We start from the raw sequence: 56,013 nt of genomic DNA, 5'->3' as shown, positions 1-56,013 counted from the left end.
CCGATGCCGATCAATATGCCATCGGCTTCGGCGCGCATCAGATAGACTTCGCGCCGGGCGATATCGCCGGTGATGGAGACCTGTCCCTCGCCTCTCATGCCGATCTTGCTGTCGCTTGAAAGCGCAAGCTTCAGGATCACTTCCGGGCGTTTTTTCAGAGATCGAATCAAATAGCCGGCCATCTGCTCCGAGGCATCGTCCGCCAGCACTTTTTCCACCACCTCGACCCCAGCGGTACGCAAGATTGCATAGCCCTTGCCGGAAACACGCGGGTCCGGATCGCTGGCAGCGCCGACCACACGCGCCACGCCGGCACTGACCAGCGCATTGGCGCAAGGCGGCGTGCGGCCGTGATGGGCGCAGGGCTCCAGCGTTACATAGGCGGTGGCGCCGCGCGCCAGTTCGCCGGCCTCTGCCAAAGCCTCGGTCTCGGCATGCGGCCGGCCGCCGACGGCGGTGACGCCGCTGCCGACGATCATCGGCCCGTTGCCGTCATCACGCACGATCAGCGTGCCGACGGAAGGATTGGTCGAGGTCCGGCCGGCATTCTTGCGCGACAGCCTGAGGGCTGCCGCCATATAGCGGCGATCGAGGAGCTCTTGCTCAGCCGTGCTGCGTTCGGACCCTGCCATGCTTAGCTGGCGTCCTCTTCGCTCTTCAGTTCTTCGCCCCTGGGCTCGTCGGTTTTGAGCTCGTCGCCTTTGAGTTCGCCCAATACGTCGTGGAAATCCTTGGCCTCGCGGAAATTGCGGTAGACGGAGGCAAAGCGCACATAGGCGACATCATCGAGCGACTTAAGCGCCTCCATGACCAGCCGGCCGACTTCGCCAGAAGCCACTTCGGTCTCGCCCGAGCTTTCGAGCTGGCGCACGATGCCGGTCACCGCCCGGTCGATGCGCTCGGGATCGACATTGCGCTTGCGTACCGCGATCTCGACCGAGCGCAGCAGCTTGTCGCGGTCGAACGGCACCTTGCGTCCAGACTTCTTCACGACGACGAGATCGCGCAATTGGACGCGCTCGAACGTGGTAAAACGGCCGCCGCAATCCGGGCAGACGCGCCGCCTGCGGATCGCCGCGCCGTCTTCGGCGGGGCGTGAATCCTTCACCTGCGTATCTTCGGACTGACAATAGGGACAGCGCATGGAGGGCCTTCGGTTCGCGATTCTCGTGGAGCGAAAGGCTTAGAGGTTTTTGCCACGATGGCAAAGTATGGCCGATGACCGATCGCGCCTCAGAGATAGCGAGGCACGAGGAAAATTGCGAGAGTGGCAATCAGTTGAACGGCAATACGCCAATCAGGGAGCGACGTCGCCGGTCGGGAAGCCGCAGGACGTGCCGAGATAGCGATAGGCCTTGGTGAAGCCGTCCATCGATATGGTCGCGACCGGCTTGTCGGCGAAGCTGACATCAAGGGCGCTCGTACGGCGCATGGCACGCAGTATGGCAAGCGTGGTCTCGGGTTTGTTGTCCATCATCCACTGTCCGTCGGCGATAAGATGAAAACCAGCCTTGATCTTGTCGTTAACGTCGCGAAACACGGCCGGGACGTTGTCACCTTTGGGCAAGTCACTGTTTCTCACGGCGATGATGAGGCTCGGATAGCCTCCGGGTGGCAGTACGTCGCCATTCGAGATGGCCAGCGTAAGGGTGCCGCTGGTCCCGTTAGCGTCGAAAAAGACTGTCGAGGCGGCGCAGGTCTTGCGCACATCCTCACCGGTGTTGACCTCGTCCATCGTGGTGGACCACCTGCCGAAGGTCTCTGTCCTTGGCGCTGCCGGCGTCGGCTCGGTCTGCGCCAAAGCGAGGCCCGACAGCTGCAAAATGGCCGATGCCAGCAAGGCCCCAAAGCCGGCGAAACGGAAAGTTTGCATCATTGAGCTTCTTCGCAAGTGCCTTGCTGTCGCACCGGGATTGTCGCACACATGGAGGACACTCGGCGTGGTCAACCAAGGTACGGGTAAAGCGGAAAACGATCCGTCAATGCCGCCACCTTGGTCTTCACAACTGCCTCGACGGCCGCATTGCCATCGTCGGAATTGGCGACTTTCAGTCCATCCAGCACCTCGGCGATCAGCTTGCCAATCTCGCGGAACTCAGCCTGGCCGAAGCCGCGCGTGGTGCCAGCCGGCGTGCCAAGCCGAACGCCCGAGGTGACGAAAGGCTTTTCCGGGTCGAAGGGGATGCCGTTCTTGTTGCAGGTGATGTTGGCGCGGCCAAGGGCAGCCTCGGCGCGCTTCCCGGTGGCGTTCTTGGGGCGCAGGTCGACCAACATCAGATGGTTGTCAGTGCCGCCGGAGACGATGTCGAGACCGGTTTCCTGCAGGCTGGAGGCCAGTGCCTTGGCATTGGCAACGACGCTCTCCGCATAGACCTTGAAGCTCGGCTTCAGCGCCTCACCGAGGGCCACCGCCTTGGCGGCGATGACATGCATCAGCGGTCCGCCCTGCAGGCCGGGGAAGACGGCCGAATTCATCTTCTTGGCAATGTCCTCGTCATTGCACAGGATCATGCCGCCGCGCGGGCCGCGCAGCGACTTGTGCGTCGTGGTGGTGACCACATGGGCATGCGGCAGCGGCGACGGATGCATGCCACCGGCGACCAGTCCGGCGATATGAGCCATATCGACCATCAGATAGGCGCCGATCGAATCGGCGATCTCGCGAAAACGCTTCCAGTCCCAGACACGTGAATAGGCTGTGCCGCCGGCCAGGATCAATTTCGGCCTGGTCTCATGGGCAGTCTTCTCGATCGCGTCCATGTCGAGCAGATGATCGTCCCGGCGCACGCCATAGGAGACGACCTTGAACCATTTGCCGCTCATATTGACCGGCGAGCCATGCGTCAGGTGCCCGCCGGAATTGAGGTCGAGACCCATGAAGGTGTCGCCAGGCTGCAGCAGCGCCAGGAACACCGCCTGGTTCATCTGGCTGCCGGAATTCGGCTGGACGTTGGCGAAGTTGCAGCCGAACAGCTTTTTCGCACGTTCGATGGCCAGTTCCTCGGCGACATCGACAAACTGGCAGCCGCCATAGTAGCGCTTGCCCGGATAGCCCTCGGCATATTTGTTGGTCATGATCGACCCCTGTGCCTCGAGCACGGCACGCGAGACGATATTTTCCGAGGCAATCAGCTCGATCTCGTGGCGCTGGCGGCCGAGTTCGTTGCGGATGGCGCCGAAAATCTCGGGGTCGGCATCGGCAAGCGTGGTTTCGAAGAAGGATTCGAATTTGTTCGACACTGCCGCTGCTGTTGCCATGGGCTGAAATCCTCAAGGTTCCGGGTCTGTCGCGCCATTAACACAGTTGCTTTCGGCCCGCCACGTTTGCTGCGCGAAATTTGCTGGCCGGATTGCGCCAGAGAGACCGGCGGCCTCTATTTCCTTGCCCTGCTGAAGGGCCGGTGGGCTTCGGTGAGCGTGATCTCGGTGAACAGCGCCTGCGTCGTATGGTCGTTGATCTGGCCGGCGTGATGGCGCCGCGCACGCCGGCAACAGAGCCGGCGATCCGGACGCGCAGTCCGAACGGCTCGGCCTTGCGCTTGTGTAATCGCGCCGAGACGCGCGTCGCGATGTCGCCGATCCAGATCCACAGGAAGGGCAGCCGTCCGGCGATCGGCCCAGCGAAGCTTGTCGCGAAAGACCCGGCAACGAAAAAGGCCGCCCTTCCGGCGGCCTTTTGCAAATGAACTCAGCTGTTTAGAGCGCGGATGTGATCTGCAGCTCGTTGGCTCCGTCGAGGCCGTAAATGTCGTCACGGAACTGGACCACGCCCGGCCCTGTCGACCAGGCCGAGACGTAGAGAAAATAAACCGGCACCGGATTGGTAACCTGCACCGGCATGTTCTCCCCGGTCTTGATCGCCGCCTCGAAATGCTGGCGATCCCAGCCCGGTGTGTCGCGCAGAATCCAGGTGACGAGGTCGCGCACGTTCTGAACGCGCACGCAGCCAGAGGAATCGAAGCGCATCAGCTTGCCGAACAGGCTCTGCTGCGGCGTGTCGTGCATGTAGACGCCGTCCGGGCTGGGGAAATTGATCTTGACCGAGGCCATCGCGTTGCCGGAACCGGGATCCTGGCGGAAGCGATATTTTTCGGCATCGTCGGTCGACCAGTCGACCGTCATCGGGTCGACCTCGCTGCCGTCCGGCGCGAACAGGCGGATATGGCTATCCTTGAGATAGTTGGGGTCCTTCCGCATCAGCGGAATGATGTCCTTGCGCACGATCGAGACCGGCGCGTTCCAGTACGGATTGACGATGATTTCGTTGATCTTGGAATTGACGATCGGCGTCTGGCGATCGATCTTGCCGACGATTGCGGTGTGGCGCAGCACAACGCGGTCGTTCTCGACAGCCTCGATCTGCGCCGCCGGGATGTCGACCAGCACATAGCGGTTGCCAAGCGTGCCGGCCCGCTCACGCAGCCGTTGCAGATTGGTCTGCAGCTGACCAAGCCGAACCGGCGCCGACACGTTCATTGCCGCGAAAGTATATTTGCCGGTGGTTCCGTCGGCCGGCAAGCCGTGACGCAACTGGAAGCGCTTGAGCGCCGAGTCGACGTAAGAATCGAACGCTTCCGAGAGCCCGGCGCTCTGCGCCAGATCGCCCGATATCATCAAGCGCCTGCGCAGCGGCACCACATCGGGATCCTCGACGCCAAGCTGCAGCTTCTTGGTGTCTGGAACCTGCTCCCAGCCGCCTTGCGCGACGATATTCTGATACTGCATGATCGCCTGCTCGGTGAAGGACACCGTCTGCAGGCTGAAGATCGGCAGCGTCGAGGCAACCTTGCCGCCTTCGCTGGCACGCGCATCGAATTGGTCGTCCCAATTGCCACGCGCCGAGGATTTCAGGATATCCCCGATCACATCCTGTGCACTGGCGCGGCCGGCGACCATTGCGGCTGCGAGCGCGGAGGCTCCTGAAAGAAAGAAACGGCGGCTGGTTCTCATGGATGGTCCAGACATTCTTGCTACAATTCAACCCACCGGGCGGTCTCGCCCGCACTCTAGAGTTGGCTTCTTAACAATTAGCCAACCATGGCCCGCATCACTTCGGTGTAAAAACACATGGGTGTAAAAACCCATGGAAGAGACTTGAGCACAGGACAAATGCACGGCTTTGGCCCAGCATCACCCGCATCTTCGGTTCCATTCGAATATGGCGGCAACGTGGCTGTTGCTCGAATTTGGATCGGCCGGCCTGACGAAACGGCAAGACCGGTGCTTTTCGGCACCGGTCTTTGGTCTGCTCCGCGGCAGCGCTTCCGTGGTCCAGCTTCAGATCTTGCTGCGGCGGGTGCGATTACATCCGATAGGCGATGGTATCGTTCCAGAACCGATCCAGCCGCTGCAGGGCGCGGTTCATCTGCTTGAACTCTTCCGTGTTGATGCCGCCGACCTGCTCGATCGAGCCGACATGGCGTTCGTAAAGGCCGGCGACGACTTCCGCCACCTCATTGCCCTTCGGCGTCAGCGAGACCCGCACTGAACGACGGTCGATGCGCGAGCGCTGGTGGTTGATGAAGCCGAGATCGACCAACTTCTTCAGATTGTAGGAGACATTCGAGCCGAGATAATAGCCGCGCGAGCGCAGTTCGCCGGCGGTCAGCTCCGAGTTGCCGATGTTGAACAGGAGCAGCGCCTGGATGGCGTTAATGTCGGAGCGGGCGTTGCGGTCGAATTCGTCCTTGATCACATCAAGCAGACGGCGATGCAGCCGCTCGACCAGCTGCAGCGACTCCATGTACAGCGAACGGATCGCCTCGCGGCGGTCATCGGATACGTTGGCGGTCTTCGCCGCCGGACGCGAATTGATCATTGTCTTTGCCTCTCGTTTGTCGCCCGGTGATTTTTTGTTCTTCACCTTGATCGCGACACTATCGAATACTCATAAAATTCGACTTAAACGCCAAGGCTAACAAGAGCTTACCGGTAAGGGGTTTCGAAAGAGGCTTAACGGACGGTCACCCGAGCAAGGATAATTAACCTAAAGATTTAGCCAACGATCCTGGCCGGAATTGCTATCGCCGGGCTTGCCGCTTCTGGATCCAGATCACCACGCGGAACACTATGTAGAGCAGCGCCACCGCAAGGTGCGAGGCGACGATCAGCGGCCGGCGGCCGAACAAGTCGGGGAAGCCAGCATACATGACGCACTCGGTCACCGCGCAGATGAACCAGATCACCGGCCCCCAGGACGCCAGCATCCACAGGCCGGCAGCAGCGAATGGAAAAAACACCGCCAGCACCACCGCCGCCACCTGCCAGTGCACCGGCATCAGATCGAACCGCCACAACTGGCCGGGGTAAACGCCGATCAGCCGGATCCAGTACAAGATGCCGAACAGCAGACAATAGCCGGCGATAACGCGCTGGAACCAGGCGAAGATGACCTCGATCGTCGAGGGCTGCAGCACCACGCGTCTCGAGGCGGCCTCGCTCACAGCTTCAGTTCCCGTTCGCCGAGCGGTGCGAAATAGGCATCGACGTCGGCGGCGCTGACGTCATCGATGCCTGCCGGCCGCCATTGCGGCGTCGAGCCTTTATCGATGATGGCGGCGCGGATGCCTTCATAGAAGTCGTGCCCGGCAAGCATGCGGTTGAGGATACGGAACTCCATTTTCATGCACTCCTCCATCGACAACGTCTGCCCGGCGCTGATCTGGCGCCACGCGACATGCAGGCTGGTCGGTGAGCGTGTGCGGATGGTGGCCAGCGTCTTTGCCGCGAACTCGTCGGCGATGGCTGCCCGCTCCAGGCTGGCGACCATATCGGCCAGTGACGGCTGCGCGAAATGCCGGGCGATGGCGTCCAGCGTCGGCCTGTCTGTCTCGCGTTTGGCCGGGACGAAGCAGCCGCGCAGCACCGATTCCGGGTCGCCGCTTGCCGCCAGCCGGTCGAGAAAGCCGGCCTGGTCCTCCGCCTTGATCGTATGGGTGGCGAGGCCCGACCACAACGCATCGCCATAGCGGATGCGGTTGCCGGTCAGCGCCAGATACATGCCGAAGCTGCCGCCGAGATCCGGCAACAGATGGCTGGCGCCGACATCCGGGAAAAAGCCGATCCCGACCTCTGGCATGGCAAACTGCGCGTTCTCGGTCAGCACCCGCTGCGAGCCATGGAAGGAGATGCCGACGCCGCCGCCCATGACGATGCCGTCGATCAGGGCGACATAGGGTTTCTTGAAACGGGCGATGCGGGCGTTCAGCCGGTACTCGTCGGCGAAGAACTCGACCGGCGGTTTTCCAGCCCGGCCGGCTTCGTAGATGTGGAGGATGTCGCCGCCCGCCGAAAATGCCCTGCCCTCGGCCTTGACGACGACGACGTCGACACCATCGTCGCGTTCCCAACTGCGCAGCGCCTTGTCCAGCGCCTTGACCATGCGGTGGGTTACGGCATTGAGCGCCTGCGGCCGCGTCAGCGTGACGACGCCGGCCCTGCCCAACCTTTCGAAGCGAATCTCGTCGCCTCCGCCAAAATCCATCGCCAGAGAATCCCTCCCGCGCCCGCCGGGAGTGAAGTGCTAATGCGTGGCGCATAGCCACGTCAATGGCAGCGCCAATCCCGCCTGCTGGCCCGTGGCCGCAGCCGGTGCTAATGCTGGCGCTTTGAACCGGAAGGTTGGACCATGCCTTGGTTGCCACGCCTTGCTGTTGTGGTGGTCGGCCTGATCGCTGCGAACACTCCTCCCGTATCGGCCGAAACCGTGGATAGTCTCTACCAATCGCAGACCATCGTCACCGGCCAGGGCGAGGTCAATCGCCAGATCGGTTTCAAGACATGTTTGGATGCGGTGCTGGTCCGTGTCTCCGGTGATCAGCGGCTGGCGAAAAAACCTGAGACGGCGGCGCTGCGCGACAAGGCCGGCAGCTTCGTTGCCGAATTCCGCTACCACGACCGCCTTGAAGGCATTCCGGTCCATGACGAACAAGGCACTCACGACCGGCCGCATGATCTCACCTGCCTGTACAAGCCCGACGCCATCGATCCGGTGCTTGCCGCGCTTGGCAGCAAGCCATGGCTTGCCGAGCGGCCACGCCTGGCGATTTTTCTGGCGGCGGAGCAAGGCACAAGGCAGTTCGCGCTGACTGCCGACGACCAGCGCGGGGCGGCGATGCGCGAATCCTTCGTTAATGCCACCGGTCCGCTGGTCATGCGGATTGTGTTTCCCGAAGCGTCGCTGCTGTCGGCCTCGAAGCTTGACGACCGGGCCCTGCGCCATGCCGATATGGCGACGCTGGACCAGCTTGCCCGAAAGGCCGGTGCCGATCAGGCGCTCGCCGGCAGCCTGATCTGGAGCGACAAGGAGTTTGGCTGGATCGCCGATTGGCGGCTTGCCATGAACGGCAAGGCTTATAAATGGCAAGTGCGCGGTGTCAGCTTCGACGAGGCATTCCGCGTCGCCATGCGGGGTGCTGCGCAGATTCTGTCGGGCAATGGTCAACCAGAATAACGCCCGACAGGACCGCTGGCACAATCGTGTCGCATTGGTCAGCAGCGAAGGCTCGTGGTAAAAGCCGCCCGGTCCGGAGTTTTGGCGATGAACAAATTCACACCTGCAAAGCCTGCCGGCGCGCGCAGCGTCGACGAGATCACCGGCAGCCGGCGGCTGCGGCGCATGCGCAAGGCCGATTGGTCGCGCCGCCTTGTCCAGGAGAACCGGCTCTCGGTCGACGATCTGATCTGGCCGATCTTCGTCGTCGACGGCAGACAAGTGCGCGAACCGATCGCCGCCATGCCCGGCGTGTTCCGCCTGTCGCTCGACCTCGCCGTCAAGGAGGCTGAGCGCGCGGCCAAGCTTGGCATTCCTGCGATCGCCACTTTCCCCAATGTGGAGCTCGGCCTGCGCGATCAGACCGGTTCCCACATCCTCGATCCGGAAAACATCATCAATCGCGCCACCCGCGCCATTAAGCGGGCGGTGCCGGAGATCGGCATCATCACCGACGCGGCGCTGGACCCGTTCACCTCGCATGGCCATGACGGCATCTTGCGTGAGGGCATTATCGTCAATGATGAAACGGTGGAGCAGGTGACGGCGGCGGCCGTCATCCAGGCGGCGGCAGGGGCCGACATCATTGCCCCCTCGGACATGATGGACGGCCGGATCGGTGCCATCCGCGATGCGCTCGACGCCAATGGGTTTCAGGATGTAGCGATCATGTCCTATGCGACCAAGTTCGCATCCGCTTTTTACGGCCCCTATCGCGAGGCGGTCGGCACCGCCGGCCTGCTCAAGGGCGACAAGAAAACCTATTATATCGACCACGCCAATTCCGACGAAGCGGTGCGCGAGGCCGAGCAGGATCTAGCCGAAGGCGCCGACATGCTGATGGTCAAGCCCGGCCTGCCCTATCTCGACATCATCCGCCGGCTGAAGGACGAATTGCAGATGCCGACCTTCGCCTATCAGGTCTCGGGCGAATATTCGATGATCAAGGCCGCCGCCGCCAATGGCTGGATCGACGGCGACAAGGCGATGCTGGAATCGCTGCTCGCGTTCAAGCGCGCCGGCTGCGACGGGATTCTCACCTACTTTGCGCCCGAAGTAGCGGCGATGCTGAAGGGATAGGTGATCGCATCGTTTTGGGACTTTGGTGCATGGGATGGGGCCTGTGGTAAACCTTCGGGATTGGCCGAATCCTCCTTCCCCCTCGTCATCCTGGGGCGGAGCAGGAGCGAAGCTCCGTCGCGGAGACCCTAGGATCCATGCCGTGACCTGGCGGCAGTGCTCCGGCGGATCGAAAACGAACGCACCCATCCGGTTCTCCGAAAAAGTTCGGACCATTCCAGATTGGTCTTCTTGATCTCCATTCGCGTGGTTCGTCGTTCTGGGCCGCTGTATTCTTCGGCCGATGTCACGGCATGGATCCTAGGGTCTGCGCCGCGTCGCTTCGCTCCTTGCTTCGCCCCAGGATGTCGACGGGATGGTTGATTATGGCCAATCGCCAGCGTTGGGAGATTGGCGGTTGTGGCCCAGCCGTTCATCGCTAGCCGGCGATCCAAAAACACCGCTTGCAAAATGCAATCAGTTAAGCTAACCCGATAACTGCTTGCATGTCACAATTGGTTATCGAGGAGGCTCTCATGTCCAAACTTCGCGTCAGCGCTTTCACCCTGTCGATCGACGGCTTCGGCGCCGGTCCCGACCAAGACCTGAAGAACCCGCTGGGTGTTGGCGGGGAAGCCCTGCACGGATGGATGTTCGGCACCCGCACTTTCCGCAAGATGGTCCTCGGCAAGGATGGCGGGACCACGGACACTGACGAGGCGTTCGCCGCACGCAGCTTCGAAAACGTCGGCGCATGGATCCTCGGCCGCAACATGTTTGGGCCAATCCGCGGCGAATGGCCGGATGACAGCTGGAAAGGCTGGTGGGGTGACAACCCGCCCTACCATGTGCCGGTCTTCGTGCTCACGCATCATCCGCGTGATCCGATTGTCATGGAGGGCGGCACGACCTTCTATTTCGTGACCGATGGCATCCATTCAGCGCTGCAAAAGGCGAAAGCAGCAGCTGACGGCAAGGACATAAGGCTCGGCGGCGGCGTCGCAACGATCCGGCAATATCTCCAGGAAAAGCTCATCGACGAATTGCATCTGGCGATCTCACCGGTCCTGCTGGGCGCCGGCGAGAACCTTTTTGCCGGCATCGACATGCCCAAGCTCGGCTATCGCTGCAGCGAGCAGGTCGCGACGCCGAAAGCCACGCACGTCATCATCGAGCGTACCTAGCTTGTCGCAGGGCGCCACAGAGCAGCGCCCTCCTCGCCGCTTTAGTCAGTACTTCTCCGGCACATACAGTTCGCGCGGCAGTACCTGGTGCTCGTATTCGGGATTGAAGACGCGCTCCGGCAGTATGATCTCTTCGTGCGGCACCTCCTCATAAGGTATCTGCTTGAGGAGTTGGTCGATGCAGTTCAGCCGTGCCCGTTTCTTGTCGTTGCCCTCGACGATGAACCACGGGGCGCCACCCTTGCCCGCCGAGTCGCGGCCCTCGAAGACCACGACGAGCTTCTTCTTGTGATAGGCGACCCAGGATTGCAGCTTGATCAATTCGGATTGCAGCGTGATGAGATCGCGAAAATACTGCAGGCGGTCGATCGATGGCGGATGCGCATTCTTGTAGATCTTGGCGATCTCCATCGACAGCGCCGGCTCCGAGATTTCCAGCTCATAATCTTCGTCGAGCGTGTCGGCGAGTTCCGCTTCCAGCCAGTCCCTGGCCGGGGAATTCTGTTTTATCTCGGTCATTTGCGCTGCTCCGCTTACAGTCCTTGCCGGCCGCTGTCAGGCGCTCCGCCGCCCGGCCCGGCGGCCGGAAATCGAAGCGCTGAACCGATGTTAGTATAGGCCGGCAATGACGGTTTTTATTGCAGCCACTGCTGCGCTGGCTGTGCGTTCAATCGGAAAGATGTGATCGAGCTTGCCCTGCGGAACTGGCGACAAGCGGAACGAATTATCCTACAAATGCCCGGTTCATTAAGGGCTGTCGTTTGCAACGCCCTTTCCCGATAAATCGTGAGGATACGACATGGAATACCGCACTCTCGGCCGTTCCGGGCTGAAGGTTTCGACGCTGACCATGGGCACCATGACGTTCGGCGGCGGCGGCGCGTTTTCGGCGGTCGGCAAGACCGACCTCGACGAGGCGCGCCGGATGATCGACCTTTGCATCGATGCCGGCGTCAATGTCATCGACACCGCCAACGTCTATTCGAACGGCGTGTCGGAAGAGATCATCGGCGAGGCGCTCGGAGGCAAGCGCAAGGGCGACGTGCTGATCGCCTCCAAGGCGCGCATGCGGATCGGCAAAGGCCCCAACGATGAAGGCTTGTCGCGCTACCATCTGATCCGCGAATGCGAGAGGAGCCTGAAGCGCCTCAGGACCGATGTCATCGACATCTATTTCCTGCACGAGTGGGATGGCCTGACACCGCTTGAGGAAACCATCGCCGCGCTCGACACTCTGGTCACGCAGGGCAAGGTCCGTTATGTCGGCTGCTCCAATTATTCCGGCTGGCAAGTGATGAAGGGGCTGGGGATCAGTGACCGTCATCACCAGCCGCGCTTCGTCACCCAGCAGATCCATTACACGTTGGAAGCGCGCGAGGCCGAGTATGAATTGTTGCCGATCTCGGTCGACCAAGGGCTCGGCGTGCTGGTCTGGAGCCCGCTTGCCGGCGGGTTGCTGTCCGGCAAATACCACCGTGACCAGCCGACCGCCCGCCAGCTCAGCGGCTGGTCGGAACCGCCGATCCGCGACGAGGACCGGCTGTGGCGGATCGTCGACGCGCTGATCGACATCGGCAACAACCACGGTGTGTCGGCGGCGCAAGTGGCGCTTGCCTGGCTACTCGGCCGGCCCGCCGTCAGCTCGTTGGTGATCGGCGGACGAACCGAAGCGCATTTCAAAGACAATATCGCCGCTGCAAGCCTGGTGCTTGGCGATGAGGAGCGCACACGGCTCGACGCGGTCAGCAGGCCGCCCGTGCTCTACCCCTACTGGCACCAGCAGTTCACCGCAAAGGACCGGTTCGGTCCGGCCGATCTCGTCCTCGACCGCGATGGCGCCTGAAAGCCGGGCTCTCAGGACTGCGCCGAGATATGGAGCCGATCGTGCTTGCGGTGTTGTGTTTGCGGTCCAATGCTCCTAGGCAAAGGCCAAGCACAACGAAAGGAAACGATATGGCACGAGCACCGAACTACGGTCAGGAGCGCAAGGAACGCGACCGGCAGAAGGCTGCCAAGAAGGCGGAAAAGCAGGCTGCCAAGGTCGCAGCCAAGGAGCGATCGAAGCCCGAGGGCGAGAGCGAGTCCCAAACCAAAACCGAAACGACCAAGTGATGACGCCGGGCCTGTCAGGCGGTCCGGGCCTCGGTCAAATCCCGCTATGCCTCAGGCGGGCGCCTTGTCGCTGACGAAGACGTTCACTTCACGAGCGGCGGCAATGAAGGCCCGTCTTGCGTTCATGGCCGGCTTGTCGCCGGCCAGCGCATCATGACAGGCCTGCAGCGCTTCGCGGTGCTTGGGACTGCGCTTGCCGGGCCAATTGTTGAGGAGGTAGTCGGAAGCCTCGCGGGCCGTACGCAAGAGCTGATTGCTTCCCGCCGCACCCTTGACGGTCACGGGTGTGTCAAATCGGTTGTTTTCCATCGCCGCTCTTACGCCATCGGCATTTGCGAAGCGAGACCGAAAGTAGCATTCTTCGCTCATCTGCCCTTTTCGTGATCACTGGCAGCCGATCCTCACTCAAGCGACGACGGCAAATCCCCTGGCGCGCAGGCCGCGCCGGTCGTTGCGCAGCGAGGCCACCAGCCGGTCGCGGCTGCCACTGATGTGGGCTGAAAGCAGGCGGGCGGCGCTATCGGCATCGCCGGCCCGCACCGCCGACAGAATGGCATGGTGTTCGGCCCAGGCACGGCCAAGTGCTGCCTCGTCGCGAACCTCGAGCCAGCGGGCGCGCGACAGGCGTGTCATCGAGTCGCGAACCGCTCTGAACAGGAACTCGTTGCCGGACAATCGCGCCAACTCGATATGAAAATCCATGCCGACGCGATGCCATTCCTCGCGCGGCGTCTTGTCGTCGCAAGAATCGAGCATCGCCTCGATGATTTCGACGGCACTCCTATCCTGCAAGGCACAAGTCAGCCTGAGTGCCGCGACCTCGACCGCCTCGCGATAGACGGCGATCTGCTCGAGTTCGGCGAGGTTGATAGGCGAGACCGTCCAGCCGCGGCCGTCGCGGCAGATCAGGCCTTCGGTCTCGAGCCGCAGCAATGCCGCCCTGACCGGCGTGCGCGAGGCTCCGAAACGGCTTTCGACCCAGCGCTCCGTCAGCCGCTCGCCCGGACCGATCTCGAGCCCGAGGATCATCTCGCGAAGCTGCTTTTCGACGTTTTGCATCTGCGACATTGGCGTTCCGTTTGTCGGAGCCGTTTCATTGGCTCTCTGTTCACCGGCCATTTGTTGCCGATCACTTTGCAGCGGCCGCATTGACAGCGACCAGCCTTGCGTCCATGACGGATACCAATCTGGTATACCAAAATGGGATCCACAACAAGTTTTCATCCAAGCCGGCCGGACAGGACAGGACATGCCGCAAGACGCCACCCTCGCCACGCAGGGCACGCACAACGTCCACTGGCGTCGCAATCTCGCCGTGTGTTTTGCCGGCTCGTTCAGCACGCTTGTAGCGATGACGCTGCTGTTGCCCTTCCTGCCGCTTTACGTCGAGCAGTTGGGCGCAGAGGGTCACGCGGCGATCGCCCAGTGGTCGGGCATTGCCTACGGCGCAACCTTCCTTGCTGCCGCGCTGGTCGCACCGCTGTGGGGGCGGCTAGGCGACCGCTACGGCCGCAAACTGATGCTGGTGCGTGCCAGTTTCGGCATGGCGCTGTGCATGTCGGTGACCGGCATGGTGCAGACCGTCTGGCAAATGGTGCTCCTGCGCCTGCTGATCGGCTTTGCCGGCGGCTATTCTTCGGGCTCGACCATCCTGGTTGCCATGCAGACGCCGAAGGATCGCTCCGGCTGGGCGCTGGGCGTGCTGTCGGCCGGCATAACCGCCGGTGCTCTGGTCGGTCCGCTGCTCGGCGGCGCGCTGCCGCCGCTGATTGGAATCCGCGCCACCTTCCTGCTCGCAGGCGGCGTCATTTTCCTGGCGTTTCTGGCAACCACCTTGCTGATCAAGGAGGCCCCTCGCCCGGTTGCCGTCAAGGCGGCGTCACAAGAAAAAGCGAGAGGCGGCTGGTCGCAGATTCCCGACAAGCGCCCCGTCGTCGCCATGCTGGCGACCGGCATGCTGTTGAGTTTTGCCACCATGTCGATCGAGCCGATCATCACCGTCTATGTCCAACAGCTCATCGAAGATCAGAGCCAGGTCACGCTGATCTCCGGCATCGTCATGTCCGCGGCGGCGCTCGGCGCCATCGTGTCGGCGTCGCGGCTCGGCAAGCTCGCCGACCGTATCGGCCATTGGAACGTAATCGTTGCCGCACTCGCCGTCTCGGCGCTGCTCCTGATCCCGCAGGCCTTCGTTACGCAGGGCTGGCAACTCGTCGGCCTGCGTTTCTTGATGGGCCTGGCGCTTGGCGGTCTCGTGCCCTGCATCACCAGCGTCATCCGCCACAATGTGCCGGATGGCGTCGGCGGCAATGTGCTGGGCTTGTCGATCTCGGCGCAATATGTCGGGCAGGTCGCCGGACCGTTGCTCGGCGGCTTCGTCGGCGGCCATTTCGGTATGCGCTCGGTGTTTCTCGGCACATCGGTGCTGATGGCGGGCGGAGCGGCCTATAACTGGCTGGTCCAGTCGCGCCGCGAACGCGCCATGCTGGCGGAAGCCGGCAAATCCTGACACGGTTCGCCGCACTATCTCAGGCGGTCGCCAGGAATCGCGGAGGCGTGGAAATGAGCATGGCTGAACAGACGGCGGGCAGTCGCATTCTGATTTTTGCCGGCGGCCTATGCGGCGGAACCGGCGTGGCTCTTTCGGCGGCGGCGGCACATCTCGGCGGCGCTTTCGTCGGTACGGCCGCATCCTTCCTGCTCATGCATGCGCCGGTCTTCCTTACCGTCGGGCTGCTCGGTGGCAATAGAATCCTGCGAACCGGAAGCCTCATCCTTCTCGTCGGGCTTCTGCTTTTCTCGGGAGATCTTTTGGCCCGCGACTTCCTTGGCTCGCGGCTGTTCCCGATGTCGGCGCCGATCGGCGGCACGTTGCTCATCGGCGGCTGGCTCGTGATGGCCGCCTCGGCGCTGGTACGCCCGCGCCGCCATTGATGCGGCAACCAATGGCGGCCGCTGCTCTTTTCGCCAGCCGCGCTCGATCCACGGCTCCGTCTTGCCAGCTCAGTCTTGCGGACGTTCGGGCCGGACTTGGCCGTCGCGCTTGGGCGTCTTGACTATACGCCGTCGCTCCAGCCGTTCGGTGGCCGGCGAGATGCCCCAATAATTGCGATAGATGTCTTCGAACAGATGCTTGATCGGATGCATGGCTTAATCTCCTCTAGCTTTTTGAATCGATCCAATCCGCGGGGACAAAAATAGGCCGCCGATCAGCTCCGCTTGCGTCCTACGAGGAAACGCAGGTCGCGAATCCACGGACCGGTCCTGTCGCGCCCCTTACGGGCATCTGCGCCCGAGCGGATGCTCCAGTCGTTCCGGTAAATGTCCTCGAACAGATAATTGACGGGGTGCATGGCGCTCTCCTCTTGTATCGATCCAATCTGCGGATAAAAACCGCTCTTGGATCGATTCAAGAATACGCGTCACACCATAAATGTCAAGCAAAAATTTGAATCGATCCAAGGAAGATGTTAGGTAATCGGCGATACTGTTGGACAGGAGTCGTGGAGACAAACAATGGCATCACTCACCGAAGGCGGCAGGAGACCCATCCGGCTGGCGGACATCGCCAAAGCCGCGGGCGTATCGCACGGCACTGCGTCCAATGTCTTCAGCCGTCCCGAAATCGTGCGCGAGGAAGTCCGCGAGCGGGTCAAGGCGGCGGCCGACGCCCTGGGCTACGCCGGCCCGGATCCCAAGGGCCGCCTGCTGCGCGCCGGCAAGGTCAATGCGATCGGCGTCGCCACAACCGAGCCGCTGTCTTACTTCTTCGACGACCCGTTTGCCCGCGTGATGATGGCCGGCATCTCGGAAGCCTGCGACGCCACCGGCGCGGGGATAGCCCTCGTGTCGGCTGGCAACGAGGAAAAACTTGCCTGGAATATCCAGAGCGCCCTCGTGGACGGCTTCATCCTGTTCTGCATCGAGGGCGGTCCGCGTCTCGTTGAGCTGACGCGCGAACGAAAGCTCCCCTTCGTCGCGCTCGAGCTCGGCTCGCAGGACGATACGGTCTCCGCGATCAGTATCGACAATGTTGCCGGCGGCCGGCTCGCGGCGCGCCATCTGGCGGAACTTGGACATCGCCGCTTCGCCGTGTTGTCGCTGGCCTTCGCCGACGACAGCACCGGTCTTGTCTCGCCCGAGCAGGTCCGGACGGCGTCCTATACCGGAACCCGTGATCGCCTCCTCGGCTATTTCGAAGAGCTTTCTCGGTTTGGTGTCGACACCGACAAGGTGCTGGTCTACGAGACCGAAAACGATAAGGCGAGCACAAGGGCTGGCCTTGAAACCATCTTCGCCTCGGCGGAACCGCCGACCGCCATCCTGGCGATGTCGGACCGGATCGCAATGGTGGCATTGGAATGGCTCAACGCACGGGGCATCGCGGTTCCCCGCGATGTTTCCGTCGTCGGCTTCGACGGCGTGCCTGAAGCCGCAACTTGCGAGCCTCCGCTCACCACCATCGCCCAGCCGATCGCCGAGATAGGCCGCCGGGCAGCGCGAAGAATCCTCGACTTCGACGGCACGGTGCGGCGAGAAACGCTCGACGTCGAACTTGTTGTCAGGGAATCGTCCGGACCGCCGCTAAGTACAGGCTGACTGGGGCAGATCGGCACCAAATCTTATCTATTTGCCGCCATGGGACCGATGCCAAAGGATGGACGAACAGGCAACGCCTCGTTGCGGACCGGCTTGCCCTTGCCGGACCAGCCGATTGCGGACAGCCACTCCAGATAAAAGGCGAGCGCGAACTGCATGGCGATGCCGGCGGCGAGCAGCAGACTGTCATAGGCAATGCCGCCCGGGTTGATCAGCTTCATCACCTGCGCCGCCATGGCAATCACCGTGCCGGCAATGAAAACCGGCAGCGAGCGTTTGCCCAATATGGCGAGCGGATTGTCGCGGCCGGTGCGGAACAGGTTCGAGACGAAAGGCAAGGCGACGACCAGATAGCTCATCGCCAGGATGTGCAGCAGCCGCGGCAACGACAGGAACGTCTTGTCGAAACCGGTCAGCACCACCGGCAGGTCGAGCCATGACACATGCCCCCACAGCGGGCTATGCACCCAGACGAGCGCCGTCAGCACATAGGCGGCCGCCGCGCCGACCAGCCACCGATTGACCGGGATGGTGCCGCCGCGCCGCACATGCAACACGCTGGCCATGCCGATATTGAACAGCAATTGCCATGACAGCGGATTGAGGAACCAGAACCCGGGCTCCGGGTAGTTCGGCGGCGCGATCTGGTAGATTCCGGCAACCAGCCAAAGGGCTGCGGACACGGCAAGCGCGGCCAGTGGCCTGTAGCTGATGAACAGCAGGAAGGCCGGCGCCATCAACAGCAGCACCGCATAGACCGGCAGTATGTTGTTGTAACCGAGCTGATGGCCGAGCGTGACGATACCGACCAGGACTTGCGGCGGGTTCCTGACGAGCGGCTCGATGTTGATCAGCGTCAGAAGGTCCGGCCGTTTCGCAAACACCGCCGCTGCGCAGAAGATGGCCATGACCACCATCGTCGTGACGATGTGGGTGACATAGAGCACGCCGGCGCGGCGCCACATCTTCAGCGTTGCGACCAGCCGGTTTCCCGGCTGGAATTTGGTGCCGTAGGCAAGAGCGACGGACATGCCGGAGATCAGCACGAAGGCCTCGGCCGCATCCGAAAACCCGAAATTCTTGTAGGTCAGGGTTTCGAAAACTGTGCCCGGCACGTGGTCGATGAATATGGTCAGGAGGGCGAGTGCCCGGAACACGTCAATACGCGTATCGCGTTCCGGCGAAACTGGCATGGTCATCGATAAAAGGCCTTAAAGCTGGTTGTTCATGCGCGGTATGCAACCACCTGGGCGACCACCCGGCGCACACTGCTTCGAATCCCTCCCGCGGGGATTATATCGGCAAAGAAACGGACTGAAATGCGCCCGGTTCAATCAACTTTCGCGGAGCTTGAAAATATTCCGTTTTGAAGCCGGCAAATGAATGAAAACATCGTGAAAACAAAAGGATGCAACTATGTCCGAAAAACCTCCGGAAGATGACTTTTTGCGGCGCGACCTGCCATTTTTTTACCGCGTTTACAGGCCCGCAGCACCAACCGGAGAGTGCCTCTTTCTGCTGCATGGATCGGGTGTCGACGAGACGACTCTGGTGCCGCTGGGGCGCCAAGTCTCGCCGCACGCTACCTTGGTGGCGGTGCGTGGCCGCATCGCCCAGGAAGACGGTTTCCGGTGGTTCAGGCGGATTTCGCCGATACGATTCGAGCAGGACAGCATCCGCAAAGAGGCGGACGCTTTCGCTGACTTCATCCCCAAGGCCGCGAAACGCCACGACCTCGATCTCGTCCGAGCCTCCTTTATCGGCTACTCCAACGGCGCCAACCTGGTTTCAAGCGTGATGCTGCTTCATCCGCGGCTCATCGTCCAAGCGGCTTTGCTGCGCCCGATGCCGGTTCTGGACGAGGTGCCGCCGGCGGATCTCAGCAACGCACGGGTGGTAATCTTATCCGGCGCCGACGACCTGACTTACCGGCCCTTCGCACTCGCGCTGGTCGGACTGCTCAGCCGGCATGGCGCCAAAGTCGAGGCCCACACCGTCGCCTCCGGCCATGAAATCGGCAATCCGGACGCCGCGATAGTCAGGCAATGGCTGGCGGATCCTGCAGCCGCCGTTGCAACGTCAGATCGATGAGCCGAGAAGCTACCCTCGCCCCATGCGGTTCCAGGCGTCTAGCCCGGCGATCTTGTAGGCTTCGGCCAGCGTCGGATAATTGAAGGTGTTGTTGACGAAGAAGTCGACGGTGCCGCCGAGATTGATCACCGCCTGGCCAATGTGGATGAGCTCGGTCGCGCCCTCGCCGACAATATGGGCGCCGAGCAGACGGCGTGTTTCGATCGAGAACAGAAGCTTCAGAAAGCCGGTGTTGACGCCCATGATGTGGCCGCGCGATGTCTCGCGAAACCGCGCCACGCCGACCTCGTAGGCGGCACCACTCTCGCGCACCTGCTCCTCGGATTGGCCGACGGTGGAGATTTCCGGCACGGCGTAGATGCCGTAGGGAAAGGTTTCGGGCGGCGGCGGCAAGGGCACGCCGAAGGCATGGCAGGCGGCCACCCTGCCCTGCTCCATCGAAGTCGAGGCCAGGCTCGGAAAACCAATGACGTCGCCGGCGGCATAGATGTTGGGCGCGCTTGTCTGGAACGTCTGCGGATCGACCTTGATGCGGCCCCTGGGATCGGCCTCAATGCCGACCGCTTCCAAGCCCAGGCTGCCGACATTGCCGGTACGCCCTGCAGCATAAAGCACCATCTCGGAACGTATGGTGCGGCCGTCGGTCAGCTTCACCTCAGCATAGTCGGGTTTCGAGGCGATCTCCTTGACGGCACTGCCCAATCGGATGGTCATGCCGCGGTCGCGCATCTGATGGATGAAGTCGTCGACGATCTCGCGGTCGACGAAATCCAACATGGTATTGCGCGGCTCGACCAGCGTCACCGGCACGTCGAGCGCCGAAAAGATCGTTGCATATTCGACGCCGATGACGCCGGCGCCGATCACCGTCAGCGTGCGTGGCAGGCGGTCGAGCTCCAGCATCTCGTCGCTGTCGAAGATCCGTGTCTTGTCGAACGGCACGTCGCGCGGCCGGTGCGGCCGGGTGCCGACCGCGATCAGCGCATGGGCGAAGCCAACCTCGCTGTAGTCGCCGGTGTCGGTGGTCAGGCTGACTTTGTTGGGGCCGAGGAATTTTGCCGCGGCACGTGCGCTCTTGACCGTGTTGCGCATGAACTGGTGCTGCAGTACCTCGACCTCATGGTCGAGCGTCTTATGCAGGCGCTCGACCAGATCGCCGACCGAAATGTCCTGCTTGACCCGGTAGCCGCGACCGTAAAAGCCGCGCTCGCGCCAGCCTGAGAGGTTGAGCACCGTCTCGCGCAACGTCTTCGACGGGATGGTGCCGGTATGCACCGACACGCCGCCGAGGCGCCGGCCTCTGTCGACCACCAGCACCGACTTGCCGAGCTTGGCCGACTGCACCGCGGCGCGGCGCCCGGATGGGCCGCTGCCGATGACCAGCATGTCATAGTCCATGTCGCCCCGTCCCCTCGGCTTGGCGCTTTTTGTTGCGCCGCAGCAAGCTAACGCTATCCGCGCCACAAATTCAACAAGTCACAGACGGCGCCAAGTGCTCCGTCACCATCTACATGGTGGACGGCTCGATCTTGATTCCGCCGCGAACCTTCACCATTTCATCAACAAGCGGCCCCGTGCATTAACCCGGGTTCGATTACGAGGAAATGACATGAACGCTCGCGTTCTCGACGGCGAAATCATCACCAACAGGCTCGAAGATATCAGCGCCTATGAGGGCGTGCGCACGCGGCGCATTCTCGCCTTCGTCATCGATTATTTCATCGTGGCGCTGCTCACCATTCCATTCGCGATCCTGGTGTTCCTGTTCGGGCTGTTGACGCTCGGCCTTGGCTGGATGCTGTTTTCCATTCTCGTGCCGGCCGTCGCCATCCTCTACATCTGGAACACGCTCGGCAGTAAAGACCAGGCCACCACCGGCATGAAGATAATGGGCATCCGGCTCGACCGACTCGACGGCGGCCCCATCGACGGGCTGACCGCCGTCGTGCATTCGGTGCTGTTTTGGGCCGGCAATGTCATCCTTTCGCCGCTAGTCCTGCTGGTGAGCCTGTTTTCCGATCGCAAGCGCACGCTGCACGACCTGCTGCTCGGCACCGTCGTCAGCCGCAGCGGCCGCTGAGCGCGGGCGCAGCCTTTGCGCACAAATGTGAAGACGTCCAATCAACCAGGCTTTCACAATCCTGTTGAATTTTTCGGCGTCCGCGCCAAAGGTAGAGCGATTCGCAGGAGTGTTTCCAAGGCTCGATGACGCAGCACCCGACCCAGTCGCCGCAGTTCTTTCTGACCGCGCCCTCGCCATGTCCCTATCTCGAGGGCCAGTTCGAGCGCAAGGTGTTCACACACCTGGTCGGCGACAAGGCCCCGGAGATGAACGATCTGTTGACGCAGGGTGGATTCAGGCGGTCGCAGAACATCGCTTACAGGCCGGCTTGCGAGACCTGCCGCGCCTGTGTGTCGGTGCGCATCCTGGCGCAGGAATTCACCGCCAGCCGAAACATGAAACGCGTCATACAGCATAATTCGGATCTGGTCGGCGCCATGCACGACGCCGAGCCCTCCACCGAGCAATATTCGCTGTTCCGCAGCTATCTCGACGCCCGCCACCGCCGTGGCGGCATGTCCGACATGACCGTGCTCGACTACGCCATGATGGTCGAGGATACCCATGTCGACACCAAGGTCATCGAATACCGTCGCCGCGGACCCGACAGCTTCATCACCGGCAAGGGCCAGGGCGAGCTGATCGCCGTAGCGCTCACCGACAAGATGGCCGATGGCCTGTCGATGGTCTATTCCTACTTCAACCCGGACTTCGAGGACCGCTCGCTCGGCACCTTCATGATCCTCGACCACATCGCCCGCGCCAGGGCGATGGGCCTGCCCCATGTCTACCTGGGTTACTGGGTCAACGGCTCGCGCAAGATGAATTATAAGATGCGCTTCCAGCCGCAGGAGCATCTCGGCCCGAAAGGTTGGGAACGCTACAATCACGAAGCGGTTTCGCGCTGATCTTCGCTTTCGGTATTCACTCTTAATTGTTTCGAGGAGGATGCCGCTGGGCTTCCGGCCGATCGGCTGGAAAACCGGCCGGGTCAATTTTGCGCCTCCAAGCCTACGCGAGAATTGCCGCATGTCTTCCCACAACGACCACCAGAGAGGCCTTCTGATCACCGCCATCGGCGGGCTGACGCTGACGGTCGACATTCCGCTGATCCGGCTCGCCGATGGCGAGGCATGGACGATCCTGCTGTTGCGCACCGGTACGACCTTGGTCGCCACGCTCATCATCTGGGCCGTCTGGCGCTCGCTGAGCGCAAAGCCGCCGCAGCTTATCCCGGGCTGGTCAGGGCTCATCGTTGCCGCCCTCTACGGGCTCGGCTCGATCGCCTTCATCACCGGCGTCTACAACACCTCGACCGCCAACCTCGTTTTCATCCTGGCCTTCACAACCATGTTCGCGGCCCTTTTGTCATGGCTGTTCCTGAAGGAGAGGCCACGGCCCCTGACGCTTGCAGCGCTGGCACTGATGATCGTCGGCGTGACGATCATTGTCGGCGATTCCGTTGGAACCGGACATCTCTTCGGCGACCTGATGGCGCTATGCTCGGCTTTCATGATCGCAGCGGCCATTACTATCTCGCGCGCAAGCGGCAAGGATATGGGTTTCACGGCGCTGATCGGAGTGGTCCTGCCGCTGGCCGTCGCCGCCCTGATGGTTTCCAAGGTGGGTTTTCACGTCAACGCGCCATGGTGGATCGTTTTCAACGGTGCCGTCATCATGCCGATCTCGTTCTTCTGCCTCGCCAACGGCCCGAAATACATCTCCGGGCCGGAGGTGGCGATGTTCTACCTGCTTGAAACCGTGCTGGCACCGGTCTGGGTGTGGATGATCTTCGCCGAAGCGCCGTCGCGCAACAGCCTGATCGGCGGCGCGATCCTAATCATGACTTTGATCGGCCATTCGCTCTGGCAGTTGCACGAGGGGCGCAAACGCCGCGCCACGTTCGCCGTCAGTCACCCGGCCTGATTCTTTTTCGCGGCGGCGCGCTCGGCGACAATTTCGATCTGCGGCGGCGCGTCATCGTGCTCCGCCGGTTCGGCGGCAGCGAGTTCATCGGTCAGTTCCACTTCGCGCAGCCATTCGCGCCAGATTGCGACCAGCAGGGCCATCAGCACCGGGCCTATGAACAGGCCGAGAAAACCCATCGTCTTGACGCCGCCGATCAGGCCGAAAAAGGTTGGCAGGAACGGCAGCTTTATCGGCCCGCCGACCAGCTTCGGGCGCAATGTCTTGTCGACGATGAAGAGTTCGACCGCGCCCCAGATGAACAGCGCCAGCCCCGCCATCGGCGAGCCGCTGGCAGCGAGATAGATCGAGACCAGCGTGAAGGACAGGGGCGCGCCGCCGGGGATCAGCGCCATGATGCCGGTCAGCGCGCCGAGCGTCACCGGCGACGGCACGCCGGCCAACCAGTAAGCGATGCCCAGCACCAGCCCTTCGCCGATGGCGATAACAGTCATGCCGGTCACCGTCGAGGAGATCGTCGCCGGCACCACGCGTGAGATCCGTTCCCATCTGGCCGGCAGGATGCGTTCGCCGAGGCGATCGACCTGTCCGGCGAAATGCTCGCCGTCGCGATAGGCGAAGAACAGCGCGATCATCATGAACAGCAGCGTCAGCAAAAGGCCGAAGGCGCTGCCGCCCGCGGCAAGCACGCCGCGGTAGATGCTGCCGATATTGGCGCCGCTGATCAGCTGGATCAGTTCGCCGATACCGCCAGGGTGGCCAACGTTGACCGTCCATTGTTCATTGAGCCATTCGCCCACCACGGGCATGGTGGCGATCCAGTGCGGCGTCGGCGCACCGTAGCGGTTGGTCTCGATCGACCAGTTGACCCATTCGCGCACCTCATTGATGGCGTAGGTGCCGGCAAGCGCGATCGGCACCACCAGGAAGGTCAGGATGAACAAGATCGCAAGCGTCGCCGCGATGGTGCGGTTGCCGCCGACGCCGGCGAGCAGCCGTCGATAGAGCGGCCAGCTGGCGAAGGCGATCACCAGGGCGGCAAGGACCGGAAACAGGAAGCCGTGGAAGAAGTAAACGCCAGCGGCAACGATCAGCACCAGGAGCCAGCGCGCCGCCGACAGCGGCGGAATGACAGCGGCCCTGAGCGGCGTCGACAGGCCAAACAGGCGCTGCTGCCGCTCCGGCTTCTGGATCCTGACTTCCTTCAAGCGCCCAATTCTCCCTGGCCCATAGCGTCGCTTATGCACTGATATAGTGCAGCAATCGTGACGACATTCCAAATGTTTGGGTGGCGCCTCTTCCTTCTCCCCCTGTGGGAGAAGGTGGATTGGCGCGCAGCGCCGAGACGGTTGAGGGGTGTTCCAGCGAAGTGAGGCGTCGGTGTTTTCTGGAACACCCCTCATCCGACCTCGCTTCGCGAGGCCATCTTCTCCCACAAGGGGAGAAGGAAGAAGCGCGCCTACCCAAATTTCCCCGTGCGCGGGAACCCCTTCGGCACCATGCGGCCGGCCGAGGCGCGGGCGCCGACCCATTCGGCAAGCTCGTCACGCGATTTGATGAAGGTGCGGTCTGCCGAATCCTGCCAGGACAGGCCGCTTGCGAGCGTGAAGGTCTTGAGGTCGAGGACGCCGCCATCCTTGTATTTCTGCAGGCGCACGCCCTTGCCGCGCCCCATCTCCGGGATCTCGGCCAGCGGGAACACCAGCATCTTGCGGTTCTCGCCGACAATGGCGAGATGGTCGCCCGCGACGCTCACGCAGCGCTGGGCTTCGTCTGGCGCCTTGACGTTCATCACCTGCTTGCCCTTGCGGGTGTTGGCGACGACTTCTTCTTCCGGCACGATGAAACCGTTGCCGTCATGCGACACCAGCAGCAGCTTGCGCTTGGGATCATGGACGAAGGCGGTGACGATATCCTGGTCGTTGTCCATGTCGACGATGATGCGGATCGGCTCACCATGGCCGCGCCCGCCGGGCAGCCGGTCGGCGCCGATCGTGTAGAACTTGCCGCCGGTGGTGAAGACCAGCACCTTGTCGGTGGTCTGGGCGTGGAAGGCGAGCTTGAGGCTGTCGCCTTCCTTGAAGGTCAGGGCCGAATGGTCGGTCAGATGACCTTTCATGGCCCTCAGCCAGCCCTTTTCCGAAACGACCACAGTGACCGGCTCGCGCTCGATCATGGCGTGGGCGATATCGGTCAGGTCATGCTCGGGTGCGTCGGCGAACTCGGTGCGGCGCTTGCCGATGTCGGTCTCGGGCCCGTATTTCTGGCGAACATTGGCGACTTCCCACTTGATCGTCGCCCACTGCTTGGCGTCGGACGCAAGCAGTGCCTCGATCTGCTTCTTCTCGCCGGTCAGGCCATTGAATTCCTCGCGGATTTCGAATTCCTCGAGCTTGCGCAGCGCCCTCAGCCGCATGTTGAGGATGGCTTCAGCCTGGGTGTCGGTGAGTGACCAGCGAGCCATCATCACCTGCTTGGGCTCGTCCTCCTCGCGGATGATCCTGATCACCTCGTCGATGTTGAGGTAGGCAATCAAATAGCCGGCGAGGATCTCCAGCCGCCGCTCGATCTCGCCGAGGCGGTGCTTGGAGCGGCGGATCAAGACGTCGCGGCGGTGCTCCAGCCATTCCTTGAGCACACCTTTCAGCGACAGCACGTTCGGCACCTTGCCGCGCGACAACACGTTCATATTGAGCGGAAAGCGGCTTTCGAACTCGGTCAGCTTGAACAGCGATTCCATCATGATGCCGGGATCGACCGAGCGGCTCTTCGGTACCAGCACGACGCGGATGTCCTCGGCGCTCTCGTCGCGGATATCCTCGAGCGGCGGCAGCTTGCGTGCCATCAAGAGCTCGGCGATCTTCTCGATCAGCCTAGCCTTCTGGACGCCATAGGGGATTTCGGTGACGACAATGTTCCAGGTGCCCCTGCCCTGATCCTCCTGGCTCCATTTCGCCCTGACGCGAAAGCCGCCGCGACCCGTTTCGTAGGCTTCGAGGATCGAGGCTCGGCTGTCGACGATGATGCCGCCGGTCGGGAAATCCGGCCCCTGGACGAAGTCCATCAGCTTGGTGACGGGCGCATCCGGATGATCGATCAGGTGAAGCGCGGCGTCGCAAAGCTCGGCCGCATTGTGTGGCGGGATCGAGGTCGCCATGCCAACGGCAATGCCGGACGAGCCGTTGGCGAGCAGGTTCGGGAAGGCGCCGGGCAGCACCGCCGGCTCCTCGTCTTCCTCGTTGTAGGTCGGGCGGAAATCGACCGCGTCCTCGGTGATGCCTTCCAAAAGCAGCGTCGACACTTCGGTCATGCGCGCTTCGGTGTAGCGCATGGCGGCGGCGTTATCGCCGTCGATATTGCCAAAATTACCCTGCCCGTCGACCAGCGGGTAGCGCATCGAAAAATCCTGCGCCAACCGCACCAACGCGTCGTAGATCGACTGGTCGCCATGCGGATGGAATTTGCCCATCACCTCGCCGACGATGCGGGCGCATTTGGCAAAACCCTGGTCGGGGTTGAGCCGCAACAAGCGCATGGCATGCATGATGCGACGATGCACCGGCTTCAATCCGTCGCGCACGTCCGGCAGCGCCCGGTGCATGATGGTCGACAGCGCGTAGGCGAGATAGCGCTCTTCCAGCGCCTTCTTCAGATCGACCGGCTCGATATTGTCGCCGCCGCCACTCTCGGGCGGCAAAAGCCTTTTTCCCATGGGGTGGCACTAGCCGAGCGGGTGATTCGCGGCAAGAGGCACCGGTATGCCTCCTCCTAAACCACGTCGCGTTCGACCGGCCTCATGCGACGCTTTAGGTCCTTGTTTTGATGCATGTCGTCATCGCAATACCGCTGCACACTTTGCGCGACATCCATTATGCAACGGGAATTGGGAGCGTCGCGACGCCGGCCAACATCAACCCGTTACATCCTGCTTCTATCGCAAGCCTGATGGATCGGGTTTGCCTTTAGCCGCGATTTTCGATCATTGTGCCGAGGCCCGCCTTTTTCCGGTCCAGTTCGTCGCCGAATGGTGACGACGCGACGATTTGAAAAGAATTTCAGGACACTCTCAGGGGAGCTCTCGATGACGATCAGGCACTCGACACTTATTAAAAGACTGGCTTTTTCGACCTTTTTGCTGACGCTGCCGCTGAATGCGGCATTCGCGCAGGATACCGCGGTCGCCGACCGGCTGAAGGCTGCCCTCGCCGCCCAGGGTGTCGACCTCTCCTGGACCGGAGTAACCGGCGACACCTCCAGCATGGTTCTGCAAGGCGTGGCGGTCAAACCGGCGGCCGAAAAGGAGGCGCTCAAGATCGGCGACGTCAAGCTCGAAGGGGTGACCGAAGCCAATGGTGGCTATCAAATCGCGACCGTGTCGACGTCGCCGTTCGAACATAGCGAGGATGGCGTCACGCTCAATCTCAGCCCCTTCGTCATCCACGACATGACGGTTCCGGCCGAAGGCGCAAGCGGCCCGCTGGGCTCGCTGATGATTTACAAATCGGCCGAGCTCGACAACATGACCGTCAAGGTGGCCGACAAGACCGCTTTCTCGATGGACGGGCTTGCCATCGCAATCACGCCGCCGGCCGACGGCAAGGCCTTGGCGTTTTCCGGCACCACGGAAAAATTCACTGCCGACCTGACACTGGTCGAAGATCCGAAGTCCAAGGAAGTCATCAACGCGCTCGGCTACCAGAACATATCGGGCAATCTTGAGATGGAAGGCACCTGGCAGCCTACCGACGGCAGGATGGACTTGTCGAAATACGAAATATCGGTCGACAATGCCGGCACGCTCGGCATGACCTTCGATCTCGGCGGCTACACGCTGGACGTCATCAAATCACTGCAGGAGATGCAGAAGAAGATGGCGGCGCAGCCCGAAGGCGCCGACAATTCGGCGCAAGGCATGGCCATGCTCGGGCTGCTGCAGCAGCTTTCGTTCAACAGCGCCTCGATCCGCTTCGATGATGATTCGCTGACCAAAAAGGTGCTCGATTATGCCGGCAAGCAGCAAGGCATGTCCGGCAAGGACATTGCCAACCAGGCCAAGGCGATCGTGCCCTTCGGCATGGCGCAGCTCAACAATCCGGAACTGACGGCGCAGGTTTCGGCCGCGGTCAACAAATTCCTCGACGATCCGCAAAGCATCGAGGTCTCGGCCGAGCCGCCGGCGGCGGTGCCGTTCGCGCTGATCATGGCGGGCGCCATGTCCAACCCGCTCGACCTGCCGAAAACGCTCGGCGTGACGGTTACGGCAAACGAAGACTGACCGAGATCCAAAGCAAAAAGCCCGGCAGCGATGCCGGGCTTTTTTATGAATCAACAGCATCGGTTCGGAGCGTTTCCTAAACCTCTTTCTTCGTCGCCACGACGCGCAGCGACAATTCGCGAAGCTGCTGCGGGCTGGCCTCCGACGGCGCGTTCATCAACAGGTCGTAGGCCTGCTGGTTCATCGGGAACATGGTCACTTCACGCAGGTTCCTGGCGCCGACGAGAAGCATGACGACGCGGTCGATGCCGGCCGCCATGCCGCCATGCGGCGGCGCGCCATACTGGAAGGCGCGGTAGAGGCCACCGAAGCGCTCCTCGACCGTCTCGCGGTCCAGCCCGACCGTCTCGAACGCCTTGACCATGGTTTCGGGCAGATGGTTGCGGATGCCGCCTGAGGCGATCTCGAAACCATTGCAGACCATGTCGTACTGGAACGCCTTGATTCCGAGCAGATCCTCGCCGTTAAGCGCATCGATGCCACCTTGCGGCATCGAGAACGGATTGTGCGCGAAGTCGATCTTCTTCTCCTCCTCGTTCCATTCGAAGAACGGGAAGTCGACGATCCAGCACAGTTCGAAGCGATCACGGTCGACAAGATTGAGCTCCTCGCCGGCGCGGCTGCGCGCCGCACCCGCGAAGGAGACGAACTTCTTCGGATCGCCGGCGACGAAGAAGGCGGCATCGCCATCGGCAAGGCCGAGTTGCAGGCGGATCGCCTCGGTGCGCTCCTCGCCGATGTTCTTGGCCAGCGGCCCGGCCCCTTCGAGCTTCTCGCCCTCCTTGCGCCAGAAGATGTAGCCGAGGCCGGGCTGGCCCTCGCCCTGCGCCCATGAGTTCATGCGGTCGCAAAAGGCGCGAGACCCGCCGGTCTTGGCCGGAATGGCCCAGACCTCGGCCTTCGGATCGTTGGCAAGGATGTTGGCGAATACCTTGAAGCCGGATTCGCGAAAATGATCCGAGACGGCCTGCATCTCGATCGGGTTGCGCAGGTCCGGCTTGTCGGTGCCGTATTTGCGCATGGCGACATCATAGGCGATGCGCGGAAACTTGTCCGTCACCGGCTTGCCGGCGGCAAAGGTCTCGAACACCCCCCGCATCACCGGCTCCATGGTGGTAAACACATCCTCCTGCTCGACGAAGCTCATCTCCACGTCGAGCTGGTAGAATTCACCCGGCAGACGGTCGGCGCGCGGGTCCTCGTCACGGAAGCACGGCGCAATCTGGAAGTAGCGGTCGAAGCCGGACACCATGATCAGCTGTTTGTACTGCTGCGGTGCCTGCGGCAGCGCATAGAAAGTGCCGGGGTGGATACGCGACGGCACAAGGAAGTCGCGCGCGCCTTCCGGCGATGAGGCGGTCAGGATTGGCGTCGAGAATTCGGTGAAGCCGACCTCGCCCATCAGCTTGCGCATCTCGGCGATGATTTTCGTCCGCGCCACGATGTTCTTGTGCAGCGTGTCGCGGCGCAGGTCGAGGAAGCGGTATTTGAGGCGGATGTCCTCCGGATAGTCCGGCTCGCCGAACACCGGCAGCGGCAATTCCCTGGCCGCCGACAGCACTTCGATCTCGCGCGCGAAAATCTCGATCTCGCCGGTCGGCAAATTGGGGTTCACGGTGTCGGCGAGGCGCGCCTTGACCTCGCCGTCGACGCGGACGACCCATTCGCCACGCAAGGTCTCGGCGATCTTGAAGGCAGGCGAATCCGGATCGGCGACGATCTGGGTCAGACCGTAATGGTCGCGCAAATCGATGAACAGCAGGCCGCCATGGTCGCGCACGCGATGTACCCAACCCGACAGGCGAACGGTCGAGCCGACGTCGGCCTTCCTCAATTGGGCACAGGTATGGCTGCGGTAACGATGCATTGTCATTCTTAAGGTCCGGATGTTGGGTTGCGGCCAAGGCATGATGGCCCAGCCTGAAAATTTGCGCGAAAAGCACATGAGAGGGTGCATTTGTCAAGGCAAGCGGCGGCTGGGTCGAGTTCGCGTTCTTCCCGCGCCTATCCCACCGGCATCAATTTATGCCAGAGGCGTCAATCTGAGTTCGCTGCTCTGTGCCGGCAGTTCAACTATGCACTCATCCCTTCACCCCGCCCGCCGTGAGGCCGGAGACGATCTTGCGCTGGAAGATGAGAACGAGGACGACAAGCGGCACGGTGACGATCACCGATGCGGCCATGATGTTGCCCCACGGGATCTCGAACTGCGAGCTGCCGGAGAGCAGCGCTATCGCCACCGGCACGGTTCGCTGCTCGTTGCTGGAGGTAAACGTCAGGGCGAACAGGAACTCGTTCCAAGCACCGATGAAGGCGAGAAGCCCGGTGGTCGCCAGCGCCGGCCACATCAGCGGCAGGAAGACGCGGCTGATGATGATCCAGGGCGTGGCGCCATCGAGGATCGCCGCTTCCTCCAGTTCGATCGGCAGGTCGCGAACGAAGGCGGTGAGCACCCAGACGGTGAACGGCAAGGTGAAGATCATGTAGGACAAGATCAGCGCGAACGGCGAATTGTAGAGGCCGAAGATGCGGATTAGCTCGAAAAGCCCGGCAAGCACCGCCAATTGCGGAAACATCGAGACGGACAGGATGATGAGGAGCAGTGCCGAACGGCCTCTGAAGCGGATGCGCGCCAGTGCATAGGCGGCGGTGACGCCGAGGAACAGCGAAATGAAGACAACCGCGCTCGAGATGAACAGCGAGTTCACGAGATTGCGCAAGAAGGTCCCCTCGGTGAATACGGTCCGGTAGTTGCTGAAGGTAATCGTCGTCGGCCAATAGTCGACCTGGAAGAGCGCCGTCCCCGATTTCAGGCTGGTGATGATGGCGTAGTAAAACGGGAACACCGCGACGACGATGATAACGGCGACGAGGAGGTAGAAAGCCGTGCGCTTGACGATCCACATGGTCAGTGCTCCCCCATGATCAATAGTCCTTGTCCAGTCTTATCCGGCCGAGCCAAAGGACGAGCATGGTCAGTAGGGCGAGGATAAGGAAGAGCAACGTCGAGGCGGCGGAACCGGAAGCGAATTTGTCGAACTCAAACAGGCTCTCGCGGGCAAACACCGACATCGACTTGGTGTGTATGTTGTTTGGCGTAAGCACGTAGATCAGATCGAAGATGCGCAGGGCATCGAGACCGCGAAAGATCATGGCCACCATCAACGCCGGTCGGATGAGCGGCAAGGTGATCTTCCAGAAAACTCTCCACGCGCCGACGCCGTCGAGCTTGGCGACCTCGTAGATTTCTTGTGGAAGCATCTGGAGGCCGGCGAGAATGAGAAGCGCCATGAACGGGGTCGCTTTCCAGATATCGACAACGAGGACGGCGACCATCGCCGTGTCGGCGCTTGCGGTCCAGGCGATTTTTGTGCTGATCAGGCCGAGCTTGAGCAGGACGTCGTTGATGATGCCGAACTGGTCGTTGAGCATCCACTGCCACATTTTCGCCGAGACGATCGTCGGGATGGCCCAAGGGATTAGAATCGCGGCGCGCACGATGCCGCGGCCGCGAAACCTGGCGTTGAGCACCAGCGCGACGATCATGCCGAGCACCGTCTCGCAGGTCACCGAAATCACCGCGAAGCGCACGGTGTTCCAGACAGCGCGCCACCAGACCGGATCGGCGAGCAGCCCGTCGTAGATGACGCGGCCGCTCGGCATTTGCACGACGGAGAAATAGTTGGCGAAGCCAACCCAGCGGCGGGCTTCGAGGTCGGCGAGCGAGGCATCGGTGAAGCCGAAATAGATCGTGCGCATCAACGGCCAGCCGGCAACGGCGGCGAGCACGATGAGCATCGGGGCAAGCAGCAGCCATGCCGAGCGCGCACGCTGACGCGCCAGCAGCGAGCCTGAGCGCGGCGGGGTCACCAGGCGGTGCCTTTGAGCCTGGTCAAGGAGAACTCCAGATCGGCAAGGTTGTCGGCGGCCGTGCCCTCGCCGGAAATGGTGTTGTGGACGGCGGTCCAGAACTCGCTCGATGCCTCATTGTACCTGCTCTTGGCTTGGGCCGAGGGACGCGGCACCGCGTTGAGGACGACTTCCTTCCAGCGCGGAATCACCGGCTGGGCGCTGGCGATGTCGGCATCGTCATAGAGTGCCTGGATGGTCGGCAGATATGCCCCCTTCAAGGCGCGGTACTTCTGCATCTGAGGCGAGGCGATCCATTTGACCAGCCCGATCGCTGCATCCGGGTTCTTCGAATATTTGGAAACCGCGAGATTCCAGCCGCCAAGCGTTGCTGCCGGGCGGGCGCCCTCGCCCGACCCCGGCGGCAGCGTTGTCACCTCGAACTTGCCTTTGATGGGGGAGCTTTCGCTGTTGCCAAGCGCGTAGGCATAGGGCCAGTTGCGCATGAAGACGGCGTTGCCTGTCTGCCAGACTCCGCGCGACTCTTCTTCCTGATAGGCCAGAACGCCGGGCGGCGAGATGGTTCCCACCCAGCTCCTCGCCATTTCCAGCGCCGCAACTGCTTGCGGATTGTTGATGGAGATCGTGCCATCCGGCTCGATAATCTGGCCGCCGCCGTTCGACTTCACCCATTCGAGTGCATCGCAGGTCAGCCCCTCATAGGCGTTGCCCTGGAAAACGAAGCCCCACATGTCCTTGCTGCCGGCGTCGCGCTCCTTGTCCATGACAAGCTTGGCGGTGTCGGCAAGCTCGGCCCAGCTGGCCGGGACCCTGGCGCCGTATTTGTCGAGGAGATCCTTGCGGTAGTAGAGCGCCGGAGCGTCGGTGAATATCGGCAAGGCGACCAGCTTGCGGTCCACGGTCTGCGATTTGATGATCGATGGGAAATGGGCGCCAACGACATCCTTGGTCGCTTCGGTCAGGTCGATGAACTGCCTTGCAAGCTGGGGGGCCCAGATGATGTCCGTTTGATAGACGTCGACGTTGCTGCTTCCGGCGGCAAGCCAGAGCCGGTATTGGCCAAACTGGTCCGTCGCCGAGGGAGGCAGCGGAACGACGCTAACCTTATTGCCGGTCTTCTTCTCGTATTGATCGAGGATCTCGCGAAGGATTCTCTGGCCGTTGCCGGTATCGCCGGATACCATGACGAGGTCGACAGCCCGCGCCGGCCCGGCCGCCAGAACTGCGGCCATGGCAAATGCCGCAAATGCGGGATGAAATTTCATGACGGCGGACCTCTCTTTGGAGCTTCAGGCCGGGCAACAAAAACGGACGTCGATGCCCGACACCGCCTCCGCACACCGGCAACTCACAAGACGCTTATTCGCCCACCAGCACTGAACTACAAAGATACGCCTTGGTTCCAACACGGAGGGTCCGGCGCCACGCGGCAGCCCCCGGCTGGCCCCAACGCCGCCGGGAATTGTCGCTGGTATTGGCGAAGGCGATGGTTCAAGAAGGGATCAACGACAGGCTTTCCTTCATGTCTTCCATCCGCCCGCTGATCCCGCTCCTGATCGCCGCCGGCATCCTGCTCGGCGGCAACGGCCTGCAGAGCACCTTGATTGCGCTGCGTGGTGCGCAGGAAGGTTTTCCCGCTTCCTCGATCGGCCTGATGGGCACGTTCTATTTCGCCGGCTTCCTGCTCGGCTGCCTTGCCGTGACGCGCATCATGAAGTCGGTCGGCCATGTGCGCGCCTTTTCGGCACTGGCGGCGATCGCCTCGGCGGGGACGCTGCTTCTGGTGCTGGTCATCGATCCGGTGATGTGGTGCGCCGTGCGCTTTGCCGGCGGGTTCTGCTTCGCCGGCCTGTTCACCATCATGGAAGCCTGGCTGAATTCCGGCGTCACCAACACCGACCGGGCGCGGGTGCTTGCCATCTACCGGATGGTCGACATCGGCTCGGTGACGGGCGCCCAGTTCCTGATCCCGATCTTTGGCGCCGGCGGCTTTGCCATCTTCGCCATCATGTCGATCATGATCACCGTTTCGCTGGTGCCGGTTTCGCTCGGCGACCGCTCCAATCCGACGCCGCCGGAAGAGGTCAAGCTCGATTTGGCGCGCGTCTGGCGGATCTCGCCGCTCGGCTGCTTCGGCTGTATCGCCGTCGGCGTCACCAACAGCGCCTTCCGCACCCTGTCGCCGGTCTATGCCGAGCAGATCGGCATGTCGGTCGCCGACGTCGTCACCTTCGTCAGCGTCGGCATTTTCGGCGGCGCCATCATCCAATACCCGCTCGGCTACCTCTCCGACCGCTGGGACCGGCGCTCGGTGCTGCTGATGACGACGTGCTGTGCGATGGTGGCGGCACTGGCCCTGGCATTCGTGGCAGGCGGCAGCCCGTTCCTCAACTTCCTGCTCGTCTTCATCTTCGGCTGCTTCGCCATGCCGCTCTATTCGCTGTCGGCGGCGCATTCCAACGACCGCGCCGACAAGGGCGAGTTCGTGCTGATCAACGCTGCCTTGATGCTGTTTTACTCGTTCGGCGCCATCGGCGGGCCGTTCGCAGCCTCGACGGTGATGCAATTTTTCGGGCCGAGCGCGCTGTTCGTGTTCAGCGCCACCGTCTATGCGATCTTCGTGGCCGTCATCCTTTACCGGATGCAGGCGCGCTCCGCCGTGCCGGCCACCCATCGCAGCCGTTTTACGGCGCTGTTGCGCACTTCGACGGTTTTTGCCCGGTTGGCGAAGCGGAATGGCGATCCCGATGAACCCGCAAAACCTGGATAGAGGTGCTTGCGCTTGACGAAAGCGCGCGCGGCTGAAATTGAAAGAGACCCTATCCCTTGCCAAAAGCGATTTGATGCACGTCATCACCACTCAGAAAGAACTCGAGACCGTTATTGCCGCTTTCGAAAAGGCGGAATTCGTCACCGTCGATACCGAATTCATTCGCGAAACGACCTTCTGGCCGATCCTGTGCCTGATCCAGATGGCAGCGCCCGGGGTGACGGCGCTGATTGATCCGCTGTCGCCCGACATCGACCTGAAACCGTTCTTCAGGCTGATGGCCAACGAGGCGATCGTCAAAGTCTTCCATGCGGCGCGGCAGGACATCGAAATCATTGTGCATCTCGGCGATCTTGTGCCGCATCCGGTGTTCGACACCCAGGTCGCGGCAATGGTCTGCGGCTTCGGCGACAGCGTTTCCTACGACCAGCTGGTGCAGCGCATCACCGGCGCGCGGCTCGACAAGTCCTCGCGCTTCACCGACTGGCGCCACCGTCCGCTGTCAGAAAAGCAGCTCGACTACGCGCTCGCCGACGTCACCCACCTGATCGAGGTCTACAAGCATCTCAGCGCCGAGCTGGTGCGGGAAAACCGCGCCCACTGGCTGAACGAGGAGATGGACGTGCTGACCTCGCGCGAGACCTACGATCCGCATCCCGAGGATGCCTGGAAGCGGCTCAAAATGCGGCTGCGCAAGCCGCAGGAACTGGCGATCGTGCAGGCGGTGGCGGCCTGGCGCGAACGCGAAGCGCGCGAGCGCGACGTGCCACGCGGCCGGGTGCTCAAGGACGATGCGATCTACGAAGTGGCGCAACAGGCGCCGCGCGACGCTGCGGCGCTGAGCAAGCTGCGTACCACGCCGAAGGGCTGGGAACGCTCTTCGACGGCGACGGCATTGCTTGGCGCAGTCAACGCTGCCCTTGCCCTGCCCAGGGAAGAGATGCCGAAGCTGCCGAAGAGCTTCCAGCCGCCGGAGGGGTCGAGCGCCGCGGCGGAGTTGCTGAAGGTGCTGCTGCGGATCGTTGCCGAAAGGGAAGGCGTCGCCTCGAAGGTACTCGCCTCCAGTGACGACATCGACCGCATCGCTGCCGAGGGCGAGGAAGCCGACGTGCCGGCATTGCAAGGCTGGCGGCGTGCCGTTTTCGGCGAGGCCGCGCTCAAGCTGGTGCGCGGCGAACTCGCCATCAGGTTCGACAAGCGCAAGATCGCGGTGTTCGAGGTATAGTCTCGATCAGCGCTGTCTCTGACCGGCAAGATGAAAAGCCGCAATGACGGTCACTGGTATCCCCAGCAGGGCGAATTTGGTGACGATCAGCGCCGAGGCGAAGGATAGCGAATCCGGATTGGCCGACAGAAAATCGGACAAAAGACGAGCCACGGCGATGTTCTGGGCATAGTCGGCAAGCGTGTAGGGCAGCACCAGCACAGCTGCGAATGTCGCCTGCGTTTGCGCAGGCAGTGCATGGAAATTCTTCAGCCGCCGGCCCGTGGCCAGGATCAGGCTGACCATCGTCAGCGACAGCAGCGCCGGAAACAGCAGGTCGAAGGTCAGGTAATGCCAGACGAGGATAATCTCGCTGCCGCGCCGGCCGAGAGCCGTTAGCCAGGCCATGCCCTCATCCGGAGTGAAACCGGCATAGCGCATGTCGAGCGACGGCTGACCGCCGCTCAATCGGCGAAAATAGAGGAACTCCATCGCCGTCATGATGATGAAAACCGCCACTGTGGCGACACAGAGTGCGGCCGCGTGGCGCGACAGCCGCAGGATCATTGCCGCCAGATTGCGCCAAGACGCATGACGGTCAGGCTCCGCCAGGATAATTCGGGCTTTCGCGGGTAATCGTGACGTCATGGGCGTGGCTTTCACGAAGTCCGGCATTGGATATCCGCACAAAAGTGGCGCGCTCGCGGAAATCGGCAAGGTCGCGGCCACCGACATAACCCATAGCGGCTTTCAGGCCGCCTGCAAGCTGGTGCAGCACGCCAGACACAGGTCCTTTGTACGGCACCTGCCCTTCGATGCCTTCCGGGACCAGTTTCAGCGTGTCGCGCACCTCGGCCTGGAAGTAACGATCGGCGGAGCCGCGCGCCATCGCGCCGACCGAACCCATGCCGCGATAGGCTTTGAAGGAGCGGCCCTGATGCAGATAGACCTCGCCGGGGCTCTCGTCGGTGCCGGCCAGCAGCGAGCCAATCATCGCCGCGCTGGCCCCGGCGGCCAGCGCCTTGGCGAGATCGCCCGAATATTTGATGCCGCCATCGGCAATAACCGAAACGCCCGATTTCTGCGCCGTCTCGACTGCCGACATGATTGCCGAGAGCTGCGGCACGCCGACGCCGGCGACGATGCGGGTGGTGCAGATGGAGCCTGGTCCGATGCCGACCTTGACCGCGTCGGCGCCGGCATCGATCAGCGCCAAGGTGCCTTCCGCGGTGGCGACGTTGCCGGCCAGGATGCGAACCGAGTTGGACAGCTTCTTGGCCCGCGTCACGGCATCCAGAACGCGCTGCGAATGACCGTGCGCGGTGTCGATCACCAGAAGGTCGACGCCGGCGTCGATGAGGCGCTCGGCCCGCTCGAAACCGTCATCGCCGACACTGGTGGCGGCGGCGGCGCGCAAGCGTCCCTGCGCATCCTTGGTGGCGTGCGGGTTGAGCTGCGACTTCTCGATGTCCTTGACCGTGATCAGCCCGACGCAATTGCCGTCCCGATCGACCACAACCAGCTTCTCGATGCGGTGCTGATGGAGCAGCCGCTTGGCCTCGTCCTGATCGACGTTCTCCTTGACCGTGATCAGGTTCTCGCGGGTCATCAGCTCATAGACCTTTTGCGCCGGATCGGACGCGAAGCGGACGTCGCGGTTGGTCAGGATGCCGACGAGCCGGCCGACCGTGTGGCCGCCGGTGCCGCCGTTCTCGACCACCGGAATGCCCGAGATGCTGTAGGTGCGCATCAGGCCCAGCGCATCGGCTAGCGTCGCCTCCGGACCGATGGTGACCGGGTTGACCACCATGCCGGACTCGAACTTCTTCACCTGCCGTACCTGCTCGGCCTGTTCGGCCGGCGAGAAATTGCGGTGGATGACACCGATGCCGCCGGCCTGGGCCATGGCGATGGCGAGCCGCGCCTCGGTAACCGTGTCCATGGCGGCCGACAGGATCGGCACGTTGAGGTCGATGTCGCCGGCGATGCGGGTGCGGATGTCGGTCTCTCCGGGCATGACCTCGGAATGACCCGGCTGCAGCAGCACGTCGTCAAAGGTCAGCGCCAATGCGCCGGTGGACGTCTCGATGATTTTTGCCATGGCCAGCCCTCGGAATGCAGGAAAGGCGCTCGCCCTGATGGACAGCGCCGACTCGTCTTCTTCCCTTTCAGGATTGGCGCTGGCTCGTAACACGTCCCGTCGCCGTTGAAAAGCCGATGGTTGTGTAGTGGCAAAGCTGCATTTGCCGCAGGTGCCGCACGACTTGCGGTCGCACAAACGTGACAGCAAATTAATGCGACATCCGGGCCAAGCCATGATAACCGCCCTACCTGTCGGTTTGGCCCCCAAGGCCGGCAAGCAATCGCGACGCACATTTCAAGGCCGGATCCATCGTGAACCGCACCATTCCGCTTATCCTGGCGGTCGCTCTCTTCATGGAAAACATGGATTCGACCGTCATTGCGACATCGTTGCCGGCGATCGCCATCGACATCCACAGCAGCCCGATCGCGCTCAAGCTGGCGCTGACCGCCTATCTGGTATCGCTGGCGATCTTCATTCCGATCAGCGGCTGGATGGCCGACCGCTTCGGCGCCAAGAATGTCTTCCGTGCCGCGATCGCCGTGTTCATCGTCGGTTCGGTCGCGTGCGCCATTCCCAATTCGCTGCCGGCTTTCGTGGTCTCACGCTTCCTGCAAGGCATTGGCGGCGCCATGATGACGCCGGTCGGACGCCTGGTGCTGGTACGCGCGACGCCGAAAAGCGAACTCGTTGCCGCCATGTCGTGGCTGACCGTCCCGGCTCTGGTCGGCCCGCTGGTCGGCCCGCCGGTAGGCGGCTTCATCACGACCTATTTTTCCTGGCACTGGATTTTTCTGATCAACGTGCCGATCGGGCTGATCGGGATCTGGCTGGCCACGCGTTTCCTGCCAAAGACCGACGCCGCGCAGACGCCGCCGCTCGATTTCACCGGTTTCGTGCTGAGCGGACTGGCGGCATCGGGCATCGTGTTCGGCCTGTCGGTGGTCAGCCTGCCGGCTCTGCCGCCCGTTGCCGGCTTTGTCACCGTAGCCGTCGGTCTGGCGTCGGCGGTACTCTATCTGCTGCACGCGCGGCGCGCCAAGAATCCGCTGCTGGCGCTCGAGCTGTTTCGCAATCGGGTGTTCCGCTCGTCGGTGCTCGGCGGCGGACTGTTCCGCATCGGCATTGGTGCCGTACCTTTTCTTTTGCCGCTGATGTTCCAGATCGGTTTCGGGTTGACGCCGTTCCAGTCCGGCATGATCACCTTCGTCTCGGCAATCGGCGCCATAGGCATGAAATTCGTTACCGCCTTGATCTTCAGGGTCGCCGGCTTCCGCCGTGTGCTGATTTCAGGCTCGATCATCGCTGCCGCGTCCATCGCCATCAACGGCCTGTTCACACCCGACACGCCCTATGGGCTGATACTCGCCATGCTGCTCGCCGGGGGCTTCATCCGCTCGATGTTCTTCACCGGCATCAACGCGCTTGCCTACGCCGAGATTTCGGCCGCCGACACCAGCAAGGCGACGCCGATCACGGCGGTGTTCCAGCAGTTGGCGATCGCGCTCGGTGTGGCGCTGGCCGGCGGCATCCTGGAAGTGTCGACCACGATCCATGGCGGCCCGTTGACGCTGGCCGACTTTCACACCGCCTTCTTCATCGTGGCGGCGGTGTCGGCGGCGGCCTCGCTGTCGTTCATGCGGCTGGCGCCGGACGCCGGCAATGCCGTGTCTGGACATGGCCGGCTGACACCGCCAAAGACCCTGGAGCCGGTGAGCCCGCCGGGGAGTTGACCTTTCCTCGTGCTTACGGACGCCGGAGGGACAGCGCCCCCCTCTGGCCTGCCGGCCATCTCCCCCACGAGGGGGGAGATGGACGTGATGTCGGTTTTCACCAATCTCCAGCGTTGCAGGATTAGGCGGCGCGCCGAAGCTGCCAATCTCCCCCTCGTGGGGGAGATGTCCGGCAGGACAGCTACAGAGCGATTTTCACGCCGTGCCGTTTCCGCCTTTAAAATCTTTCGCCAAGAGATAGAGCTCCACCGATTCGTCGCGTGAGGCCGGCGGCTTGACGTGATGGACCGAGCGGAAATTCCGCTTGAGTCTCGCCAGCAATTCGTTCTCGGCGCCGCCCTGAAATGTCTTGGCGAGGAAATGTCCGCCCGGCTTCAATACCGACAGCGCGAAATCGGCCGCCACCTCGCACAGATGCATGGTGCGGATGTGGTCGGTCCGCTTGTGGCCGGTGGTGGGTGCGGCCATGTCGGAGAGCACGATGTCCGGCCGACCGCCCAGCGTCTCGGCCAGCTTCTCAGGCGCCTGCGGATCGAGGAAATCCATCAGCAGCACCGGTGCGCCCGGCACCGCGTCCATCTCCAGGTAATCGATGCCGACGACATTCGGGTGTTCCGCGGTAGATTTGGTACGTGCGGCGGCGACCTGGCACCAGCCGCCGGGTGCCGCACCAAGGTCGATCACCTTCATGCCGGGCTTGAGCAGATGGTGCTTGTCGTCGATCTCGATCAGCTTGTAGGCGGCGCGCGAACGATAGCCGTCGGCCTTCGAACGCTGAACATAGGGATCGTTGATATGGCGCTGCAGCCAGCGGCGCGACGATTCCTTGAGGCCGCTTTTCTTCTTGATCTTCGTCTTCAGCACGCGAATGCCGGCGGAGCTCGGTCTTTCCGGTTTCTTGGTCATTGCTTGATTACTTGTTTGAGCATGATCTTGTCCGAAAACCGGCAGCCACTTTTCGGGATCATGCTCTGCCCCGCCCGCTGTTGCGCCAGACGCCGTCATCGGCCATCAACTCGCTCAGTATGCCCTCGCGCAGGCCGCGGTCGGCGACACGCAGCCGTTCGGACGGCCAGACGGCGCGGATCGCCTCCAATATGGCGCAGCCGGCCAGAACCAGGTCGGCGCGGTCGGCGCCGATGCAAGGATTGGCGACGCGCTGCTGGAAGTCCCAGCCGACCAGCTTTTCGACCATGCGGTCGACGCTGTCGCGATCCATCCACAACCCGTCGACGCGGCGGCGGTCGTAACGTTCGAGATCGAGGTGGACGCCGGCAAGCGTCGTCACCGTTCCCGAGGTGCCGAGCAGATGGAATTTCGGGCTGGACAGGAGGTGGCTCAGCCGGTCGCGCCCGTCGAAGCCGCGCAGCCGCATTGCGACATCGTCGACCATGGCGCCAAAGATCTCGCGCGTCACCGTGCGGCCGCCAAAACGCTCGGCCAGCGAGACGACGCCGACCGGCAGCGACGTCCACGAGACGATATGGTTGGCGAGCCTTGGCGAGCGGTGGCCGGTAAGGTCGATCAGCGCGATTTCGGACGAGCCGCCGCCGATGTCGAACAGCACGACGCCTTGCGTGTCGCGCTCGACCAGCGAGCCGCAGCCCGACACCGCCAGCCGCGCCTCGGTCTGGCGGTCGATGATTTCGAGCTTCAGGCCGGCCTCGCGCTCGACGCGTTCGAGGAACTCGACGCCGTTGGCGGCGGTGCGGCAGGCCTCGGTGGCGATCAGCCTTGCCTTCCTGACCTTGCGGTTGCGCAATTTGTCGCCGCAGATCTTCAGCGCCTCGACCGCGCGGTCCATTGCAGCCTCGCCAAGCCGGCCATTGGCGGTAAGGCCCTCGCCCAGCCTGACGATGCGCGAGAACGCATCGATGACGCGGAACTGGCCATGGCGCGTCGGCACCGCGACCAGCAGACGGCAATTGTTGGTGCCGAGGTCGAGCGCGGCAAACACCGGCAATTCCTGCAGCGGTGGCGGCGTACGGGCACCCTGCCCCGGCCTTAGTAAGGCTGGAGGCAATTGCGCGATTGAAGCCGATTGCGCGATCGAGGACTCGGGCGCGATCGAAGCCGCTGGCTGGGGCTGGCGAGCGGCCGGGGCCCCGCCGGCGGCGGGCACCGAAGCGCCTGTTATCACCGGACGAGCCTCGTCGCGTGCGAAAACCTTGCGCCCGCGCCGCCGCTTGCGCCGCTTCTTGGGTTTGCCGTTCTGATGCGGGCCGTTCTGACCCTTGTGATCGTGGGGCGTGTCGCCAGCCTGTCCATTGCCGGACCGGGGCTGCACCTGACGGCCGTAGCGTCCGGCGGCTGGGTTTGCCTGGCCGGATGGCGGCGGCGAACCCCTGGACACGCCCACTTCCGGCGCACCAGCGCCGGCTTCGTGGTCTTCCACTGTCGTTCCTTCCGGCGCCGCGCGAACCGGAGACCGGACGCAGCAGGCGCTTTTACATGTTCAAGTTGCGGCCAGACTATCAGCGCCGGGCCGGATCACCAAGAGTGCAAGGGCCGAATTTTGCCGACGGCATGAAGGGCGGCCACGTTGGGGATCCCTTCTCCCCTTCTTGTGGGAGAAGGAAAGACGCCAGCGCTACAGCGCGCCTTCCCGGTTGAATAGCCGGCTTCAATGAGGCATTTCTGAAATGAACCATTCGGGATAGCGGGCGGTTTTCCTGCTGCGAACCGGATAACGGGTACGGGCTGCAACGCATGATCGTCAGGCAATGAACTGGAGCCGCTATTTCTGGCCCGTCATCGGCGTCGCCGCGGTGGTGTTCTCGCTGTGGCTGTTGCTGCACGAATTGCGCGGCATCTCGCTCGACGATGTCTGGGACGGCATAGTCGCCATCCCGGCGCGCGGCTGGGTGCTCGCGGCGCTGAGCTCGGTCGTCGCCTATGCCTCGCTCGCCGGCTACGACCACCTCGCGCTTTTGCACATCGGCAAAAAAGTGTCGTGGCTGTTCGTCACCTTCTGCTCGTTCACCACCTACGCGCTGTCGCACAATATCGGCGGCTCGGTGTTTTCCGGTGCGGTGATCCGCTACCGCGCCTACGGCACCAAGGGCCTGACCGGCCAGGATGTCGGCGTTCTGGTGGCGATCTGCTGGATCACCTTCGTGCTGTCGACACTGTTCGTCTCAAGCATCGTCCTGCTGCTCGAGCCTGAGGTGATCGACCGGTTTTCCGGCACGCCGCATCACCGGCTGGCGCAGGCGGCCGGCCTTGCCATGCTGCTCGTGGTGGCGGCCTATGTCTTCGGCAGCTGGCTGCATCTGAGGCCGCTGAGGATAGGCAGCTTTCAGCTGCATTATCCGGCGCTGCCGATCGTGGCGCGGCAATTGCTGGTCGGCCCGATCGAGCTGCTGGCGGCGGCGGCGATCATCTTCTTCGCCCTGCCCGCCGCCGGTAATCCCGGCTATTTCGTCGTGCTCGGCGTCTTCCTGGTGTCGTTCTCGATCGCGCAGATCTCGCATGCGCCAGGCGGGCTCGGCGTGTTCGAGGTGGTGTTCCTTGCGGGCTTGTCGCATATGGACCAGGTCGGCGTACTGGCGGCGCTGCTGGTGTTCCGGCTGTTCTACCTGATCATCCCGCTGCTGATCGCGCTCGGCGTGGTGCTGTATTTCGAGCACTCGCAATACAGCCGCAGCGAGAATTGAAGCGCCAGAAGCCGACAATTGAACCCAGACACAGGGTTGACTCTTTTCCGGCGGCGGCTACAAGGGCCGCGCGGCTGCTTGGCGGCCCACCCTGCGCGGTTTTCAACAGCCGCGCCTGCTGGGGAATAGGTTAACGGTAGACCCACGGACTCTGACTCCGTTAGTCCTGGTTCGAATCCAGGTTCCCCAGCCAGGCCTCTTTCTTATGAAAAAACACACGTTTAGGTAAGGCGCGGAAATGGCATGTGTTACATTTTGCGGATGATCCACACGCGACGTTTGGTCTGCAAGGTAAAGACGTCCCTTCATAACCAACGAACCGCGAGCAAATTTCTGAGCTTGACCGCGTTTTGCCGTATTCCTATTGCGAGAGAAAGATACGCTACGTAAGCTTTGAGCCAACACAGTGGCGAGGGGATTGGTTTGAAAAGCCGCTTTGATTTGATCACCACTGGGCTCTATCCAGAAACACTACCACCGTGCTTCATCTCGCTTGATGCCAAAAGGGCATTTCATGGCATTGTATCGTCACTTGACGCTTCTAAGTTTCATGAACGGAAGACGGAGTATATTCGCTACAATGGAACAAAGCATGACAGAAGTAGGCGATTCTTCGGAACACCTAATATTATATCATATTTTCACACTTCTTCATTTATTTGGAGAAATTGGAAACATTTTGAAAATAACTTCCTATTATCTAAATATTCCATTGGACGACCGGAAATTCTTTACGACAAAGAGCGAACAATCAAGGTCCCCTCGCTTTCTGAATTGTCAAAGCACGCATCGAAAAACATCCGGCACGCCCCATTCATTCTGAAGGCCGACATCGCACAGTGTTTTCCGAGTCTATATACTCATTCCATAGCATGGGCAGCACACGGTATAAATGCCTCAAAAGAAGATACCGACAGAGATTCTAAGAGCAACTATTTCAACGCGCTGGATTTTTTTGTGCGAAATGCTCAACGCGGAAATACGCGAGGTGTATTAGTAGGTCCGGACGCATTTCGATTGATCGCTGAATTCATATTGTCTCGCATCGATTACGACCTCTCCAGCCTCGTTGGCGAAAAGATCGTCGGGGCTGTTAGACACGTTGACGACTACTACATCGGTCTGAAAACGGAGCATGATGCAGAATCTGTTTTATCTACTCTGCGCGAACTGCTTGCTACATACGAACTGAATTTAAATGACCAGAAGACTAGAATATATTCCAGCCTTGAACCAATAAATGATCTTTGGGCGCAGCGCCTTAGAAGAAACGTAAAACTCAGTAGGTATGGAACTTCGCGCGATGATGTTGAGGCCGCCATTGCAGAGGCGGTTGATGCATGCAAAAATCTGTCCTCGGAGAGCCCGATAAAGATATTGCTACGTTCTTTCGACGAGGCGAAAATATACTCCACGCCGCATTGGGAGTTCGTTGAACATAATTTGCAGCGTATCGCCCAAAAACATCCCCATGCCGTTGACTATGTATGTCTACTGGTTGCCAAGCGTCATGCGCTTGAGCTGCAAGTTGATGTCGATGGCTGGAAAAGTGTCGCAGAGACGATCGTGAGACGCGCATTGGCATTAAGCCATGACCATGAAGTTCTTTGGATGCTATGGCTTATGGTCGTGCTATCTATCGACGTAAACGCCGACATGGTCGATGCACTACTCTCATCGAGAAACTCCCATATTCGAGCTTTCGTTGTGCAGGCATTTGTTGATGGGCATCTGAGACGGAGACCTAAACTTGGATTGGGGAACGCGCTTTCTTCGGTCGATTCCAATTGGCTCACAAACCTTGTGGCGCGATCCCAGGGATATTCGAAAGCAAGCTTCTCTGGCCTTTTTGCCAGTGAATTCTCGCACCTCGCCGAGCGAAACATTAGGCTGATCGATTTCGAGTTTCACACTAACAAGATTCAGAACGAAAGTAGGGCAATAAGCCGAACTCGGTATGGTTATGATGATGATTCAGACGATGCGTCTGAAGAATTTTTCGGAATGCCGGGAATAATAAATCGACCGGACTTAAGCGATATTTTCGGTAACTGACACTCAGTTCACGGCCTCCCGAGCCTTCCCGGTGCGCATCTGGTAAGGGCAGGAAAGTGGATACTCATCAGTGGCAGCCGGGAGAAATCATCGGGGCAGGAAGCTTGCTACTTGCCGTCTTGGTGGCCGCTGTGTCACTTTATCGGCATTTGCGACGCGGCCCGAAGCTAACAGTGGAGATAATTCCTCCAAGGCAGAATCGATGTCGCGGTTTTTCGATACACCCGTGGGCCGAGAGTATCGCCGGGCAAATCGGCAAGCCGTGAGAACCCGGAAAACGAGGCACGCGGCGAAAGAAATGGTGCACCGTCACCGCAATTCCTAAAACCTCTCCGGCAACCCTTCTACTCCCCGACAATGGACGTCGGCGGGCGTGCCGAGGTTATCGGATCGGCATGACGAAGGACGATCGTCCACGCGCCTTCCTCGCGCCGGAATATGGTGGTGACTCGAAGCGCAATCGGCACCAGCTTGTTGCCACCACCGACCTTGGACTGGAACCGCTCGACCTCGATGATGTATCCCAAGTCGGCTGTCGCATACTCCGAGATGCGCTCAAAGCCGATGGCCTTGCCGTGCCGGTAATTGGTGGCGGCCCGTTCCATGGTCTCAGCAGCCTTTCTCCATCCCTTCGCCGGCGGGCCAAAGGGATTGGCAATAATGACGTCGTCCTGTCGCGAGTAGAGGTTTTTCAAGGGCTCAGGATCGCCCTTTACGAAGGCATCCAGAGCCAGATGATCCTGCTCGATAAATTTCGTTAGGTCGGAGGCTAACATCTTAACATCGCCACATGACTACAAAGAGAACTCTATCAATCGCTTCATCCGCCCTTCGCCCTGCCATTCGGGCTGGTATCCGGAGTATAGGTCAGAATTACGGTGAGTGCACTTTTTACCATGTCGCCCCCGCCGCATGGTGCACCTTGCCGGCGTTCCCGGTCTGCCGCATCCCCCAGCACCGTACGAGCGAGCCAAAGTGTTTTCACGTCCGAAGACTATATGTTCCTGCTCATCGAGCATTGCCGCGTCGCCGATGTCGCGGTTTTCGATGCACCCGTGGGCTGGCATCGCCGAGCAAATTGGCAAAAGCGGTGAGAACCCGGAAAACGAGGCGCGCGGCGAAAAGAAATTAGTGCACTGTCACCGTAATTCCGCGTAATTCCGGGAGCGATCAAACTTACGTCTTGTGGCAGTCGCAGCCGCCTGAAGTAGACGAAGTACTGGTGAGCAATGGCAGGTCAACACAATAGTCCCAGCATTTCTCTATGCCCCACTTGCCCACACAAAGCTTTGCACAAAGCGATTTTGGTGCACGAAAGCAAATCTCGAGCCCAGCCCACCCTATAGACCAGACGGTGTGGCAGCCTTCCAAAGGAATGCATACCGGAAATCTTTCGTCGAACTCGACTTTTGCGCCTAAGATTTCGATCTTTGCCCAGATTCGCACATCTACGCAAGCCTTGCCATTTTCGATGCGGGGATTGAGCAGCTGAACATTACCATCGACACCTCGCGTAGAAATGTCGTCAAGTATTTCTGTAAACGCTCCGATATGGCTAGTTAGAGCGAGGGTTCGATCATTGGGCAAAACGTTCCAAACAAGCTCATCAGGGATCGCGCATTTGTCATTAACATCAGGCTTCTGTCCCGCCCCAGGCACAAGCATAAGCACTGGGAAGGGAAGACGTTTGCAAAAATCACCTAACCCATACCCTTTGACGTGCGCAAAAGACGTAAGGTTTTTGCTTACATAATTTGATATTTCCTCCGCTGGAAAGTCACGAACGGGTATCCCATACAAGCGGAATTGCCCCTGTGAGGTTAGCGCTTCTGCTAGTGATATGCTTCCATCTTTTGCCATTCTTTCCTCCTCCCATAATTATTCACGGCGTTACTTTGCACATCTGTGGGATTGTATCGAGAAGAATTCCCCATAACATCTAGTTCTCAGCTTGTCTTGAGGATAGTCCTTGCCCCCGTCGCGCAATGTGCAGTTGACCTCGAATCGAGCTGTCGCCGAGCAGTTATGAGCCCGGGGCGCGCAGCACATGTGCAGGACGCCACACGCTCGGCTGCCCGACGGGCCACGGGCGTCGACCAGCAGCAAGCTCCTCATGCGATAAAGCCGGGCTGCGAATCGTTGGTAGAGGCATGGGGGTCATTTGACCGCATCCAAGCGGTCGCCAGGCCCACTCCTAGGAACCTCGACGCGGACGCTTCCCTAACTCGAAGAGCAGAACTCCCTCATCACGCAGAGCAGATATCAGAGCGTCCCCGGGGAGGAAACGGGCTATCGAATTTGCAAAAGTCACGACATCTATCTGACCCACATCTTTATAGGCAATAGTACCCTTTTGACCATCTAGCCCTTGGGCCCCGATGACTGCGCCCGGCTGTCCCGGAAGCCCATTCCGGCCTGGAACCCCGCCTCCACCATAGGGATCGTCGTCGTGCCACACCCCCCCATCGCCGCCTCTACCCCCAGGAGCTCCTTGTCCCGCGCCACCGCCGCCGCCACTTCCTCCAGGATTTCCCCCCGGCCCCCCGGGACCTCCATCGACGGCCGCAGAAATGTATCCAGGTCCATCTTCGACATTGTAAATTACGACGCTACCTCCGTGTCCGCCATTTGCACCGCTACCACCGCTGCCACCGTTGCCGCCGTTGCCGCCGTTGCCGCCCGAGCCTCCGTCGCCGCCGCGCGAAGCGTCATTAAATCCATACGCGTCCCCACCATTTCCGCCCCCGCCTCCATTGCCTGCGCTTCCTCCATTTCCTCCGTTGCCACCGAGCCCGCCGTGCCCTCCGCGACCACCACGAGCATTAATTACTACGCCCGTATAGCTCGCATATCGAGATGCATACAGCTCGACCTGTTTGCCATCGGTGCCAGACTCACCATCCCCACCTTGTGATCCATTGCCACCGCCGCCTCCTGACCCACCAGCCCCCCCCGAACCTCCGCTCGACGACCCACTAGTAAGGTCCGCATCCCTGCCATTTGCTCCTCCGCTTCCGTTTCTTCCAGCGGTTCCTTCGGCGCCGGCCACTCCAATTTGGCCATCCGGCCCATCCTCTCCGGATACATTGATCTCAAGTAGCGGCCCGGTTACTCTGCGCGCAAATATATGAACCGGTCCTAATCCTCGCAACACTGTGCGCTCTTTGACAATCAGTTCTCCGCAAATAATCAGCCCACTCGCATTCATCAGGCTCGTCGCTCGGTTGTGGGAGACATCTATTTTGCCTGACAGTTCAACCGTTTCAGCCCGTATCGGTGCCGCGATAGTCTCTCCGTTCGCGACAGCAACAACACCCGCATCGAGATGGGGGGCCACAAGGTTTTGCCACATCGTATCAAAATCAGTTAGAATATTAGCCATTTGTTCCTCCTCCAAGGTAGTGCAGTTCACTGACCAGACAAGGGTATGTATTCGACCTGCAATACGATCCTGTGAACCCTTATGTCATGTATTTCCATTCTTTCTCCAGGATCAAGATCAGGATTAACGCTCTTGAAGTCGACCCGTAACTGTACAATTCCGTCCCATTGCCGCGAATTTATTCTCCGAAGAACTCGCTCGTCTACCGATTGAAACAGCAGATTGAGGTACTTATATCGCTTATCGTTCCACTCCTTGCTGGTATATCGTGAAAAAGTGCCTCCGACCCTATTTGGTACAATATCAATACCAATCGGCCCGCCGATCGTTGCTCCGCCCTTCTTGCCGACTGCCAATGTTAGTCTTAAAGGCGTAGGGTTGTCTGCAGAAACGGCCACAGATATCCCGGTTATCAAATATTCCCTGACGCCAACAAGCTTTTGCTTAACATCCAATTTCAGGCTTGCTTCGCCACTCACGACCTTTCTCATCTGGGTATATTCGTATGTTGGTGATGGTGAAAAATTCAGTATAATCTTCTTCGGAAATCCAATTTTATTTATCAGAGATGCGTATCTATCTGAGATATAGGCGTATTTCTTTAATTTATTCTGGAGATCTTCCAGCGTCACAAGCGATCTATTAATTGTTTCGGTCGCGTAGTCGAATATTTCCCATTCAAAAGAGCCGTCGTCTTTGTAGAAGGATGCCTCTAAGGTGTACTTCTGAAACATCGTCTCGCTAGCTACCGATTGAGAGTCGAATAAATCAGCTACATAGCCACGCATTCCGTAATCAACATCAGACAAATAGTATTTTGGAACTATACCCTCAAGAAATTCCCTTTTTGAGTCTATAGTATACTTAATATCCGAAAGTTTTGCTACGTATACGTTTGCCTGTTCCGATATCTTATTCGTGATACGCAGCCATTCCTTTTTGGTGCAGAAGAAAATCTTCTTCAGGTCTGCGGCTGCATTTGTGCGACAGATCTTGTAGTCATTGCTAGGAAACTCAAGTCCCACTGCGGTTCTTTGAGTAAAGTTACGTCCGATAAATGCCACTTCAGTTCCCGTTGACGATGAAGTGGTCGCGCATGCCAATAGCGTCAACGCACAAGCGAGAATATTGCGCTTCAACGTGAGTTTTCTCTGCAGAAAAGGCTTCAACTTTGATTCTATCTGCAGCACAGGCATTGTTCCTGTCCAACTCTCCTGGGAACTGAAAGGTAGATGATTAATACTTATCGCTCACAAAGTTCAACTTGCGAGCAAGCTAACAAAAAAACGATATATTGGCCTGTTTAGCTTAGGTAGTGAACGCACTGTATCTATTATTTGACTTTGCGTCAATCCCCAGATTCTTTTTACCGGGTCAAAGTAATAGTGTAGCTGTCTTGCTCAGTGAGCCTGGTGGTCATTGGCGCCAGAAATTTGTCCTCACCTGTTGGAAGCCTGTATTTCTCCTCGGCGACCACTGTTCGTTTCGAGTTATTACGAAGTAGTCTGCCACAGACTTCTTTTCCTGCCCAAGAGAGGCAGTTGCGGACCGCGCCTCACCAGCAACGAATGCTCAATCCCAAGTATCCTCCGAACACTCGCCAGCGCCGCCTCGTTCACTTCGATGTACGCGACGATGTACCATTCGCCGTTTTCTTCCCTGGCCATGCCCATCGGCTCGGCCCGCCATTTGAGCGCGCCATGGTGGGGCATGAAGTAGGTTTCCTGGACGCCGCCGACGGCGCTGAGGCCCTCGTCTAGAGCGTATTCCATCACCGCGCAGCACAGTTGCGTCAGCGTTCCCCTCAGTCCGGCAGTTCGCTTGTCGGGAACGACGAATGTGCGGGTCCATTCGGCCCAATCCGGACGCCGCGGGACGCCCGATCTTTCGCACATATGAGAAAAAACCTCCGAGACCATGTGCGGCTCGCTCGTTGGGATCAATCGAGCCGAGGTCACCACGCGACCATCTTCAATACCGAGCAGATACGTCGCCGCATCCGTATCGAACTGGTCTAGCTCGCGACCATCCGGGCTTGGAGGGCGCCAATGTTTCTGGTGCACGAAGAAGTCGTGCCGCCGGCGCAGAAATTCGTCGAATTCGTTTTCGTAGAGATGCTTGTTATGCGCATTGACTACGTGGGCCGTTATCATGGCGCGATCCCCCGACCGTTCTCAAAGGGATACTCGCAGTCGCGCTAATATACGTCACCTGTCCGATGGGACAGTTGACGCGTTCAGGGATGGATCAGGCGCCGGCGCACCGCCTCGACGACCGCCTGCGTGGTCGTGGCGACGCCAAACGCTTCCCTGGCCCGGGTGGAGTGCCATTTGACCGTTCGCTCGGTCAGACCAAGGATTTGGGATGTTTCCGACGAGGTCTTGCCGGCCGCGGCCCACAACAGCACCTCTTTTTCGCGGTCGGTCAGCAAGCCTTCATCGTTGTCACCGTCATTCGACAACGCCTGGATCGACATGCCGGCATAAACCGCCATGGTCACCAGTTGCACTTGATGGCGCGGCGAGAGGGTGCAGGACTTCGCGGAAGAGGCAAACGACAGCACGGATTGCCAATGGTGAATGCTGAGCATCGGCACGGCGAAGCCGCTACAAATGCCGAACTCCGTCGCCTCGCCGGCGACGCGGCGAGAACCTTCCGTATCTGACCACTTTGCCGGAACTTCGGACCAAAGGAACGGCTTCAGGGTTTTTGCCGAGTAGATGCAAACACCATCGACGGCGGCGTGCTCGGCCTCGACATAGCGTTCGAACCAGCCGGCCGGCCAGCCATTCAGTTCGACCATCGGCGCAAGTTTCTGGCCACTGAGCGGCACACCGCTCAGGATAAGATGTTCGAAGCCGAGATTCCTCACGGTATCAAGAAGGTCGCTCAGCAGCGGCCCGGTGGCTGTATGGTTCCTGCAGCGTTCGACAAAGTCGAACACGTCTGAATCGATCATGACAGAGACCCCCGTCTCCACGCCCGAAAACAAAGTTTAACTCAAATTAGCGACTTCGAATACTCCCAATAAGTATGTCCGCCACGCAGGACGCGCGGACCAAAATCAGCTAAATCAGCCGGATTGTGATAAGCAACACAGGACCAAGCATGACCGCCATCACTGCCGAAACGAAACGAGCCGTTCCGGGCCGGCGAAACCGCGCTGCTCTTGGTCGACATGCAGCGGGTCTGGCTCGAGCCCGGCGCCGATCCGGCGCATCCGGAGCGCGGTCCAGACCACTATTTCTACCGGCAGACGGCGTCGCAGACGACCCCCAACCAGGAGCGCCTGCTGGCGGCGGCGCGGGCCAATGGCATCGAGATGATCCACACCATCATCCAGCGCCTGACAGAGGACGGCCGCTTGGTTCCAGCGGCAGCATTCCGGTGCAATCGGAGGACATCCCCGGCAATGTCGGCCTCGATCCGGAGGAACGAAGCCGGCGTGCCGAAATCATGTTCGCGCCGTTTCATGACCGCGTGGCCGCCCATCTCGACGACCGGGCGAAGCAGGGCAGAGCGACGCGGATCGCGACGATCCACTCCTTCACGCCGGTCTTCCTCGGTGTTGGCAGGCCCTGGCACGCCGGCGTGCTTTACGACCACGCAATCGAGTTCGGCCAGGCAGCGCTTGCCGGCCTGCGCGCCGACATTGCGCTCAATGTCGCGCGAACGAGCCCTACGTGATCAGCCGCGACGGCGACTACGCCATACCGGTCCATGGCGACGATCCCGGCATTCCCGCCGTCCTAATCGAGATCAGGCAGGACCTGCTGGCGGGCCGCTCCGGCATCGAGGAATGGGCGAAGCGGCTGGCCACAGCGTTACCGGCGCAGACAAAGGCTTTGTGAACAAGCTCGGCTGCTCGAGCGCAACGCGAGAGCCGAGCCGTCGGTGAAAAGCCGGAGCGAACGATCGCTACGAGAAGATTTGCGACAGTTCTTCGACGCTGGTGCCTTCCTTGACCTGACGCAGCTCGACATAGCTGACCGCCGTGGCCACCGACAGCACCATCGACAGTACGGTCGACACCAAGGCTGCCAACACATCTGCAATGATCCCACCCAACATGACGATGACTGCAAGCATTACCCACTGGATGACCATTGCGATGACCATCAGGATCAAGAACAGGCCAAATAGCGGCCAGCGGTTGCCCTTGGTCAGCACACGGCTGCGCGACATCGAACCGAACACGCCAAGCCGCTCCTGGATCAGAACCGGCACCGCCACGCACCATCCGAGCCATAAGATGATGCCGGGAACCAGCAAGGCTATCGACGCCAGGCCCACACCCAGGGCGACGAGCAGGCCAATACCAAGGGTCGGCAGCAAATTGCGGATGGCTATCTGAATGCAGTCGCCAAACGTCGGCCGCTTGCCATTCAAGTCCTCGATAGTCGCCCGCACTAGCGCCGACTGGAGCAGCAGCGCGAAAACGAACGATAGCAATCCCGTAATAACCGTAATCCATGAATTCTGAAACATCATAGAGGGATCGGCCGCGGCGCCGGGGTCGCCATGCAGAACCGCATCTATTTGCGGTTGACTCCACAGCCGAAGAATAATCGCCGGCAAGCCTGAAAACAGGAGCGCGAGCCCAACGCACAAGCCGATGTTGCGGCCGATCACGGCGAAGCTGTTGTTGAACACCCTGCCGATCTCGAATTTCTCAGGCCGTTCCAGTGTCGTTGAAGCCATGATTTCCCCCGTGTTTCGCCGTAACAGTATCACAGCGCCCTAACAGTAATTCTGCCAAGATTGACGGTCGCCGTCCAGCCCACTTGCAATTCTTGTGCTGCATTGTCAGTGTCGGCTGGGAACCACAGGTTGCAGGGGAGCGGGTGGCGGTGGCACAGCCAGGCACAGCGGAAGCCGAACGGCTGACCAATCTGCACAAGCAGCTGATCGCCGATGAGTCGATCCAGTTCGACCTGCCGGCATATGTGCCGCCGAAGCCGCCCGAGTGGCTGAAACCGCTGCAGGATTTTTTGTCGTGGCTCGGTCCCTACATGATCTATCTGTTCTGGGGGGCGGTGATATCGGGCGTCGCAATCATCCTGCTTTTGGTCTTCCTCGAGGTGAAAGGCATCGCCTGGCGGCTGCCGTGGCAGCGCGCGCGGCCCGAAGTCGAAGACAAAGAAGCCTGGCGCCCCGACGCCGGCGCCGCGCAGATCCTGTTGTTGCAAGCGGATGCGTTGGCCGCACGCGGCGACTATGACGAGGCGGTTCACCTTTTGCTTCGGCGCAGCGTCGCCGATATTGCCGGCCGGCTGCCGGACTTCCTGCGCCCGTCGCTCACCGCGCGCGACATCGCCAATGCCCCTTCCCTGCCGGGAAGGGCACGCCATGCGTTTACCGAGATCGCCCGCATCGTCGAGGCGGCGCTGTTCGCGCGCCGGCCGGTTGGCGCGGAAGGCTGGCGGCAAGCACGCGGCGCCTATGAACGTTTCGCCTTCCGGGATGCCTGGACGTGAGCGCGCCGGCAGTCGAGGCACAGGAGCCGTTCAATCGAAAGACACTGTTTTGGGGGATTTTCGCCAGCCTGCTTGCGGCAGGCGGTTTCTTCCTGCTGTCCACCTATGCCCCCGATTTCCGGCAACCCGGCAATGGCGGCGCCACGCCGCTGTCGAAAAGCGGCGTCGGCTACGCCGGCCTGGCGGAATGGCTGCGGCTCACCGGCGAAGCGCCCTTGATAGCGCGGACCGAAGACGATCTCGGCACCGACATGCTGCTGATCGTCACCATTTCGCCCGACAGCGATCCGGAGGCGCTCGACCACATCCTCAACCTTCGCCGGGACCAGAACACGCTCTTCGTGCTGCCCAAATGGCAGATCCTGCCGCTGCAGGGGCATGAAGGCTGGAACATGAAATTCGGGCGATTGCCCGGTTCGGTGGTGAACGAATGGCTTGGCCGCATCGCCGATGCGAAGATCGGTGCCGGCCAGAGCACGGCAAAGCAACTCGACATCGAAGGCAACATGGTTGCCGCACCCGAAGAATTGCAGTGGGTGGCCGACAAGTACCCTCTCATCGCAGCCGGCAATGACAAGGCTGTGCTTACCGAACTGGACGACAAGCCGTTCTATATCCTGACCGACCCCGACCTGATCAACAACGCCGCCCTCAAGGACCCCGAGAAGGCAGCAGCCGCGCTCGGGCTGATTGCCTTGCTCCAGCCCGACGACGGCCCCGTGATGTTCGATCTGACGCTGCACGGCGCGGGGCGGAAGTATGATCTGGCCAAGCTTCTGGTCGAGCCGCCGTTCCTGGCGCTGACACTGACGATCCTGATCGCGGCAGCCCTGGCGTTCCTGCATGGCCTTGGCCGGTTCGGCCCGCCGCGTATACAACCCCCCGCCCTCAGCCTACCGCAGCCGGCCCCAGTAGCTGCAACGGCGTTTCGAGAATGTCGTGCGGGGGGGCGGCTTGTGCCTGTAGCTATAAAAAACGCCACCG

The 56,013-nt window shown here is 61.1% G+C and carries 55 protein-coding genes and 1 tRNA gene (1 of these 56 only partly in view); 24 read left to right on the top strand and 32 right to left on the bottom strand.

The window, feature by feature from the left end:
• The 4 genes from ribD to glyA form a co-directional block, all read right to left on the bottom strand.
• Positions 1-632, bottom strand: partial view of a bifunctional diaminohydroxyphosphoribosylaminopyrimidine deaminase/5-amino-6-(5-phosphoribosylamino)uracil reductase RibD gene (ribD, locus tag NKJ72_RS11610; RefSeq protein ID WP_352477164.1) — the 5' portion only. Its footprint begins 499 nt before the window's first position; the window shows 632 of its 1,131 coding nt (coding positions 1-632); the start codon lies at positions 630-632; its stop codon lies off the left edge, out of view.
• Positions 633-634: 2 nt separating this feature from the next.
• Positions 635-1,144 (bottom strand): transcriptional regulator NrdR, encoded by a 510-nt coding sequence (gene nrdR, locus NKJ72_RS11605; RefSeq protein WP_023674492.1) that lies wholly within the window; start codon positions 1,142-1,144, stop codon positions 635-637.
• Positions 1,145-1,297: 153 nt separating this feature from the next.
• Entirely contained in the window at positions 1,298-1,876 is a 579-nt protein-coding gene (locus tag NKJ72_RS11600; protein WP_352477162.1) for a hypothetical protein, read from the bottom strand.
• 68 nt (positions 1,877-1,944) lie between these two features.
• Positions 1,945-3,258, bottom strand: coding sequence for a serine hydroxymethyltransferase (gene glyA / locus NKJ72_RS11595; protein WP_254817549.1), 1,314 nt, complete (start codon positions 3,256-3,258; stop codon positions 1,945-1,947).
• Between the two features lie 143 nt (positions 3,259-3,401).
• Between glyA and NKJ72_RS11590 the strand changes: the two genes are divergently transcribed.
• Positions 3,402-3,686, top strand: coding sequence for a hypothetical protein (locus NKJ72_RS11590; protein WP_352477161.1), 285 nt, complete (start codon positions 3,402-3,404; stop codon positions 3,684-3,686).
• 10 nt (positions 3,687-3,696) lie between these two features.
• Here NKJ72_RS11590 and NKJ72_RS11585 read toward each other — a convergent pair whose 3' ends face one another.
• The 4 genes from NKJ72_RS11585 to NKJ72_RS11570 all read right to left on the bottom strand — a co-directional run bounded on the left by NKJ72_RS11585 (position 3,697) and on the right by NKJ72_RS11570 (position 7,483).
• Positions 3,697-4,950 carry a L,D-transpeptidase family protein gene (locus tag NKJ72_RS11585; RefSeq protein WP_352477160.1) on the bottom strand — a complete coding sequence of 418 codons (1,254 nt, stop codon included), beginning with the start codon at positions 4,948-4,950 and terminating at the stop codon, positions 3,697-3,699.
• A 352-nt stretch (positions 4,951-5,302) separates the two neighbouring features.
• Complete coding sequence (ldtR, locus tag NKJ72_RS11580) at positions 5,303-5,818, bottom strand: transcriptional regulator LdtR (protein ID WP_352477159.1); 516 nt, start codon at positions 5,816-5,818, stop codon at positions 5,303-5,305.
• Between the two features lie 202 nt (positions 5,819-6,020).
• Positions 6,021-6,443: a DUF6163 family protein gene (locus tag NKJ72_RS11575; RefSeq protein ID WP_254817546.1), complete on the bottom strand. Its 423-nt coding sequence runs from the start codon at positions 6,441-6,443 to the stop codon at positions 6,021-6,023.
• On the bottom strand, positions 6,440-7,483 hold the full coding sequence (locus tag NKJ72_RS11570; protein ID WP_352477158.1) for an enoyl-CoA hydratase/isomerase family protein: 1,044 nt from the start codon (positions 7,481-7,483) through the stop codon (positions 6,440-6,442). Before NKJ72_RS11570 ends, NKJ72_RS11575 begins: the two co-directional genes overlap by 4 nt.
• A gap of 144 nt (positions 7,484-7,627) precedes the next feature.
• Here NKJ72_RS11570 and NKJ72_RS11565 point away from each other — a divergent pair, with 144 nt between their 5' ends.
• From NKJ72_RS11565 to NKJ72_RS11555, 3 genes are all read left to right on the top strand, one after another.
• Positions 7,628-8,452 carry a DUF8605 domain-containing protein gene (locus NKJ72_RS11565; protein ID WP_352477157.1) on the top strand — a complete coding sequence of 275 codons (825 nt, stop codon included), beginning with the start codon at positions 7,628-7,630 and terminating at the stop codon, positions 8,450-8,452.
• An 87-nt stretch (positions 8,453-8,539) separates the two neighbouring features.
• Positions 8,540-9,571 (top strand): porphobilinogen synthase, encoded by a 1,032-nt coding sequence (gene hemB, locus NKJ72_RS11560; protein WP_352477156.1) that lies wholly within the window; start codon positions 8,540-8,542, stop codon positions 9,569-9,571.
• 515 nt (positions 9,572-10,086) lie between these two features.
• Positions 10,087-10,734 carry a dihydrofolate reductase family protein gene (locus NKJ72_RS11555; protein ID WP_352477155.1) on the top strand — a complete coding sequence of 216 codons (648 nt, stop codon included), beginning with the start codon at positions 10,087-10,089 and terminating at the stop codon, positions 10,732-10,734.
• 45 nt (positions 10,735-10,779) lie between these two features.
• Here the strand turns inward: NKJ72_RS11555 and NKJ72_RS11550 are convergent, their stop codons facing one another.
• A complete protein-coding gene (locus tag NKJ72_RS11550) occupies positions 10,780-11,253 on the bottom strand; it encodes a polyphosphate kinase 2 family protein (RefSeq protein ID WP_352477153.1) in 474 nt (157 codons plus the stop codon).
• 280 nt (positions 11,254-11,533) lie between these two features.
• Here NKJ72_RS11550 and NKJ72_RS11545 point away from each other — a divergent pair, with 280 nt between their 5' ends.
• Together NKJ72_RS11545 and NKJ72_RS11540 are read left to right on the top strand one after the other, a co-directional pair.
• Positions 11,534-12,577 (top strand): aldo/keto reductase, encoded by a 1,044-nt coding sequence (locus NKJ72_RS11545; RefSeq protein WP_352477152.1) that lies wholly within the window; start codon positions 11,534-11,536, stop codon positions 12,575-12,577.
• A 110-nt stretch (positions 12,578-12,687) separates the two neighbouring features.
• Positions 12,688-12,846, top strand: coding sequence for a hypothetical protein (locus tag NKJ72_RS11540; RefSeq protein ID WP_352477150.1), 159 nt, complete (start codon positions 12,688-12,690; stop codon positions 12,844-12,846).
• 51 nt (positions 12,847-12,897) lie between these two features.
• Here the strand turns inward: NKJ72_RS11540 and NKJ72_RS11535 are convergent, their stop codons facing one another.
• Positions 12,898-13,155, bottom strand: coding sequence for a DUF982 domain-containing protein (locus NKJ72_RS11535; RefSeq protein WP_023674477.1), 258 nt, complete (start codon positions 13,153-13,155; stop codon positions 12,898-12,900).
• Between the two features lie 96 nt (positions 13,156-13,251).
• Positions 13,252-13,914 carry a GntR family transcriptional regulator gene (locus tag NKJ72_RS11530; RefSeq protein ID WP_352477149.1) on the bottom strand — a complete coding sequence of 221 codons (663 nt, stop codon included), beginning with the start codon at positions 13,912-13,914 and terminating at the stop codon, positions 13,252-13,254.
• 181 nt (positions 13,915-14,095) lie between these two features.
• Here NKJ72_RS11530 and NKJ72_RS11525 point away from each other — a divergent pair, with 181 nt between their 5' ends.
• The gene (locus NKJ72_RS11525; RefSeq protein ID WP_352477147.1) at positions 14,096-15,355 is read left to right on the top strand and encodes a multidrug efflux MFS transporter; all 1,260 of its coding nucleotides are present in this window, start codon (positions 14,096-14,098) and stop codon (positions 15,353-15,355) included.
• A 53-nt stretch (positions 15,356-15,408) separates the two neighbouring features.
• The gene (locus NKJ72_RS11520; protein WP_352477146.1) at positions 15,409-15,780 is read left to right on the top strand and encodes a DUF423 domain-containing protein; all 372 of its coding nucleotides are present in this window, start codon (positions 15,409-15,411) and stop codon (positions 15,778-15,780) included.
• Between the two features lie 69 nt (positions 15,781-15,849).
• Here NKJ72_RS11520 and NKJ72_RS11515 read toward each other — a convergent pair whose 3' ends face one another.
• Both NKJ72_RS11515 and NKJ72_RS11510 read right to left on the bottom strand, forming a co-directional pair.
• Positions 15,850-15,993 carry a hypothetical protein gene (locus NKJ72_RS11515; protein WP_352477145.1) on the bottom strand — a complete coding sequence of 48 codons (144 nt, stop codon included), beginning with the start codon at positions 15,991-15,993 and terminating at the stop codon, positions 15,850-15,852.
• Between the two features lie 62 nt (positions 15,994-16,055).
• Positions 16,056-16,199 (bottom strand): hypothetical protein, encoded by a 144-nt coding sequence (locus NKJ72_RS11510; protein WP_352477143.1) that lies wholly within the window; start codon positions 16,197-16,199, stop codon positions 16,056-16,058.
• 163 nt (positions 16,200-16,362) lie between these two features.
• Here NKJ72_RS11510 and NKJ72_RS11505 point away from each other — a divergent pair, with 163 nt between their 5' ends.
• The gene (locus NKJ72_RS11505) at positions 16,363-17,445 is read left to right on the top strand and encodes a LacI family DNA-binding transcriptional regulator (RefSeq protein ID WP_352477142.1); all 1,083 of its coding nucleotides are present in this window, start codon (positions 16,363-16,365) and stop codon (positions 17,443-17,445) included.
• A 23-nt stretch (positions 17,446-17,468) separates the two neighbouring features.
• Here the strand turns inward: NKJ72_RS11505 and NKJ72_RS11500 are convergent, their stop codons facing one another.
• Complete coding sequence (locus NKJ72_RS11500; RefSeq protein ID WP_352477141.1) at positions 17,469-18,644, bottom strand: OpgC family protein; 1,176 nt, start codon at positions 18,642-18,644, stop codon at positions 17,469-17,471.
• Positions 18,645-18,861: 217 nt separating this feature from the next.
• Between NKJ72_RS11500 and NKJ72_RS11495 the strand changes: the two genes are divergently transcribed.
• Complete coding sequence (locus NKJ72_RS11495; RefSeq protein ID WP_352477140.1) at positions 18,862-19,536, top strand: alpha/beta hydrolase; 675 nt, start codon at positions 18,862-18,864, stop codon at positions 19,534-19,536.
• A gap of 9 nt (positions 19,537-19,545) precedes the next feature.
• Here NKJ72_RS11495 and sthA read toward each other — a convergent pair whose 3' ends face one another.
• A complete protein-coding gene (gene sthA, locus NKJ72_RS11490; protein ID WP_352477139.1) occupies positions 19,546-20,934 on the bottom strand; it encodes a Si-specific NAD(P)(+) transhydrogenase in 1,389 nt (462 codons plus the stop codon).
• A gap of 211 nt (positions 20,935-21,145) precedes the next feature.
• On the opposite strand from sthA, the gene NKJ72_RS11485 reads away from it, so the two are divergent.
• The 3 genes from NKJ72_RS11485 to NKJ72_RS11475 all read left to right on the top strand — a co-directional run bounded on the left by NKJ72_RS11485 (position 21,146) and on the right by NKJ72_RS11475 (position 23,524).
• Complete coding sequence (locus tag NKJ72_RS11485; protein ID WP_254817529.1) at positions 21,146-21,616, top strand: RDD family protein; 471 nt, start codon at positions 21,146-21,148, stop codon at positions 21,614-21,616.
• Between the two features lie 125 nt (positions 21,617-21,741).
• Entirely contained in the window at positions 21,742-22,506 is a 765-nt protein-coding gene (locus NKJ72_RS11480) for an arginyltransferase (RefSeq protein WP_023717252.1), read from the top strand.
• Between the two features lie 121 nt (positions 22,507-22,627).
• On the top strand, positions 22,628-23,524 hold the full coding sequence (locus tag NKJ72_RS11475) for a DMT family transporter (RefSeq protein ID WP_352477138.1): 897 nt from the start codon (positions 22,628-22,630) through the stop codon (positions 23,522-23,524).
• On the opposite strand, the gene NKJ72_RS11470 is transcribed toward NKJ72_RS11475, so the two are convergent.
• Together NKJ72_RS11470 and parC are read right to left on the bottom strand one after the other, a co-directional pair.
• Complete coding sequence (locus NKJ72_RS11470; protein ID WP_254817528.1) at positions 23,512-24,732, bottom strand: AI-2E family transporter; 1,221 nt, start codon at positions 24,730-24,732, stop codon at positions 23,512-23,514. The genes NKJ72_RS11475 and NKJ72_RS11470 overlap by 13 nt on opposite strands.
• A gap of 251 nt (positions 24,733-24,983) precedes the next feature.
• Positions 24,984-27,236 carry a DNA topoisomerase IV subunit A gene (gene parC / locus NKJ72_RS11465; protein WP_352477137.1) on the bottom strand — a complete coding sequence of 751 codons (2,253 nt, stop codon included), beginning with the start codon at positions 27,234-27,236 and terminating at the stop codon, positions 24,984-24,986.
• A 369-nt stretch (positions 27,237-27,605) separates the two neighbouring features.
• On the opposite strand from parC, the gene NKJ72_RS11460 reads away from it, so the two are divergent.
• Positions 27,606-28,799: an aq_1923 C-terminal domain gene (locus NKJ72_RS11460; protein WP_352477136.1), complete on the top strand. Its 1,194-nt coding sequence runs from the start codon at positions 27,606-27,608 to the stop codon at positions 28,797-28,799.
• A gap of 76 nt (positions 28,800-28,875) precedes the next feature.
• Here the strand turns inward: NKJ72_RS11460 and aspS are convergent, their stop codons facing one another.
• From aspS to NKJ72_RS11440, 4 genes are all read right to left on the bottom strand, one after another.
• Positions 28,876-30,666: an aspartate--tRNA ligase gene (gene aspS / locus NKJ72_RS11455; protein ID WP_352477502.1), complete on the bottom strand. Its 1,791-nt coding sequence runs from the start codon at positions 30,664-30,666 to the stop codon at positions 28,876-28,878.
• Between the two features lie 214 nt (positions 30,667-30,880).
• Entirely contained in the window at positions 30,881-31,705 is an 825-nt protein-coding gene (locus tag NKJ72_RS11450; RefSeq protein ID WP_352477134.1) for a carbohydrate ABC transporter permease, read from the bottom strand.
• A gap of 19 nt (positions 31,706-31,724) precedes the next feature.
• A complete protein-coding gene (locus tag NKJ72_RS11445; protein ID WP_254817726.1) occupies positions 31,725-32,597 on the bottom strand; it encodes a carbohydrate ABC transporter permease in 873 nt (290 codons plus the stop codon).
• A gap of 68 nt (positions 32,598-32,665) precedes the next feature.
• The gene (locus tag NKJ72_RS11440) at positions 32,666-33,934 is read right to left on the bottom strand and encodes an ABC transporter substrate-binding protein (protein WP_352477132.1); all 1,269 of its coding nucleotides are present in this window, start codon (positions 33,932-33,934) and stop codon (positions 32,666-32,668) included.
• Between the two features lie 257 nt (positions 33,935-34,191).
• Between NKJ72_RS11440 and NKJ72_RS11435 the strand changes: the two genes are divergently transcribed.
• A complete protein-coding gene (locus NKJ72_RS11435) occupies positions 34,192-35,439 on the top strand; it encodes an MFS transporter (protein ID WP_352477131.1) in 1,248 nt (415 codons plus the stop codon).
• 73 nt (positions 35,440-35,512) lie between these two features.
• Positions 35,513-36,664, top strand: coding sequence for a ribonuclease D (rnd, locus tag NKJ72_RS11430; protein WP_352477130.1), 1,152 nt, complete (start codon positions 35,513-35,515; stop codon positions 36,662-36,664).
• Positions 36,665-36,670: 6 nt separating this feature from the next.
• On the opposite strand, the gene NKJ72_RS11425 is transcribed toward rnd, so the two are convergent.
• Together NKJ72_RS11425 and guaB are read right to left on the bottom strand one after the other, a co-directional pair.
• The gene (locus NKJ72_RS11425) at positions 36,671-37,210 is read right to left on the bottom strand and encodes a hypothetical protein (RefSeq protein ID WP_352477129.1); all 540 of its coding nucleotides are present in this window, start codon (positions 37,208-37,210) and stop codon (positions 36,671-36,673) included.
• Positions 37,211-37,241: 31 nt separating this feature from the next.
• Positions 37,242-38,744: an IMP dehydrogenase gene (gene guaB / locus NKJ72_RS11420; RefSeq protein WP_352458563.1), complete on the bottom strand. Its 1,503-nt coding sequence runs from the start codon at positions 38,742-38,744 to the stop codon at positions 37,242-37,244.
• 293 nt (positions 38,745-39,037) lie between these two features.
• Between guaB and NKJ72_RS11415 the strand changes: the two genes are divergently transcribed.
• Positions 39,038-40,459 (top strand): MFS transporter, encoded by a 1,422-nt coding sequence (locus tag NKJ72_RS11415; protein ID WP_352477128.1) that lies wholly within the window; start codon positions 39,038-39,040, stop codon positions 40,457-40,459.
• 195 nt (positions 40,460-40,654) lie between these two features.
• On the opposite strand, the gene NKJ72_RS11410 is transcribed toward NKJ72_RS11415, so the two are convergent.
• Positions 40,655-41,365: an RlmE family RNA methyltransferase gene (locus NKJ72_RS11410; protein WP_352477127.1), complete on the bottom strand. Its 711-nt coding sequence runs from the start codon at positions 41,363-41,365 to the stop codon at positions 40,655-40,657.
• A 58-nt stretch (positions 41,366-41,423) separates the two neighbouring features.
• Positions 41,424-42,854: a Ppx/GppA phosphatase family protein gene (locus NKJ72_RS11405; RefSeq protein ID WP_352477126.1), complete on the bottom strand. Its 1,431-nt coding sequence runs from the start codon at positions 42,852-42,854 to the stop codon at positions 41,424-41,426.
• Between the two features lie 328 nt (positions 42,855-43,182).
• Between NKJ72_RS11405 and NKJ72_RS11400 the strand changes: the two genes are divergently transcribed.
• From NKJ72_RS11400 to NKJ72_RS11390, 3 genes are all read left to right on the top strand, one after another.
• On the top strand, positions 43,183-44,115 hold the full coding sequence (locus NKJ72_RS11400; RefSeq protein WP_352477125.1) for a lysylphosphatidylglycerol synthase domain-containing protein: 933 nt from the start codon (positions 43,183-43,185) through the stop codon (positions 44,113-44,115).
• Between the two features lie 119 nt (positions 44,116-44,234).
• A tRNA-Gln gene (locus NKJ72_RS11395) sits at positions 44,235-44,308 on the top strand.
• A 230-nt stretch (positions 44,309-44,538) separates the two neighbouring features.
• Positions 44,539-46,170 (top strand): RNA-directed DNA polymerase, encoded by a 1,632-nt coding sequence (locus NKJ72_RS11390; RefSeq protein WP_352477124.1) that lies wholly within the window; start codon positions 44,539-44,541, stop codon positions 46,168-46,170.
• 344 nt (positions 46,171-46,514) lie between these two features.
• Here NKJ72_RS11390 and NKJ72_RS11385 read toward each other — a convergent pair whose 3' ends face one another.
• The 6 genes from NKJ72_RS11385 to NKJ72_RS30960 form a co-directional block, all read right to left on the bottom strand.
• Positions 46,515-46,946: a YybH family protein gene (locus NKJ72_RS11385; protein ID WP_352477123.1), complete on the bottom strand. Its 432-nt coding sequence runs from the start codon at positions 46,944-46,946 to the stop codon at positions 46,515-46,517.
• A 400-nt stretch (positions 46,947-47,346) separates the two neighbouring features.
• Positions 47,347-48,030 (bottom strand): hypothetical protein, encoded by a 684-nt coding sequence (locus NKJ72_RS11380; protein ID WP_352477122.1) that lies wholly within the window; start codon positions 48,028-48,030, stop codon positions 47,347-47,349.
• Positions 48,031-49,578: 1,548 nt separating this feature from the next.
• Positions 49,579-50,748, bottom strand: coding sequence for a hypothetical protein (locus NKJ72_RS11375; protein WP_352477120.1), 1,170 nt, complete (start codon positions 50,746-50,748; stop codon positions 49,579-49,581).
• Positions 50,749-51,045: 297 nt separating this feature from the next.
• Entirely contained in the window at positions 51,046-51,705 is a 660-nt protein-coding gene (locus NKJ72_RS11370; protein ID WP_352477118.1) for an acyl-homoserine-lactone synthase, read from the bottom strand.
• A gap of 83 nt (positions 51,706-51,788) precedes the next feature.
• Complete coding sequence (locus NKJ72_RS11365) at positions 51,789-52,511, bottom strand: LuxR family transcriptional regulator (protein WP_352477117.1); 723 nt, start codon at positions 52,509-52,511, stop codon at positions 51,789-51,791.
• 159 nt (positions 52,512-52,670) lie between these two features.
• Positions 52,671-52,883, bottom strand: coding sequence for a hypothetical protein (locus tag NKJ72_RS30960; RefSeq protein WP_352899811.1), 213 nt, complete (start codon positions 52,881-52,883; stop codon positions 52,671-52,673).
• 56 nt (positions 52,884-52,939) lie between these two features.
• Between NKJ72_RS30960 and NKJ72_RS11355 the strand changes: the two genes are divergently transcribed.
• Together NKJ72_RS11355 and NKJ72_RS11350 are read left to right on the top strand one after the other, a co-directional pair.
• Positions 52,940-53,239: an N-formylglutamate amidohydrolase gene (locus NKJ72_RS11355; protein WP_352477116.1), complete on the top strand. Its 300-nt coding sequence runs from the start codon at positions 52,940-52,942 to the stop codon at positions 53,237-53,239.
• Positions 53,236-53,403: a hypothetical protein gene (locus tag NKJ72_RS11350; RefSeq protein ID WP_352477115.1), complete on the top strand. Its 168-nt coding sequence runs from the start codon at positions 53,236-53,238 to the stop codon at positions 53,401-53,403. Before NKJ72_RS11355 ends, NKJ72_RS11350 begins: the two co-directional genes overlap by 4 nt.
• A gap of 67 nt (positions 53,404-53,470) precedes the next feature.
• Here the strand turns inward: NKJ72_RS11350 and NKJ72_RS11345 are convergent, their stop codons facing one another.
• Complete coding sequence (locus tag NKJ72_RS11345; protein ID WP_352477114.1) at positions 53,471-54,253, bottom strand: hypothetical protein; 783 nt, start codon at positions 54,251-54,253, stop codon at positions 53,471-53,473.
• Positions 54,254-54,402: 149 nt separating this feature from the next.
• On the opposite strand from NKJ72_RS11345, the gene NKJ72_RS11340 reads away from it, so the two are divergent.
• The gene (locus NKJ72_RS11340) at positions 54,403-55,029 is read left to right on the top strand and encodes a DUF4129 domain-containing protein (RefSeq protein WP_352477113.1); all 627 of its coding nucleotides are present in this window, start codon (positions 54,403-54,405) and stop codon (positions 55,027-55,029) included.
• The coding region (locus NKJ72_RS11335) for a DUF4350 domain-containing protein (RefSeq protein ID WP_352477111.1) at positions 55,026-56,013 on the top strand (988 nt) is incomplete at its 3' end. The genes NKJ72_RS11340 and NKJ72_RS11335, both read left to right, overlap by 4 nt.

This window comes from Mesorhizobium sp. M0045 (assembly GCF_040323385.1).
Lineage (GTDB): Bacteria > Pseudomonadota > Alphaproteobacteria > Rhizobiales > Rhizobiaceae > Mesorhizobium.
Note: the sequence above shows the minus strand (reverse complement) of the source record. Positions and strands in the feature narration are given on the sequence as shown.

Excerpts from the sequence above, each read along its gene's own strand:
- nrdR (WP_023674492.1), bottom strand. The coding sequence starts at position 1,144 with ATGCGCTGTCCCTATTGTCAGTCCGAAGATACGCAGGTGAAGGATTCA.
- NKJ72_RS11600 (WP_352477162.1), bottom strand. The coding sequence starts at position 1,876 with ATGATGCAAACTTTCCGTTTCGCCGGCTTTGGGGCCTTGCTGGCATCG.
- glyA (WP_254817549.1), bottom strand. The coding sequence starts at position 3,258 with ATGGCAACAGCAGCGGCAGTGTCGAACAAATTCGAATCCTTCTTCGAA.
- NKJ72_RS11585 (WP_352477160.1), bottom strand. The coding sequence starts at position 4,950 with ATGAGAACCAGCCGCCGTTTCTTTCTTTCAGGAGCCTCCGCGCTCGCA.
- ldtR (WP_352477159.1), bottom strand. The coding sequence starts at position 5,818 with ATGATCAATTCGCGTCCGGCGGCGAAGACCGCCAACGTATCCGATGAC.
- NKJ72_RS11570 (WP_352477158.1), bottom strand. The coding sequence starts at position 7,483 with ATGGATTTTGGCGGAGGCGACGAGATTCGCTTCGAAAGGTTGGGCAGG.
- NKJ72_RS11565 (WP_352477157.1), top strand. The coding sequence starts at position 7,628 with ATGCCTTGGTTGCCACGCCTTGCTGTTGTGGTGGTCGGCCTGATCGCT.
- hemB (WP_352477156.1), top strand. The coding sequence starts at position 8,540 with ATGAACAAATTCACACCTGCAAAGCCTGCCGGCGCGCGCAGCGTCGAC.
- NKJ72_RS11555 (WP_352477155.1), top strand. The coding sequence starts at position 10,087 with ATGTCCAAACTTCGCGTCAGCGCTTTCACCCTGTCGATCGACGGCTTC.
- NKJ72_RS11550 (WP_352477153.1), bottom strand. The coding sequence starts at position 11,253 with ATGACCGAGATAAAACAGAATTCCCCGGCCAGGGACTGGCTGGAAGCG.
- NKJ72_RS11545 (WP_352477152.1), top strand. The coding sequence starts at position 11,534 with ATGGAATACCGCACTCTCGGCCGTTCCGGGCTGAAGGTTTCGACGCTG.
- NKJ72_RS11540 (WP_352477150.1), top strand. The coding sequence starts at position 12,688 with ATGGCACGAGCACCGAACTACGGTCAGGAGCGCAAGGAACGCGACCGG.
- NKJ72_RS11535 (WP_023674477.1), bottom strand. The coding sequence starts at position 13,155 with ATGGAAAACAACCGATTTGACACACCCGTGACCGTCAAGGGTGCGGCG.
- NKJ72_RS11530 (WP_352477149.1), bottom strand. The coding sequence starts at position 13,914 with ATGTCGCAGATGCAAAACGTCGAAAAGCAGCTTCGCGAGATGATCCTC.
- NKJ72_RS11525 (WP_352477147.1), top strand. The coding sequence starts at position 14,096 with ATGCCGCAAGACGCCACCCTCGCCACGCAGGGCACGCACAACGTCCAC.
- NKJ72_RS11520 (WP_352477146.1), top strand. The coding sequence starts at position 15,409 with ATGAGCATGGCTGAACAGACGGCGGGCAGTCGCATTCTGATTTTTGCC.
- NKJ72_RS11515 (WP_352477145.1), bottom strand. The coding sequence starts at position 15,993 with ATGCATCCGATCAAGCATCTGTTCGAAGACATCTATCGCAATTATTGG.
- NKJ72_RS11510 (WP_352477143.1), bottom strand. The coding sequence starts at position 16,199 with ATGCACCCCGTCAATTATCTGTTCGAGGACATTTACCGGAACGACTGG.
- NKJ72_RS11505 (WP_352477142.1), top strand. The coding sequence starts at position 16,363 with ATGGCATCACTCACCGAAGGCGGCAGGAGACCCATCCGGCTGGCGGAC.
- NKJ72_RS11500 (WP_352477141.1), bottom strand. The coding sequence starts at position 18,644 with ATGACCATGCCAGTTTCGCCGGAACGCGATACGCGTATTGACGTGTTC.
- NKJ72_RS11495 (WP_352477140.1), top strand. The coding sequence starts at position 18,862 with ATGTCCGAAAAACCTCCGGAAGATGACTTTTTGCGGCGCGACCTGCCA.
- sthA (WP_352477139.1), bottom strand. The coding sequence starts at position 20,934 with ATGGACTATGACATGCTGGTCATCGGCAGCGGCCCATCCGGGCGCCGC.
- NKJ72_RS11485 (WP_254817529.1), top strand. The coding sequence starts at position 21,146 with ATGAACGCTCGCGTTCTCGACGGCGAAATCATCACCAACAGGCTCGAA.
- NKJ72_RS11480 (WP_023717252.1), top strand. The coding sequence starts at position 21,742 with ATGACGCAGCACCCGACCCAGTCGCCGCAGTTCTTTCTGACCGCGCCC.
- NKJ72_RS11475 (WP_352477138.1), top strand. The coding sequence starts at position 22,628 with ATGTCTTCCCACAACGACCACCAGAGAGGCCTTCTGATCACCGCCATC.
- parC (WP_352477137.1), bottom strand. The coding sequence starts at position 27,236 with ATGGGAAAAAGGCTTTTGCCGCCCGAGAGTGGCGGCGGCGACAATATC.
- NKJ72_RS11460 (WP_352477136.1), top strand. The coding sequence starts at position 27,606 with ATGACGATCAGGCACTCGACACTTATTAAAAGACTGGCTTTTTCGACC.
- aspS (WP_352477502.1), bottom strand. The coding sequence starts at position 30,666 with ATGCATCGTTACCGCAGCCATACCTGTGCCCAATTGAGGAAGGCCGAC.
- NKJ72_RS11450 (WP_352477134.1), bottom strand. The coding sequence starts at position 31,705 with ATGTGGATCGTCAAGCGCACGGCTTTCTACCTCCTCGTCGCCGTTATC.
- NKJ72_RS11445 (WP_254817726.1), bottom strand. The coding sequence starts at position 32,597 with ATGCTCATCGTGCTCGCCGCCGTTGCCGGCTGGCCGTTGATGCGCACG.
- NKJ72_RS11440 (WP_352477132.1), bottom strand. The coding sequence starts at position 33,934 with ATGAAATTTCATCCCGCATTTGCGGCATTTGCCATGGCCGCAGTTCTG.
- NKJ72_RS11435 (WP_352477131.1), top strand. The coding sequence starts at position 34,192 with ATGTCTTCCATCCGCCCGCTGATCCCGCTCCTGATCGCCGCCGGCATC.
- rnd (WP_352477130.1), top strand. The coding sequence starts at position 35,513 with ATGCACGTCATCACCACTCAGAAAGAACTCGAGACCGTTATTGCCGCT.
- NKJ72_RS11425 (WP_352477129.1), bottom strand. The coding sequence starts at position 37,210 with ATGATCCTGCGGCTGTCGCGCCACGCGGCCGCACTCTGTGTCGCCACA.
- guaB (WP_352458563.1), bottom strand. The coding sequence starts at position 38,744 with ATGGCAAAAATCATCGAGACGTCCACCGGCGCATTGGCGCTGACCTTT.
- NKJ72_RS11410 (WP_352477127.1), bottom strand. The coding sequence starts at position 41,365 with ATGACCAAGAAACCGGAAAGACCGAGCTCCGCCGGCATTCGCGTGCTG.
- NKJ72_RS11400 (WP_352477125.1), top strand. The coding sequence starts at position 43,183 with ATGAACTGGAGCCGCTATTTCTGGCCCGTCATCGGCGTCGCCGCGGTG.
- NKJ72_RS11385 (WP_352477123.1), bottom strand. The coding sequence starts at position 46,946 with ATGTTAGCCTCCGACCTAACGAAATTTATCGAGCAGGATCATCTGGCT.
- NKJ72_RS11380 (WP_352477122.1), bottom strand. The coding sequence starts at position 48,030 with ATGGCAAAAGATGGAAGCATATCACTAGCAGAAGCGCTAACCTCACAG.
- NKJ72_RS11375 (WP_352477120.1), bottom strand. The coding sequence starts at position 50,748 with ATGCCTGTGCTGCAGATAGAATCAAAGTTGAAGCCTTTTCTGCAGAGA.
- NKJ72_RS11370 (WP_352477118.1), bottom strand. The coding sequence starts at position 51,705 with ATGATAACGGCCCACGTAGTCAATGCGCATAACAAGCATCTCTACGAA.
- NKJ72_RS11365 (WP_352477117.1), bottom strand. The coding sequence starts at position 52,511 with ATGATCGATTCAGACGTGTTCGACTTTGTCGAACGCTGCAGGAACCAT.
- NKJ72_RS11345 (WP_352477114.1), bottom strand. The coding sequence starts at position 54,253 with ATGGCTTCAACGACACTGGAACGGCCTGAGAAATTCGAGATCGGCAGG.